This window comes from Ruixingdingia sedimenti (genome assembly GCF_031432425.1).
Taxonomy (GTDB): Bacteria; Pseudomonadota; Alphaproteobacteria; order Rhodobacterales; family Rhodobacteraceae; genus Ruixingdingia; species Ruixingdingia sedimenti.
Window position 1 is genome coordinate 1 of sequence record NZ_JAVKPH010000010.1, and the last position, 54925, is coordinate 54925.

Below are 54925 nucleotides of genomic sequence, written 5' to 3' on the forward strand. Positions count from 1 at the left end.
ACCGCCGAAAGCTTCCTGGGCTTCATCGACATCACGTCGATCCGCCTCTGGCTCCGCCATTTGTCAACATGACCTAGGGGAAACCTATATCTCGCGCCGGCGCCCGGTCGCAATCATCGCCGGACATGGCTCAGCGGTCGTGGAAGAAGTCGTGGATCGTGCGCGCCATCGCCTCCGATATCCCCGGCGCGGCCTTGAGGTCATCGAGCCCGGCGCGGCTGACCGCCTTGGCCGAGCCGAAATGCGCCAGCAGCGCGCGTTTGCGCGCCGCCCCGATGCCGGGGATTTCGTCCAGCGGCGTCGCCCCCACGGCCTTGGCGCGTTTCGCCCGGTGGGCGCCGATGGCGAAGCGGTGGGCCTCGTCGCGCAGGCGCTGGACGAAGTAGAGCACCGGGTGGTTGCGCGGCAGGGCGAAGGGGCGCTGGCCGGGGCGGTGGAATTCCTCCTTGCCGTGGTCGCGGTCCACGCCCTTGGCGACGCCGACGAAGGGCACGTCGTCGACCCCCAATCCCGCCAGCACCTCGGCCACCGCCGACACCTGCCCCGCGCCGCCGTCGATCAACAGAAGATCCGGCCAGGCGGGGCTTTCGCGGTCGGGGTCGTCCTTCAGCAGGCGTTCGAACCGGCGGGTCAGCACCTCTTTCATCATGCCGAAGTCGTCGCCCGGCGCGATTTCCGTCCCCTTGATGTTGAACTTGCGGTATTCGCCCTTCATCAGCCCCTCGGGCCCGGCGACGATCATGCCGCCCACCGCGTTGGTGCCCATGATGTGCGAGTTGTCGTAGACCTCGATCCGCCGGGGCGGGGCGTCGAGGCCGAATGCCTCGGCCAGCCCTTCCAGCAGCTTCGCCTGCGCCGTCGATTCCGCCAGCCGCCGGGCAAGGCTTTCGCGCGCGTTGCGGGCGGCGTTTTCCACCAGTTCGGCCTTTTCGCCCCGCTGCGGCACGGCGAGTTCGACCCTGCGCCCGGCGCGGTCCGACAGCAGTTGCGCCAGCAGGTCGGGGTCTTCCACGGGATGCGACAGCAGGATCAGCCGCGGCGGCGGCTTGTCGTCGTAGAACTGGGCGAGGAAGGCCTGAAGGATCTCGGGTTCTTCCGCCCCCGCGCCGGTGCGGGGATAGAAATCGCGGTTGCCCCAGCTTTGATTGGCGCGGATGAAGAACACCTGCACGCAGGCCTGCCCGCCTTCGGCATGCACCGCGATCACATCGGCCTCGGCCACGCCGCGGGGGTTGATGCCCTGCGTCTGCTGCACCGCGGTCAGCGCCTTGATCCGGTCGCGCAGCGCCGCGGCGCGTTCGAATTCCATCGCGTCGGATGCCGCCTGCATCTGTGCCGCCAGTTCCGCCTGCACATGCGTCGTGCGGCCTTCGAGGAACCGCCGCGCGTCCTCGACCAGCCCGGCATAGTCGGGTTCAGAGATCAGGCCGGTGCAGGGCGCCGAACAGCGTTTGATCTGGTAGAGCAGGCAGGGCCGGGTGCGGCTGGAAAAGGTCGCATCCGAACAGGTCCGCAGCAGGAACACGCGCTGCAACTGGTTCAGCGTCCGGTTCACCGCCCCCGCGCTGGCGAAGGGGCCGTAGTAATGGCCCGGCGCGGACCGCTTGCCGCGATGCTTGCCGATCTGGGGAAAGGGATGGGCGGTGCCGATCAGGATGTTCGGAAACGACTTGTCGTCGCGCAACAGCACGTTGTAGCGCGGCTTCAGCTGCTTGATGAGGTTCTGTTCCAGCAGCAGCGCCTCGGTCTCCGTGCGCGTGGTCAGGAACATCATCGCCGCGGTTTCGCGGATCATCCGGGCGATGCGCCCCGAATGCCCCGTGGGTCGGGCATAGTTCGACACCCGCGCCTTCAGGTTGCGCGCCTTGCCGACATAGAGCACCTCGTTCGCCGCGTTCAGCATGCGGTAGACGCCGGGCGAGCCGTCGAGCCGGCGCACCTCGTCGGCGATCAGCGCATGGCCCGTGAGGGGCTGTGGCAGGGGGGTGTCATCCATCGTCGATTCCCGTGGGGTGGCTGCAATCTTATCGCGGCTGCGGCAAGGGGAAAGCTGTCCACGGAATCTGTGGACAACTCTGGGGGAAAGCGCCGGGCATCGGGGATTTTCCCTTGAATCCGGCAGGTTTCATCGAACTGCCCAAATTTTGGGCACAGCGATAATGCGCTGTTTTTGCTGTGGATTTTTTCCGGGCCCTGCCAAACATCTGATCATCCTGACAGAATCGTAACGCATCCGTGACTGCGAGGGCTCCGGTGGACAAGTCAAGTCCCGCAGACGGAAGGGTGACGCCGTGTCACTCCACCCCCAGCACATCGGGGGTCTGCCAGCCCAGGTGCTGGCCCCCGTCGACGCAGATCAGTTGCCCCGTCACCGCCGGCGCATCCAGCAGATAGCCGAGCGCCGCGGTGATGTCGGCCGGGTTCGCCCCGCGGCCGAGGATGGTGGCCGCGCGCTGGCGGGCGAAATGGCTGGCCGACTGCCGCCCGCCCTGCAAGGTGGGCCCGGGGCCGATGGCGTTGACGCGGATCGCGGGGGCAAGCGCCTGCGCCGCCGTGCGGGTAAAGGCCCAGAGCCCCATCTTGGCGATGGTGTAGGACATGAATTCCGGCGTCGGTTTCAGCACGCGCTGGTCGATCATGTTGACGACAAGGCCGGTCGCCAGCGGCTCGCCCCCCCCGTCCTGCACCGCCGCCAGCCCCTGCGCGGCGAACCGTTCCGTCAGCACCACCGGCGCGCGCAGGTTCGATTCCATGTGCCGGTCCCAGCTTTGGCGGGTCAGGCCCCCCATGCGGTCATGTTCGAAGATCGAGGCGTTGTTGACCAGCACGGTCAGCGGCCCTTCCAGCGCGGCGATGGCGCGGGGAACCAACGCCTGCACCTGCGCCTCGTCCAGCAGGTCGGCGTGGATCGCCACGGCGCGGCGGCCCATGGCGCGGATTTCACCCGCCACGGCCTCTGCCTCGGGCTGCGAGGTGGCGTAATGCACCGCCACGTCATGGCCGCGCCCGGCCAGATACAGCGCCATCGCCCGCCCCAGCCTGCGCCCCGCGCCCGTCACCAGTGCCCGCATGGTCAGCCCCGGCCCACGGTGCAGTCGCAGGGGCCCTTGCCGATCAGATAGCGCCCGCAGCGGGGGCAGCTGGCCGGGCGCTTCTTCTTCGCGCCCTTGCCGCGCCCGGGGATCCGCAACCGGCCGAACATCGCCAGCACCGCCATGCCGATCAGGAACAGGATGATGATCTTGACCAGCATGTCAGAGCCCCAGTCGCGCCCAGGCGGCGCGTTCCTCTGCCGCGTCCAGCGCGGCGGTCACGGCCTCTGCCCCCATCCGGGCGGCGGCCCCCTCGATCCCGAAGCGGCGCCAGAAGGGGCGGCGCTGGCCAAGCGGCAGGAAGCGCGTCTTGTCGCCGTAAAGCGCGCGCAGCTTGGGCGCCAGATGCCCCGGCCCGTCGGCCAGACCCAGATCCACCGCCCGCGCACCGACCCAGACATCGCCCTGGAAATAATCCACATCCGCCTTCAGCCGGTCGCCCCGGCGCGCCCGGACATGGGCGATGAAGGCGTCGTGGATCGGGTCGAGGATCGCACGCAGCCGCGCCACGTCCTCGGGCTTTTCGGGCAGGAACGGGTCGCCCAGGCTTTTCGACCGGCCCGCGGTATGCACCCGCCGCTCCACCCCGTTGCGGGCCAGAAACTCCGGCAGGCCGAAAGACGCCGAGATCACCCCGATGGAGCCGACGAGCGAACAGTCGTCCACCCAGATGTGATCCGCCGCGCAGGCCAGCCAATAGCCGCCCGATGCCGCCGCATCCTCGACAAAGGCATGGACGGGGATCTTCTTTTCGTCGGCCAGCCGCCGGATCCGCGCCGCGATCAGCGAGCTTTGCACCGGCGAGCCGCCGGGCGAATTGACCGCCAGCGCCACCGCCGTCACCCCGCGCAGGGCGAAGGCGCGCTCGATCACCGGGGCGAGCGCGGCGTCGGACATGCCGCCCCCGCCAAGGCGCGCGCCCCCGCCGATGGCGCCGGTCAGGCGGATCACGGGAACGAGCGGAACCCGGGGCAGAAAGGGGATGAAGCGGCGCATGGCCCAGATGTAGGCCGCGCCGCCCCGCGCCGCAAGCGTTACCGCCCCGCAGGCCGGACAAGCTCAACCCCCAAGATGCGGCGACGGCACATGCCTTCGCCCGACAGCGCGGGGGCGATCCGCCTAGCGCCGCGCAAGGCGGCGGCTGCGGAACAGGGTGTAGAGCCCGCTGCCCACGATCAGCGCCGCCCCCGCCAGCATCGGCGCGTCGAGCCGTTCGCCGAACACCGCCACCGCGACCACCAGCGCGAACACCAGCCGGGTATAGCGGAAGGGGGCGACGACCGACATCTCGCCCATCCGCATCGCGGCGGTCAGCATGGCATAGCTGAAGACCCCGGCCAGCGTCATCCCCGCGACCAGCGCCGCACCGCGGGCATCGGGCAGCACCGCCCCGCCGGTCCAGCCCAGGATCAGCGCGCCCGCCACCGTCAGCATGGCAAAGCCCAGAACCCCCAGCTGCATGTTCGACAGCGTGGCGGGCGCGGCCCGCGTCGCCAGATCGCGGCCCGCAAAACCGGCCATGCCCGCAACCGCCAGCAGCGACAGAAGGTCGAACCCCTCCACCCCCGGCCGCAGGATCACCAGCACGCCCGCGAAACCCACCGCGACGGCCAGCCAGCGCCGCCAGCCCACGGTTTCGCCGAAGATCAGCGCCGCCCCCGCCAGCACCACCAGCGGCGTCGCCTGCAATATCGCCGAGGTCAGCGCAAAGGGCACCATCGCGATCGCCAGCGCATGGAACAGCCGCCCGGCGATTTCCAGCGCCGACCGCGCCAGCATCGGCGGGCCGACCATCGCCGGGTGCAGCGGCCCCGCGCCCTGCCGCAGGCACAGCGCCGCGAACAGCACCGCCCCCGCCACCCCCATGATCATCAGGCACTGGCCCGTCGGCACGCCCGCGGCGACCGCGGCCTTGAGGAACATGTCCTCCGCCGTGAATCCCGCCATCGCGGCCGTCATCAGCAGACTGCCGCGCAGGTTGCCCGCGGGGGTCAGTTCAGCAGCCTCGCATGCACCATTGCCGCGCGGATGCGGGCCTTGGTCGCCTCGGTCAGCCCGACCAGCGGCAGGCGCACATCCTCGGTGCAGCGGCCGAGCAGCGACAGGCCGTATTTCGCCCCCGCCAGCCCCGGTTCGAGGAAGATCGCCTCGTGCAGCGGCATCAGCAGGTCCTGGTATTCCAGCGCCTTCGCATAGTCGCCCGCCAGCGTCGCCGCCTGGAATTCGGCGCACAGCCGGGGCGCCACGTTCGCGGTGACGGAAATGCAGCCCACGCCCCCATGCGCGTTGAAGCCGAGCGCGGTCGCATCCTCGCCCGACAGCTGGATGAAATCCTTGCCGCAGGTCTGGCGCTGCTGGCTGACCCGCTCGATCCTGCCGGTGGCGTCCTTGACGCCGATGATGCGCGGCAGCCTGGCCAGTTCGCCCATGGTTTCCGGCGTCATGTCGACGACCGACCGGCCGGGGATGTTGTAGATGACGATCGGCAGGGCGCAGCAGTCGTGCACCGCGGTGAAATGCGCGATCAGCCCGGCCTGGGTGGGTTTGTTGTAATAGGGCGTCACCACCAGCGCGGCGCTGGCCCCCACCCGTTCGGCATGGCGGATCAGGCGGATGCCCTCGGCGGTGTTGTTGGACCCGGCCCCGGCGATCACCGGCACGCGCCCGGCGGCGGCCCTGACCACCACCTCGATGACGGTTTCATGTTCCTCGTGGCTGAGCGTCGGGCTTTCGCCCGTGGTGCCCACCGGGACAAGCCCGGCAGAGCCCTGTTCGATCTGCCATTCGACGAGTTTCTTCAGCGTGTCCAGATCCAGCTCGCCGTTCTTGAACGGCGTCACCAGGGCAGGAATGGACCCTTTGATCATGACACGCTTCTCCTCGGTTTCGGGCTGACTCGCCCGGGTGTGACAGGCCGTTCCTATCCCTTGGCCACGGCCTTGCCAAGCGGGGCCAAGCGGGACGCTGGCGGGTTTGTGTGTTGCCCCCGGGGGGGCCTCTGACGCAGGATCGCGCCATGCGCACCGCCCTTCTGTTCGCCCCGATCCTTGCCGCCGCCCTTGCCCTGTCGTCCGCGCCCGCCGCCCCCGCGCAGGATGCGCCCCTGGCAAGGGCGATGGCGCGCGCGGCGGCGCAGGACTGGGCCGCCGCGGCAGAGGCGGCGCAACCGCTCGGCCCGCTGGCCGCCGATATCGTGGAATGGATGCGCCTGCGCGCGGGCGAGGGGCGGTTGGGGGATTACGAGGCATTCGTGGCCCGGCGCGCGGACTGGCCGGGGCTGGACCTGCTGCGCCGCCGGGGCGAGGCGGCGGTGGCGCGGTCGCAAACACCGGCGCGCGTGATCGCCTGGTTCGCCGATACCGCGCCGCAGACGGCGGAAGGCGCGCTGGCGCTGGTGCGGGCATTGCGCGCGGCGGGGCAGGATACGCGCGCCGATGCCGTGGCCGCCGCCGCCTGGGCCGAGTTGCCCTTCACCGCCGACGAACAGGCCGCCATGCTGCTGCTGGCCGGACCCGCGCTTGCAGCGCATCACACCACGCGGATGGATCACCTGCTCTGGCGCGGCCGCGCGCCGGAGGCCGAACGCCTGATCCCCTTCGTCCCCGAGGGCTGGCAGCATCTGGCCCGCGCTAGGCTGGCGCTGGCCGCCGATGCGGCGGGGGTGGACGGGTTCATAGCACTGGTGCCCCCCGATCTGGCCGGCGATCCGGGGCTGGCCCATGCCCGGTTCGAATGGCGGCTGCGCAAGGGGCGGCAGGCGGATGCGGCGGCGCTGATCGTGGAACGGTCGGACAGCGCCGACCGTCTGGGCCGCCCCGATGCCTGGGCCGCGCGCCGCACCGGGCTTGCCCGTGCGCTGATGCAGGCGGGCGAGGTGGGGACGGCCTATCGAGTCGCCGCGGGCCATCATCTGACCGCCGGGGCGGATTTCGCGGAACTCGAATTCCTCGCCGGATATATCGCGCTGCGCAAGCGGGCCGATCCGGCCACGGCGCTGGCGCATTTCCGGCGGCTGGCGGCGGGCGTCACCAGCCCGATCAGCACCGCCCGCGCCGCCTATTGGGAAGGCCGCGCGCTGGAGGCCCTGGGGCAGGACACCGAGGCGCAGGCGGCCTATGCGCGCGCGGCGGCGGAGATGTCGACCTATTACGGCCTTCTGGCCGCCGAACGGCTGGACCATCCGATGGCCCCCGCGCTGGCCGCCCCGCCGGCGTTGCCCGACTGGCGGCAGGCGGGGTTCCTGTCGTCGTCGGTGTTCGAGGCGGCGCTGCTTTTGTACCGCGCGGGCGAGGTCGGGCAGGCGCGCCGTTTCCTGCTGCATCTGGCCGAGGGGCTGGACGATGCGGGGCTCGCACAGCTCGCGGGTTTCGCGCTGGATCTGGGGGCGCCCAACATCGCCGTTCTGGTCGCCAAACAGGCCGCCGCGCGCGGGGTGACGCTGCCCGCCGCGCTGTTCCCCGAACCCGCGCTGCTGCCCGAGGGGCTGGCCGTGCCGCGCCCCCTTGCCATGGCCATCGCCCGGCGGGAAAGCGAATTCGACCCCGCCGCGCGCAGCCCCGCCGGCGCGCGCGGGCTGATGCAGGTGATGCCGGGCACGGCGGAACTGATGGCGCGCAAACTGGGCATCGCCCATGACGCCGCGCGGCTGGACGATCCGGCCCACAATGCGCGGCTGGGTGCGGCCTATCTGGCGCAACTGACCGACGAATTCGGTTCTGCGCTGGCACTGGTCGCGGCGGGCTACAACGCCGGGCCGGGGCGGCCGCGGGCCTGGATCGCGGATCTGGGCGACCCGCGCCATCCGCAGGCCGATCCGGTGGACTGGGTGGAACATGTCCCCTTCGCGGAAACCCGCACCTATATCATGCGCGTGGCAGAGGCGCTGGCAATCTATCAGGCCCGTGCCGACCGTTCGGCCGCCCCGGTGCGGCTGACCCGCCTGCTGGCGGGGCGGTAGGCTCGCCCCCCCGGCGAAGGCGCGATGACAGAGGCGTTGCCCCGGCGGCACCGCCCGCACGAACCTTCACGGGAATGCCGCACCGGGCTGGACAGGCGGGCGGGGCATGACTATTTCGGGGCGATCATGACCAAGAAATCCGACCCCAATTCCAGACTGATCGCGGAAAACCGCCGCGCGCGGTTCGACTATTTCATCGAGGACGATCTGGAAGCGGGGATCATCCTCACGGGGTCCGAGGTCAAGGCGCTGCGCACCGGGCAGTCGAACATCGCGGAAAGCTATGCCTCGGTGGAAAACGGCGAGTTGTGGCTGATCAACGGCTATATCGCCACGCTGCAACAAGCCGGGGTCTTCGGGCACGAGGAACGGCGCCGGCGCAAGCTGCTGGTCAGCAAGCGCGAGCTTTCGCGGCTCTGGAACGCCACCGCGCGCGAGGGGATGACGCTGGTGCCGCTGTCGATGTATTTCAACGACCGCGGCATCGTGAAGCTGAAGATCGGCATCGCCAAGGGCAAGAAGGTCGCCGACAAGCGCGACACCGAAGCCAAGCGCGACTGGAACCGGCAGAAACAGCGGCTGCTCAAGCAGGGCTGACCCCCGGGGGCGGGGGTTTCCCTTCTGCCGGATGGCCCGGCGGGAAGGACAGCGCCGGGGGCCAGCCCCCGGACCCCCGGGATATTTGTGCCAGCCTGAAGAACAGCGTGCTTTCGGAATGGAGAGCGACCTGCTCTTCAGGCTGGACTTAAATATCCCCGCCGGAGGCCCCCGCACTTTCCGCCGGGCCAAGCGCCGGGTGTGCGTACCCTCGGCGGGGGACGCCCCCCTTCCCTTCGCCGGGCGCCCCCGCTATGGGTGGACCAAAGGAAGGGAGCCGCAGCCATGTCCGCCGACGACCCCAGAACGCTCGTGTCCACCGCCTGGCTGGAGGCGCATCTGAAAGACCCCGACCTGCGGGTGCTGGATGCGTCCTGGTATCTGCCCGCGATGGGGCGCGACGCCCGGGCCGAATACGACGCGGGCCATATCCCCGGCGCGCGGTTCTTCGACATCGACGAGATTTCCGACACGCGGTCCGACCTGCCCCACATGGCCCCGCCGGTGGAAAAGTTCATCAGCCGCATGCGCGCGATGGGCGTGGGCGACGGACATCAGGTGGTGGTCTATGACGGCATGGGCCTCTTTTCCGCCGCCCGCGTCTGGTGGACCTTCCGCCTGATGGGCAAGACCGATGTCGCGGTGCTGGATGGCGGGCTGCCGAAGTGGAAGGCCGAGGGGCGCGAGCTGGAAGACATGCCCCCCATCCTGCGCGACCGCCATATCACCGTGCAGCGGCAGGCCGGGCTGGTGAAGGACGTGACGCAGGTCGCCGCGGCCTCGAAACTGGGCGATCATGCCATCGTCGATGCGCGCCCGGCCGGCCGGTTCCGCGGCGAAGAGCCCGAACCCCGCCCCGGCCTGCGCGCGGGCCATATTCCGGGCGCGAAGAACGTGCCCTGGGACGCCGTGCTGAACCCCGACGGCACGATGAAGGACCCGGCGGCGCTGCGCGCGCTGTTCGAGGGCGCGGGCGCGGATCTGGCGAAGCCCGTGATCACCACCTGCGGATCGGGCGTGACGGCGGCGGTGCTGAACCTCGCGCTGGAACGCATGGGCCACCGGAACCACGCGCTTTACGACGGGTCGTGGGCGGAATGGGGCATGTACAACGACCTGCGGGTCGAAAAGGGGTGACGACACCTATGTTGGAAGCACTGAGGCCGCAGCCGGCGGACAAGATCCTGCAACTGATCCAGATGTTCAAGGACGACCCCCGGGCCGACAAGATCGACCTGGGCGTGGGCGTCTACAAGGATCCGACGGGGCTGACCCCGGTGATGCGCGCGGTCAAGGCCGCGGAAAAGCGCATCTGGGAAACGCAGGACACCAAGACCTATACCGCGCTGACCGGCGATCCGGGCTACAACGGCACCATGCGCCGGCTGATCCTGGGCGATGCGGTGGATGATGCACGGCTGTCGTCGATCGCCACGCCGGGCGGCACCGGGGCGGTGCGGCTGGCCGTCGATCTGGCCAAGATGGCGAACCCCGGCGCGACGGTCTGGGTGTCGCGCCCGACCTGGGGCAACCATATCTCGATCATCAAATTCGTCGGCCTGCCGGTCGCCGAATACCGATACTTCGACGAGGCGGCGGGCGAGGTCGATTTCGCCGGGCTGACCGAGGATCTGGGCCGCGTGAAGGCGGGCGACGTGGTGCTGCTGCATGGCTGCTGCCACAACCCGACCGGGGCGAACCTGACGGCGGATCAGTGGCAAAAGGTGATCGCCATCCTCAAGGCGCAGGGCGCGCTGCCGCTGGTGGATCTGGCCTATCAGGGCTTCGGCGACGGGCTGGAGGATGATGCGGCGGCGACCCGGGCCGTCGCGGCGGCCTTCCCGGAATTGCTGATCGCGGCGTCCTGTTCCAAGAACTTCGGCATCTACCGCGACCGCGCGGGGATCCTGATCGCGGTATCGGCCGATGCCGGCCAGACGCAGGTGGCGCAGGCGAACCTCAACTTCCTCAACCGGCAGACCTATTCCTTCCCGCCCGATCACGGCACGCGGGTGGTGATGACGATCCTTCAGGACGCGGACCTGACCGCCGACTGGAAGGCGGAACTGGAGGAGACGCGGCTGACCATGCTGCGCCTGCGGACCCAGCTGGCGGAGGAGCTGCGCAAGGCCACCAATTCCGACCGCTTCGACTTCGTGGCGCGGCACCGGGGGATGTTTTCCCGCCTCGGGCTGACGGAATCGCAGGTGGACCGGCTGCGCACCGAATTCGGCATCTACATGGTGGGCGACAGCCGCATCAACATCGCGGGGCTGAACAGCGCCACGGTGCCGGTGCTGGCGCGGGCGGTGGCGGCGGTTCTCTGACCCGGCGGCCGCGAGGAAACGGGGCCCGGGGGAAACCCCGGGCCCTTTCACGTCAGTAGTGATAGGCGCGTTCGCCATGCGCCGTCAGGTCCAGCCCCTCGCGTTCCGCCTCGGGGGTGACGCGCAGGCCGCCCATGACCAGCCCCACGATCTTGAACAGGATGAAGGACACGACCGCGCACCAGAGGATGGTGACGCCCACCGCCATGACCTGATAGATGACCTGTTCGGCCATGCCGCGGTCGCCCGCGAAGCCCTGCCCGCCGAGCGACGGCGCGCAGAAGACGCCCGCACCGACCGCGCCGACGATGCCGCCGATACAGTGGATGCCGAACACGTCGAGGCTGTCGTCATAGCCGAGCCTGTTCTTCACCACCGCCACGAACCAGTAGCAGACGGCCGAGGCGATCGCGCCGAGGAAGATCGCGCCCACCGGCCCGACGACGCCCGCCGCCGGGGTGATGGCGACCAGCCCCGCGATCATGCCGGATGCCCCGCCCAGCATCGACGCCTTGCCGCGCGACAGGTATTCCACCAGCACCCAGCCGAGGATCCCGCCCGCGGTGGCGGTGAAGGTGTTGATCATCGCCAGCCCCGCCGTGGCCCCGGCCCCGAGCGCGGACCCCGCATTGAACCCGAACCAGCCCACGAACAGGATCGCGGCCCCCACCAGCGTCAGGGTCAGCGAATGCGGCGCCATGTTTTCCTTGCCATAGCCGATACGGGGCCCAAGGACGACCGCCCCCACCAGCGCCGCGACGCCCGCGTTGATGTGCACCACCGTACCGCCGGCGAAATCGAACACCTCCCACCCGAAGAAAAGGCCGTTCGCATCCCAGGCCATATGCGCCACCGGGAAATAGACGAAGGTCGCCCACAGCGCCACGAACAGCAGCACCGCGCCGAACCTGATGCGTTCGGCAAAGCCCCCGATGATGAGGGCAGAGGTGATGCAGACGAAGGTCATCTGGAAGGACACGAACACATATTCCGGGATCGTGCCCGACAGCGTATCCGGCCCGATCCCCGCCAGGAACAGCTTGCCGAAGCCGCCGAAGAAGGCGCTGTCGGAGCCCCCGAAGGCGAAGGAATAGCCGTAAAGGACATAGATGATCATGCACATCGCGGTGATGGCCGTGGTCTGCATCAGGATCGACAGCATGTTCTTGGTGCGCACCAGCCCGCCATAGAACAGCGCCACCCCGGGCAGGATCATGAACAGCACCAGCGCGGTGGAAATCAGCATCCAGGCGGTATCGCCGGTATCGAGCGCCGGTGCGGCCTCCGCCACCTCCTCGACCGCTTCGGCGGCATCCTGCGCCCAGGCAGGCAGGGCCGCAAGCGCCGCCAGAACGGCGGCCAGGCCCGGATATTTCGTCATGTTCGACATGTTTCTTTCCCCAGAATGACCGCCTAGAGCGCGTCGTCGTCGGTTTCGCCCGTCCGCACGCGGACCGCATGTTCCAGATCCAGCACGAAGATCTTGCCGTCGCCGATCTTGTCGGTGCGCGCGGTCCTGCGGATCGTGCCGACCACCTCGTCGGCGATCGCGTCGGCGACGGCGATTTCCAGCTTGACCTTGGGCACGAAGTTCACGGCGTATTCCGCGCCGCGGTAGATTTCGGTATGGCCCGATTGCGCGCCGAAGCCCTTGATTTCTGTGACCATCATGCCCCTCACCCCGATGGCGGTGAGCGCCTCGCGCACCTCCTCGAGCTTGAACGGCTTGATCGCTGCTATGATGAGTTTCACGTCTCCACCCTTCCCTGGCAGGCGGCCCCGGGCGGGGCCCACACCGTCACGAAAGGGCCTTCGCATCCGCAGCACAACGCAGCGGCGCCCCGCCGAAGGGGCGAAACACGAAACACTGCGCATTTTTTGCACAACAGGGCGCGAATGATGAAATCATGGGCGCATCAAAAAACGGCGCGGTGTCTCCACAATCCGGCCCCGACGCGCTATGGTGCGGCAAAAGCAGCAGGCACAGACCGCATGGGCAGCACTTCAGGCAGAACCCCGCTGGTGGCGGAACGGCGCGGCGCAGGCCGCGCGCCGGCCGGTGGCACGACCAAGGCAAGGACGCGCTCGGCGCCGAAAACGGCCGCGCGCACGGGCGGCGGCAACGGCGGCGGGCGCGGGAATGGCGGCGGCCGGTCGGGCCGCGGGGGCAAGCCGCGGCGGGGGATCGTCTCGCGCTTCTTCCGCTGGATCGGGCGGCTGGTCTGGGGCATCGCCTGGCGCGTCACGGCGGTGGTGGCGTTGGTCCTGGGCACCGTCACCTGGTATTTCTACACGCAACTGCCGCCGCTCAGCGAATTGCTGGATGCGCGCACCCGCGGTTCCGTCACCCTGCTGGACCACGAGGGCGAGGTCTTCGCCTGGCGCGGCGAAACCTTCGGCGGCCAGATCACCGCGACGCAGGTCAGCCCGCATCTGCGCAACGCCGTGGTCGCGACCGAGGACCGCCGCTTCTACCGCCATTTCGGCGTCAGCCCCCGCGGCATCGCCAGCGCGATCCGCATCAACCTGTCCGAGGGCCGCGGCCCGTTCGAGGGCAACGGCGGCTCGACCATCACCCAGCAGGTGGCCAAGCTGCTGTGCCTCGGCGTGGCCTTCGACCCGGCGCAGTGGAAATCCGAGGCCGAATACGAATCCGACTGCCGCCGCGGCAGCATGGTGCGCAAGATCAAGGAAGTGCCCTATGCGCTGGCGATGGAGTGGAAGTATTCCAAGAACGACATCCTGACGATCTACCTCAACCGCGCCTATCTGGGCGCCGGTGCGCGCGGGTTCGAGGCGGCGGCGCAACGGTATTTCGGCACCTCGGCCAACAAGGTCGATCCCGCGCAGGCGGCAATGCTGGCGGGGCTTCTGGTCGCGCCCTCCTATTACGCGCCGACGCGCAGCCTCGAACGCGCGCAGGGCCGGGCCAATGTCATCATCGGCCTGATGCAGCAGCAGGGCTACCTGACCAAGGCAGAGGCGGATCAGGCCCGCGCCAACCCCGCCCGCCTGTCAGAGGCCGCAGAGGCCCGCGCGGGCGGCTATTTCGCCGACTGGGTGGTGGAAACCACGCCCGATTTCCTGGCCCGCGACACGACAGAAGATGTGATCATCCACACCACGCTGGACCAGCACCTGCAACGCGCCGCCGAAACCGCGCTGGCCGATGTGTTCGCCACCAAGGTCAAGGACGGGTCCAAGGCGCAGGCGGCGGTGGTGGTCATGTCCGCCGACGGGGCGGTGCGCGCCATGGTGGGCGGGCGCAAGACGCAGGTCGCGGGCGACTTCAACCGCGCCACCCAGGCGATGCGCCAGACCGGATCGGCCTTCAAACCCTTCGTCTATGCCGTGGCGCTGGACCTGGGCTATTCCCCCGCCGATTTCGTCGAGGACGCGCCGCTGACGATCAACGTGCGCGGGTCGGGGCCGTGGAGCCCGAAGAACTACACCAACACCTATCGCGGCATCGTCCCGCTGACCGAGGCGCTGAAACACTCGCTCAACACCGCCGCGGTGCGGATTTCCGAGGCCGTGGGCCGCGACAACGTGCGCCGCGTGGCCACCGATTTCGGCATCGACAGCGATCTTGCCGCCGGGCCCGCGCTCGCGCTCGGCGTGTCAGAGGCGACGCTGCTGGAAATGACCGGCGCCTATGCCGGCATCCTCAACGGCGGGTCCGCGGTGACGCCCTATGGCGTGATCGAACTGCGGCTCCAGGGGGAAAAGAAGCCGCTCTTCGGCCAGGGCGGCGGGATCGGCGAGCGGGTGATCAGCGAACAGGCGGCGCGGCTGCTGACCTATATGATGTCAGAGGTGATCAATTCCGGCACCGGCACCCGCGCGCGCCTGCCCGGGCGCGAGGCCGCGGGCAAGACCGGCACCACCCAGGCCGCCCGGGACGCGTGGTTCGTGGGCTTCACCGCCGACTACGTGGCCGGCGTCTGGATGGGCTACGACGACAACACGCCCCTTGCCGGCGTCACCGGCGGCGGCCTTCCGGCAGAGATCTGGCGCGAGGTGATGATCCGCGTGCACGACGGCCTGCCCGCCCGGCCCCTGCCGATGATCGTGCCCACCCCGCGCGCGCCGCCGGTGGTCAACCCGCCCCCGGCCGAGGCACCCGCGGCCCCCGCGCGCGAACCCGATCTGGCCGAGCGCATCCTGAACGAGGTGCTGGGAACGATCGGCGGCCAACCCTGAGCGGTTCGCGCGGCGGCAAGGGCGGCGCCGGGGGCCAGCCCCCGGACCCCCGGAGTATTTGGGAAAAGATGAAGCCGCGCCGCTTTTTCCGAAAAGAAGAGCCCCCGCCTTTCACAGTGAGATAAATATCCCGGAGGTTCGGGGGCTGGCCCCCGGCGCCGCCCGCGACACCTGCCCTGCGGCCGTCAGGCGGTCTTCAGATCCTCGATCAGCCCGGCGACGCTGCCGCGGCGGCGGTCGAGCATGGCGCCGATTTCCGTCCGTTCCGAGGCGAGCATGTTCACCCCCTCGATGATGATGTTGAAGAACAGCAGCTTGCCCGAACGGTCCGACACATGCCAGCGCAGGTCGAACGGCGCCTCGCCGCGCAGTTTCGCCACCGAGATCACCTCGAAATAGGATTTCAGCGGCCGCGCATCGGTCACTTCGATCTTGCCGCCGATGAACTCGCGGAAGCGCCGGCCGTATTTGCGCGCGATATAGGACTGGTAAGCCGTGGTGAAGGCGCGCAGGTCGGCGGCCGAGGCGCTGCGCGCCGCCGGGCCGAGCGCCGAACGCGCGATCGTCGGCACATCGGCATAGGTGGCGAAGATGCGTTCGAAATCGCGGTACATCGCCCCCTCGGCCTTGCCGGAGTTGATGACGCCGTTCACCTCGCCGATGGCGCGGTCGATCAGCCCGCGGGCCTCGTTCACGGTCAGCGCCGCGGCCGGACGCGCCGCACCGAAGGCGGCAAGCCCCGCCAGCGCGGCCGCAGCGCCCGTCACCAGCTGGCGGCGGGTCGGTTCAGTCCGCATAGATGTCCTCGTATGGATCAACGAACGCATCGTCGCTCACCTCCTGTCCGAGTTCGTAGCGCCGGTTCTGCAGATACAGGAGCCGCGCCTGCGCATAGCTATCGGCGCTTTCATAAAGGATCGAGTCCACAGTGTCCGCATAACGGCCCCGATCACCGAGTTTTGAGCCGATTTTCGCCGCCTTGGCGTAGTAGCGTTCCGGCTTGGGCAGCATGTGGTCCAGCGGATCGGCCAGCGTGTCGACGACAAGGCCGAGCGCGTCGCGTTCCGTCGAGGGGCCGATGAAGGGCAGTTCCAGATAGGCCCCCTCGCCCATCCCCCAGGCATGCAGCGTGCCGCCGAAATCGGCCTCGCGTTCGGTCAGGCCCATCGCGCCCGCCGGGTCGAACAGTCCCCCGATCCCGATGGTGCTGTTCACCAGAAACCGCGAGGTGTTGTGCGCCGCATCCGCGAACCGCGCCTGCAAAAGCGCATTCGCCACCGTCGAGGGCAGGCCCAGATTGCCCGCGAAATTCGACACCCCCTGCGTCACCGGCGCCGGCAGCACCGTGACATAGGCGGTGGCCGCCGGCCGCACCAGCGCGCGGTCGAGGCTGCGGTTGAATTCGTGGGTGCGGCGATTCGCGGCCTCGTAGGGGTCGTTGACATCCGGCGCGGGCGGCGCGGCGCAGCCCGCAAGCACCGTCATCCCGGCCAGCACAAGGCCCGCCGCCCCCCGGCGGAAACGGGAAGAAAGCGATGGAAAATCCGGCGGCAGGCTTCTATGTTCCACGATAATGACTGGCCCCGTCAGGTCGTTTGGTCAAAGACATAGAAATAGGCAGAGGCGTCGGGAATGGCAACTCGGATAGGGCGATGGATCGGGCGGCAGGTGAAATCCCGCCGCCCGCCGTGCCATGATTGCAGCACTGGGCACCACGGATGAGCGACCAGCAGACAGCGCGCGGCCTGGCCGAACTTCGCGCCGCACGGGGCGAAAACCGGCGGCTTTTCCTGGCCGTGTTCCTGTTCAGCGCATTGGTGAACCTGCTGATGCTGACCGGGCCGCTTTACATGTTGCAGATCTACGACCGGGTTCTGGGCTCGCAGTCCGAAGAGACGCTGGTGGCGATTTCCATCCTCGTCACGGCACTGTTCCTGGCGATGGGGATCCTGGATCACGCGCGCTCGCGCATCACCGCGCGGATCGGCGCGCGGTTCCAGGACCGGCTGGACCGGCGGGTGTTTTCCGCCGCCGTCCGCTATACCGCCGTGATGCCCAACGATCCCGTGGCGCTGGCCGCGCAGCGCGATCTGGAGGCCGTGCACCGCCTGCTGGCCTCGCCGGTGCTGATGGCGCTGTGCGATCTGCCGTGGACGCCGCTGTTCATCGTCGCGATCTTCATCTTCCACCCGATGCTGGGGATTCTCGCGCTGGCGGGCGGGGCGTTGCTGATCGTGGTGACGTTCCTCAACCAGATCACCACCAAGCGCCCGATCGCGGATGCGAACGGCCTGACGCTGGTGGCGGAACGGATGTCCGACCAGATCAAGGGCGAGGCCGAACTGATCCAGAGCCTGGGGATGCGCAACGCCAGCTTCGGCCGCTGGCAGGCGGCGCGGCAGAAGGCGACCGATGCCTCGATGCAGGCCGCCGATGTGGGCGGGGCCTATATGGCGACCTCCAAGGCGCTGCGGCTGTTCCTGCAATCGGCGATGCTGGGCCTGGGCGCCTGGCTGGTGCTGCGGGGCGAGCTGACGGCGGGGGCGATGATCGCGGGGTCGATCCTTCTGGGCCGGGCGCTGGCGCCGATCGAGATGGCGGTGGGCCAGTGGGCGGTGGTGCAGCGCGCGCAGGAAGGCTGGTCGCGGCTGGCGGTGCTGCTGAGCCGCGTGCCCCCCGAACAGCCGCTGACCCCCCTGCCCCGCCCGCGCGCGATCCTCGAGGCGCAGAACCTGTCGGTGGTGCCCCCGGGCGAACAGCTGGCGGTGCTGCGCGGCGTCAGCTTCCGGCTGGAACCGGGGCAGGCGCTTGGCGTGATCGGGCCTTCGGGGGCGGGCAAGTCGACGCTGGCGCGCGCCGTCACCGGCATCTGGCGCCCGGCGGCGGGCAAGGTGCGGCTGGATGGCGCCGCGCTGGAACATTACGAACCCGACGTTCTGGGCAGCTACATGGGCTATCTGCCGCAAAGGGTGACGCTGTTCGACGGCACGATTGCGGAAAACATCGCCCGCCTGTCGTCCGAACCCGACCCCGAGGCGGTGGTGCGCGCCGCCCGCAAGGCCGCGGCGCATGACATGATCCTGCAGTTCCCGCAAGGGTATGACACGCGCGTCGCCGCCATCGGGTCGCGCCTGTCGGGGGGGCAGTTGCAGCGTATCGGGCTGGCGCGGGCGATGTATGGCGATCCGGTCCTTCTGGTGCTGGACGAGCCGAACTCCAACCTCGACAACGAGGGGTCGATGGCGCTCAACATCGCGATCCGCGCGATGAAGGATGCCGGGCAGGCGGTGATGATCATGGCCCACCGCCCCGCCGCGATCCAGGAATGCGACACGCTGCTGGTGCTGGAAAACGGTGTCCGCACCGCCTTTGGCCCGCGCGACGTGGTGCTGCGCGAAATGGTCAAGAACCACACCGAAATCATCAAGAGTGCCGGCCCCGGAGGCGTGACATGAGTACCGGAACCAACCGCTGGTCGGTGCGCAAGCCCCTCGCGCTCGGCCTGCTGACGGCGGCGGCGCTGGTGGGCGGGCTGGTCGGCTGGGGGATGATGACGACGATTTCCGGCGCCATCGTCACCTCGGGCCAGATCGAGGTGGAACTGAACCGCCAGATCGTCCAGCATCCCGACGGCGGCATCGTGGACGAGATCCTCGTCACCGAAGGCACGCCGGTGCAGGCGGGCGAGGTGCTGATGCGGCTCGACGGCACGCTGCTGCAATCCGAACTCGCCATCGTCGAAAGCCAGTTCTACGAGATCCTCGCCCGCCGCGGGCGGCTGGAGGCCGAACGCGACACGCTCGACACCATCATCTTCGCGCCCGAACTGACCGAGGCCGCCGCGGCCCGCCCCGAGGTCGCCGAACTGATGGAGGGTCAGCGCCGCCTGTTCGACGCCCGCGCCGACACCCTGCGCAAGCAGCTGGAACAGCTCGACAAGCGCAAGGCCCAGACGGTCAGCCTGATCGTGGGCATCGACGCGCAAAGCACCGCGCTGACCCGCCAGCGCGAACTGATCGCGCAGGAACTCGACAGCCAGCAGCAGTTGCTGGACAAGGGTCTGGCGCAGGTCGCCCGGGTGCTGGCGCTGGAACGCGAAGAGGCGCGGCTGTCAGGCGTGGTGGGCGAACTTGCCGCCAACCGCGCGCAGGCCGAGGGCCGCATCACCGAAACCGAGATCGAGCAGTTGCGCCTTGCCGCCGCCCGGCGCGAGGAAGCCAGCACCCAGTTGCGCGACATCGGCTATCGCGAACTGGAACTGGTCGAACGCCGCCGCGCGCTGGTCGAACGCATCGCGCGGCTGGACATCCGCGCGCCGGTGTCGGGCGTGGTCCTGGGCCTGCGCGTGACCACGCCGCGGATGGTGATCCGGGCCGCCGACCCGGTGCTCTACCTCATCCCGCAGGATCGACCGCTGGTGATTGCGGCGCGGGTGCCCACCGTGCATATCGACCAGGTGCATGTGGGGCAGGATGCGAAACTGCTGTTCCCCGCCCTGTCCACCCGCACCACGCCCGACCTGTTCGGGCATGTGACCAAGGTGTCGGCGGATGTGTTCACCGACGAGGTGACGCATATCCCCTATTACCGGGCCGAGATCGAACTGAAACCGGGCGAGGCGCAAAAGCTCCACGGGATCGCGCTGGTCCCCGGCATGCCGGTAGAGGCGTTCATCCGCACCGACGACCGCACGCCGCTGAGCTATCTGGTGAAACCCTTCACCGACTACTTCAACCGCGCCTTCCGCGAAACCTGACCGGTCTTGCCCCCGCGCCGCAGCGCGCTTAGCCTGCGGCGCGACAGCAACCGACCGAGGATCACGGCCATGAGCGGAACCATCGCGGCGCGCCTGAAGGCGCTTGGCATCACCCTGCCCGAAGCCCCGGCACCGGCGGCGAACTATGTGCCATGGGTGCGCAGCGGCGATATGGTCTATATCTCGGGCCAGATCAGCCAGGGGGCCGAGGGGCTGATCAAGGGCAAGCTCGGCGCCGACATGGATGTGGCGGCGGGGGCGGCGGCGGCGCGGGCCTGCGCGCTGTCGATCCTCGCGCAGGCGCAGGCGGCCTGCGGGGGCGATCTGGACCGGCTGGTGCGGCTGGTCAAGATCACCGGCTTCGTCAATTCCACCCCCGATTTCACCGACCAGCCCAAGGTGGTGAACGGCGCCTCGGACCTGCTGGTCGAGGTTCTGGGCGATGCCGGGCGGCATGCGCGCTCGGCCGTGTCGGCGGCCTCGCTGCCGCTCGGCGTGGCGGTGGAAATCGAGGCCATCGTCGAGATCCGCTGATGCCCCTGCCCCCGCGCGTGCCCCTGCCCGCGGCCTTCCTGCGCGCACCGCTGGCCCATCGCGCGCTGCACGACCGCACCGCCCGCCGCCCCGAAAACAGCCGGGCCGCGGTGCGGGCGGCGGTGGCGGCGGGATACGGGATCGAAATCGACGTGCAGCTTTCGGCCGATGGCCGGGCGATGGTGTTCCACGACTATGCGCTCGACCGGCTGACCGACCGTTTCGGGCCGGTGCGCCAGCGGCGGGCGGCGGAACTGGGGGCGATTGCGCTGCGCGATGGCGACGAAGGCATCCCCACCTTCCGCGAGGTGCTGGAAACCGTCGCGGGCCGCGTGGCGCTGCTGGTCGAGGTCAAGGATCAGGACGGGATGCTGGGTCCCGATGTGGGCCCCTTGGAACAGGCGGTGGCCGACGACCTGCGCGGCTACGCCGGGCTCGTCGCGGTGATGTCGTTCAACCCCCATTCGGTCGCCGCACTGGCGCGGCTCGCCCCCGCCATCCCGCGCGGCATCACCACCTGGGGCTATCCGCCCGACCATGCCGAGGGCCTGCCCCGCGCCACCTGCGACCGGCTGCGCGCGATCCCCGATTACGACCGCTGCGGCGCCAGCTTCATCTCGCACCACTGGCAGGATCTGGGCCGCCCGCGCGTGGCCGAACTGCGCGCGCAGGGCGCGGCGGTGCTGTGCTGGACGATCCGCGCGCCCGCCGAGGAAGCCGCCGCCCGCCGGGTGGCCGCCAACATCACCTTCGAAGGCTACGCCCCGCCCATCCCGCCCCCCATCCCGTCGCTGTGATCACCCCGGGGCTTGACCCGCGCGCGGGCCGGGGCTTTGCTGGCAGCAACGGGAACAGGGACAGCATGGACGGCGGCGCGACCATCACGATCGAGGTGCTATCGGCGGTCTCCGACCTGGCGGAGGCCGAATGGGATGCCTGCGCCTGCCCCGAGGCCGCGGACGGCGGCCCGCCCGCGGACCCCTTCACCACCCACCGCTTCCTGACGGCGCTGGAAAACTCCGGCTCCGTCGGCGGGCGGTCGGGGTGGCAGCCGATGCCGCTGGTGGCGCGGGCGGACGGGCAGGTGATCGCCGTCGCGCCGATGTATGCCAAGACCCACAGCCAGGGCGAATACATCTTCGACCACGCCTGGGCCGATGCCTGGACGCGGGCGGGCGGGCGCTACTATCCGAAACTCCAGATCGCCGTGCCCTTCACCCCCGTCACCGGCCGCCGCCTGCTGACCCGCCCGGGGTGGGAGGCGGAGGGCCGCAACGCCCTGATCGCCGGCGCCGCGCGGATGGCGGCGGCAAAACGGCTGTCGTCGATCCACATCACCTTCTGCACCGGGGCAGAGGCAGAGGCGGGCGCGGACATCGGCCTGCTGCCCCGCCTGACCCAGCAATACCACTGGGAAAACCGCGGCTACGGCAGCTTCGACGATTTCCTCGCCGCGCTGTCGTCGCGCAAGCGCAAGACGATCCGGCGCGAACGCGCGCAGGCGCAGGGCTTCGGCGGCACGATCCGCACGCTGACCGGCGACGAGATCCGCCCCGAACACTGGGATGCGTTCTGGACCTTCTACCAGGACACCGGCGCGCGCAAATGGGGCCGGCCCTACCTGACGCGCGGGTTCTTCGAGGAACTGCACGACCGGCTGCGGCGCGACGTGGTGCTGGTGCTGGCCGAACGCGACGGGCGGCCCGTCGCCGGGGCGCTGAACCTGATCGGACGGGATGCGCTTTATGGCCGCTACTGGGGCTGCATCGAGGAACATCCCTGCCTGCATTTCGAACTGTGCTATTATCAGGCCATCGACTGGGCCATCGCCCATGGCCTCGGCCGGGTCGAGGCCGGGGCGCAGGGCGAACACAAGCTCGCCCGCGGCTACCTGCCCGCCCCCACCCATTCGTTGCACTGGATCGCCGACCCCGGTTTCCGCGACGCGGTGCAACGCTATCTTCAGACGGAACGCGCGGCGGTGGGCGAGGATATCGAGGTCCTGACCGCATGGGGCCCGTTCCGCCGCGGCCCGCCAAACCACGAGGGAGACGAGCAATGAAGCTGACCTTCTACACCAATCCCCGCTCGCGCGGCGCCATCGTGCGCTGGATGCTGGAAGAGGTGGGCGCGCCCTATGACACCGTGGTGCTCGACTACGGCCCGCCGATGAAGACGCCCGAACACCGCGCGCTGAACCCGATGGGCAAGGTGCCGGTGCTGGTGGCGGGCGATCAGGTGGTGACAGAGGCGGCGGCGATCTGCGCCTTTCTCGCCGATGCATTCCCGGCCGCGGGCCTCGCACCCCCGCCGGCGCGGCGGGGGGCCTATTACCGCTGGCTGTTCTTCGGCGCGGGGCCGGTGGAGGCCGCGGTGACGAACCAGTCGCTCGGCGTCGAGGTGCCCGAGGACCGGCGCGGCATGGTCGGCTATGGCAGCTTCGACACGATGCTGGCGACGCTGGAAAAGGCGGTGTCGGTGGCGCCCTATCTGGCGGGCGATGCGTTCAGCGCGGCGGATGTCTATACCGGCTCGCAGATCGGTTGGGGGTTGCAGTTCGGTACCCTGCCCCCGACCCCGGCGCTGACCGCCTATTGGGACCGGGTGAAGGACCGCCCCGCCCGGCGGCGGGCAGCGGAAATCGACGGCATCCTGACGGAGGGCTGAGCCATGCCGACCCTTCTGACAGAGGCCGAACGCGCCGCCGCCCTGCCCGCCCTGGGCGATACGGGATGGGAGGCCGTGCCGGGCCGCGACGCGATCCGCAAGATGTGGCGCTTCGAGGATTTCTCGCAGGCCTGGGGCTTCATGTCCCGCGCCGCGCTGGCCGCCGAGGCGCTGAACCACCACCCGGAATGGCGCAATGTCTACAGCCTCGTGGATGTGGTGCTGAGCACGCATGACTGCGGCGGGCTGTCGATGCGCGACATCCGGCTGGCGCGGCGGATGGATGCGATGGCCGGCGGGGCCGAGGTCGAACGCGGCCACGGCGCGCCGATCCCGACCCTGACGGCGACGCGGACGGCGTGACCTTTGGCGGCAATACCGATGGATAAGACAGCGCCGGGGGCCAGCCCCCGGACCCCCGGGATATTTATGGACAGAAAGTGAACAGGGGGACGGATCATCCCCGCCCGTTTACTTTCTGTCCCCAAATATCCCCGCGCGGCGCGCGCATCCCTCCGCCGGGCCAACCGCCGGGTCGGGGCGCTGCGCCCGCAGGCCGGGGTTCACCCCGGCCCCGGGATACGGCAACGGTCAGGCCGCCGAGCCGGACGCCACCCGGGTGATCGCGGCCTCGATGGAAGCTTCGATGATGTCCATCGCCTCGTCCACCTGTTCCATCGGCGTGGTCAGCGGCGGCAGCAGGCGCACGACGTTGGCATGCATGCCGCAGGTGATCATGATCAGGCCGCGGGCCTCTGCCTCGGCCACGATGGCGTTGGTCAGGGCGGCGTCGGGGGTCTTGGTGCCGCGGTCCTTGACCAGTTCGAACGCCACCATCGCGCCCATGCCGCGGACGTTGCCGATCGCCTCCATCCCCTGGCGGGCGGCCAGCGCGTTCAGCCGGGCGGTGATCGCATCGCCGATTTCCACCGCGCGGGCGCAGAGGTTTTCCTCTTCGATCACGTCCAGCACCGCATGCGCCGCGGCCACCGCCAGCGGGTTGCCGGCATAGGTGCCGCCCAGACCGCCCGCGGCGGCGGCGTCGATCACCTCTGCCCGGCCCGTGACCGCCGACAGCGGAAAGCCCCCCGCCAGCCCCTTGGCCATGGTGATCAGGTCGGGTGCCACGCCCGAATGTTCGAAGCAGAAGATCTTGCCCGTCCGCGCCATGCCGGCCTGGATTTCATCCGCGATCAGCAGGATGCCGTGTTCGTCCGCGATCCGCCGCAGCGCCTGGAGGAAGCTGGCCGGCGCGGGGTTGAAGCCGCCCTCGCCCTGCACGGGTTCGATGATGAAGGCCGCGACGCGCTTGGGGTCGATCGAGGACTGGAACAGCCGTTCCAGCATCGCCAGCGACTCGGCCTCGGTGACGCCGTGGTAGTCCGAGGGGAAGGGCGCGTGATAGACCTCTGCCGGGAAGGGGCCGAAGCCCGCCTTGTAGGGTTTCACCTTGCCGGTCAGCGCCATGCCCATCATCGTGCGGCCGTGGAAGGCGCCGGTGAAGGCCACGATGCCCGACCGCCCGGTATAGGCGCGGGCGACCTTGACGGCGTTTTCCACCGCCTCGACCCCGGTGGTGATCAGCAGGGTCTTCTTCTCGAAATCGCCGGGGGCGAGGCGGTTCAGCCGTTCGGCAAGGCTGATGTAGCCTTCGTAGGGCGCGACGTTGAACGAGGTATGGGTGAAGGCCTGCGCCTGTTCTGCCACGGCCGCCATCACCTTGGGATGGCGGTGGCCGGTGTTGTTCACCGCGATGCCGGCGGCGAAATCGAGGTAGCGCTTGCCCTCGACATCCCAGAGTTCGGCGTTTTCGGCACGGGCGGCAAAGATCGCGCGCGTGGACACGCCGTTGGCGACGGCGGCGGTCTGGCGGGCGCGCAGGTCGGAATTGGTGGTCATCAGACATCTCCCGGAAGGTTGACACGATCCTAGCGCACGTTCAGGATATTGAGCAACCGGATTCTTGCCCCCGCCCCGCGGCACAGCGGGGGCCCGGGCGAAAAGCGAAAGGAGCCCGGATGGAGGATTTCGACGTCGGCACCCGCCTGCGCGGATTGCGCCTGCACCGGGGGCTGTCGCAGCGGCAACTGGCCGAGGCGGCGGGCGTGCCGCATGGGCAGATCTCGATGATCGAGACCAACCGGTGCAGCCCCTCGGTCGCCTCGATGCGCAAGATATTGAGCGGTTTGAGCATGTCGATGGCCGAGTTCTTCGAACCCGACCAGGCCGACAGCGCGCAGGTGTTCTTCACCGCCGCCGAGCGGCGCGACCTGACCTCGCGCCTGCCGGGCGCGGCGCGGGTACGGATCGCGCAGGTGGGCGACGCGCGGGCGCACAACCTGCAAGTGCTGCACGAAACCTACGAACCCGGCGCCGACACCGGGCGGGCGATGCTGGCCCATGCCTCGACCGAGGGCGGCATCGTCGTGGCGGGCGAGATCGAGGTGACAGTGGGCGATCAGGTCCGCCTGCTGCGCGAGGGCGACGGCTATCTGTTCGACAGCATCATCCCCCACCGTTTCCGCAACCTGTCGGACCGGCCGGCGGTCATCATTTCCGCCTGCACGCCGCCCTATCTGTGACGCGGCGGCACGAGAATCATCGCCCGCCGCCGGCGCGGTCTGCCGCGCCAGATGGCCGCGCGGGGGATTCTTCCGGCGCCGAAAGGTGTTGCCGCGGCCACGCAGGCGCCTGTGCGCGACCTTCTGTAGCCGATTGGGCGCTGGACGTGCCGCGCGGGCCGGTCTAAAACCCGCGCACGAGGCTGCGGGCGACCGCAGCCCTGTTCATGCATGGGTCGCGTCCAGCGGCCTTGGAAGGGAGAAGTTCCGTGTCCCACGCTGAAGACAACGCAGGCACCCGCAGGGATTTCCTGTATTATGCCACGGCCGGGGCGGGCGCGGTTGCCACCGGCGCCGCCGTCTGGCCGCTGATCAACCAGATGAATCCCTCTGCCGACGTGCAGGCGCTGGCCTCCATCTTCGTCGATGTCAGCTCGGTCGAGCCTGGCACCCAGCTGACGGTGAAATACCTCGGCAAGCCGGTGTTCATCCGCCGCCGCACGACCGAAGAGATCGAGGCCGCCCGCGCCGTGCCGCTGGACCAGCTGGTGGACAAGGACGCCCGCAACCCCAACCTGGGCGCCGGCACCCCCGCGACCGACCCCAACCGCGCCCTGCCGCCCCCGGGCGCCGAAGGCGACGCGGCCGAGGAATGGCTGGTAATGGTCGGCGTCTGCACGCATCTGGGCTGCGTGCCGATCGGCGATGGCGCGGGCGATTTCGGCGGCTGGTTCTGCCCCTGCCACGGGTCGCACTATGACAGCGCCGGGCGCATCCGCCGCGGCCCCGCGCCCGAGAACCTGCACATCCCGGTGGCGTCGTTCACCGACGAGACCACGATCAAGCTGGGCTGAGGAGCGACCCCATGTCTGGAATTCCGCACGACCATTACGAGCCCAAGTCCGGCTTCGAGAAGTGGCTGCACGCGCGCCTGCCGATCGCCTCGCTGGCCTATGACACGCTGATGATCCCCACCCCCAAGAACCTCAACTGGATGTGGATCTGGGGCATCATCCTCGCCTTCTGCCTTGCGTTGCAGATCGTCACCGGCATCGTGCTGGTGATGCACTACACGCCGCATGTCGATCTGGCCTTCGCCAGCGTCGAACATATCATGCGCGACGTGAACGGCGGGCACATGCTGCGCTATCTGCACGCCAACGGCGCCTCGCTGTTCTTCGTCGCCGTCTACATGCACATCTTCCGCGGGCTCTACTACGGGTCGTACAAGACCCCGCGCGAGGTGGTGTGGATCATCGGCATGCTGATCTACCTCGCCATGATGGCGACCGCGTTCATGGGCTATGTGCTGCCCTGGGGGCAGATGTCGTTCTGGGGCGCCACCGTGATCACCGGCCTTTTCGGCGCGATCCCGGGCGTGGGTCCGACGATCCAGGAATGGCTTCTGGGCGGGCCGGCGGTCGACAACGCGACGCTCAACCGCTTCTTCTCGCTGCACTATCTGCTGCCCTTCGTGATCGCCGCGCTGGTGGCGCTGCACATCTGGGCCTTCCACAATGTCGGCAACGGCAACCCCACCGGGGTCGAGGTGCGCCGCACCTCCAAGGAAGTGGCGGAAAAGGACACCGTGCCGTTCTGGCCCTTCTACGTGGTCAAGGACCTGTTCGCGCTCGGCGTCGTGCTGATCGTGTTCTTCGCCATCGTCGGCTTCATGCCGAACTACCTGGGCCACCCCGACAACTATCTGGAGGCGAACCCGCTGGTGACGCCGGCCCATATCGTGCCGGAATGGTACTTCCTGCCCTTCTATGCGATCCTGCGCGCCTTCACCGGCGATGTCTGGGTGGTGCAGCTGGTGCAGTTCGTCACCTTCGGCATCGTGGACGCCAAGTTCTTCGGCGTGCTGGCGATGTTCGGCGCGATCGCGGTGCTGGCGCTGGCGCCGTGGCTCGACACCTCTTCGGTGCGTTCGGGCCGGTTCCGGCCGATGTTCAAGTGGTGGTTCTGGCTGCTGGCCATCGACTTCATGGTGCTGATGTGGGTGGGCGCGATGCCGGCCGAAGGGATCTACACCTGGATCAGCCTGATCGCCGCGACCTACTGGTTCGCCTATTTCCTGATCGTCCTGCCGCTTCTGGGGGTGATCGAGAAGCCGCTGCCGGCGCCCGCGACGATCGAAGAGGACTTCAACGCCCACTACGGTCCGGCCGCCAAGGCCACCGCGGCCGAGTGACGGAAAGGATGCCACCGATGATCCGCAAGCTTTCCCTTTCGGCGCTGACGGCGCTGGCCCTTTCCACCGGCGGCGCGCTTGCCGCCGGGGGCGAGTCGCATATCGAGGACTTCGCCTTCTCGTTCGAGGGCCCCTTCGGCAAGTTCGACCAGATGCAGCTGCAACGCGGCCTTCAGGTCTATACCGAGGTCTGTTCGGCCTGCCACGGGCTGCGCTATGTGCCGCTGCGCACCCTGGCCGACGAGGGCGGCCCGCAGCTGCCCGAGGATCAGGTCCGCGCCTATGCCGCGAACCTGTCGATCTACGACCCCGAACTGGACGAGGACCGCCCGCGCAAGGCGACCGACCATTTCCCCGAATCCGGGCTGGACAACGCGCCCGACCTCAGCCTGATGGCCAAGTCGCGCGCCGGGTTCCACGGGCCGCAGGGCCTGGGGATCAACCAGTTCCTCAACGGTATCGGCGGGCCGGAATACATCGCCTCGATCCTCAACGGCTATACCGGCGAGGAAAAGGAAGAGGCCGGGACCACCTATTACGAAAACACCGCCTTCCCCGGCGGCTGGATCGCGATGGCCCCGCCGCTGTCGGACGGGCATGTCGAATATGCCGACGGCCATGACAACACCGTCCAGGCCATGTCGCAGGATGTCGCCGCCTTCCTGATGTGGACGGCGGAACCCAAGATGATGGCGCGCAAGCAGGCGGGCCTGACGGCGGTGATCTTCCTCACCGTGCTGACCGTCCTGCTGTACCTGACCAACAAGCGGTTGTGGGCGGGCCTCAAGGGCAAGAAGAAACACGCCTGACCCCACCTGGCAGGCCGACGGAACCCCGCCCCTTAGGGCGGGGTTTTTCTTTGGTCAAAGTCCCAGATAGTCGCGCAGCGCCGGGGGCGGGTCGGCGAACAGGGCCGCCGTTTCGACGGGCGGATGCGCCACCCCGCGCTCGACCAGCACCGTCAGGGGGGCGAAGCGGCGCGCATCCGCGGGGTCGTGCGTGACCATCAGCACCAGCGCGCCGGTCTCGTCGGCGATCTCCTCGACCAGCGCCAGCATTTCCGCCTTGAGCCCGGGGCCGAGCGCGGCGAAGGGTTCGTCCAGCAGCAGCGTAGGCCGCGCGCGCAGCAGCACCCGCGCCAGCGCCGCCCGGCCCTGTTCGCCCCCCGACAGCTGCCCCGGCCGCGCATCCTCGCGCCCGGCCAGCCCGACCCGGGCCAGCACCTGCGCCACACGGGCATGGTCGCCGGCCGTCAGCCGCAGGGCGGGCGACAGGCCCAGACCCACGTTCTGCGCCAGCGTCAGGTGGGGAAACAGGTTCTGGTCCTGAAACAGGATCGACAGCGGCCTGTCGCCCGGCGCCAGCGGCCCGAGGTCGCGCCCCTGCCACGTCACCCGGCCCGCCGCGGCCGGCAGGAACCCCGCGATCGCCAGCAGCAGCGTGGATTTCCCCGCCCCCGAAGGCCCGATCACCGCCACCCGCGCGCCCGCGGGCACCGGCCAGTCCGCGGTCAGGGCGAAATCGCCCGCGCCGACCCGCAACCCTTCAAGCCCCAGCATCGTCCCGCCCCCCGCCGCGATCCATGACCCAGAACAGCCCGAACGACGCCGCCAGCAGCAGCACCGCCGCGGCCTCTGCCGCCTCTGTCCTGAAGGCGCCCATCAGCCGCCAGACCTGCATCGGCAGCGTCGCGTTGCCTTCGCCCGCGAACAGCGCGATCACGCCCAGATCCCCCATCGCCAGCGCCGCCGCCACCCCGCCGGCAAAGCCCAGGGGGCGGCGCAGCCGGGGCAGCGTCACCAGCCGCAGCCGCGCCCATCCCCCGATCCCGAGCGATTCCGCCAGCCGCATCTGCGTCGCCTCGACCTCGCGCAGGGCGGGCAGGATCAGGCGCAGGGCAAAGGGCAGCGCCATGGCGGCATTGACCAGCACGGTGACGGGCAGCGCCACCGTTTCCGGCGCGGCAAAGGGCAGGACGGCGATGAACAGCCCCGCCCCCAGCACCAGCGACGACGCGGCAAGCGGCAGCATCCCCGCCAGTTCCGCCAGCCGCCCGGCCACGCCGCCCCGCACCGCCAGCTGGCCGAGCGCCAGCGCCCCCGCCAGCACCAGCGCAGCAGACACCAGCGCCATGACGACCGACCGCCCCGCCGCGGCCCAGACCGGCGCGGGTAGGGCCGCCAGACCGGGCAGGCCGCGCAGGATCACCGCCAAGAGCGGCGCGAACAGAAAGGCCGCGGCCAGCGCGATCACCGCCCCGTCCAGCAGCCGCAGCCCCCACCGGCCCGCATCCCACCGCTGCACCGCCCGGTCCAGCCCGCCGCCGAAACCCGCAGGCACCGCCACCCGCGCCGCCAGCAGCACCGCGCCTGCGCACAGCGCGAACTGCACCGCCGCCAGCGCGGCGGCGCGGGACAGATCGAACTCGAACCGCACGGCCTGATAGATCGCGACCTCGACCGTGGTGGCCCGGGGCCCCCCGCCCAGGATCAGCGCGGCGGCAAAGCTCGCCAGACAGATCAGGAACACCGCCAGCGCCGCGCCCGGCAGCACCTCGCGCAGCATCGGCCGTTCCAGATGCCGCGCGACCTCTGCCGGGCCGAATCCCAATGCGGCGGCGGTGCGGAACCGTTCGGCCGGGATCGCCTGCCAGCCCTGCAACACCATGCGGACCGCCAGCGGCAGGTTCAGGAACACATGCGCCAGCACCACGCCATGCAGGCCATAGACCTGCACCGGCGGCAGGCCCACCGCGGCCAGCCCCGCGTTCAGCACGCCCCCCCGGCCGAAAATCGCCAGCAGGCCCAGCACCGCCACGATCACCGGCATCAGGAAGGGCGCGCCGAGCGCCGCGATCAGCAGCCGCCGCCCGGCGAACCGCCGCCGCGCCAGCGCCCGGGCCACCGGCACCGCCAGCACGACGGAAATCGCCGCCGACAACGCCGCCTGCACCAGCGTGAACCGCACCGCCGCCCAATCCGGCCCCGTCAGCCGCATGCCCCCCGCATGCGCCAGCACCACCCCGAGCGTGCCGAGCATCAGCGCCGCCAGCACCAGCCCCGCAACGGCGCCGGGCAGGCCCCTCACCGCGACAGCGCCGCGCGCCATTCCTCCAGCGCCGGGGCGCGAAGCGCCTCGGCCTCTGCCGGGGGCAGGAACAGGGTGGCTTCGGGGCGCGGCAGGGTGTCGAACCCTGCGGGCAGGCCCCCGGCGGGGGTACGGGCGGGATACATCCAGTTGGTTTCCGGGATCGCGGCCTGGAAGGCGTCGGACAGCACGAATTGCATGAACCGCCGCGCCAGTTCGGGCTGCGGCGCATTCGCCAGCAGGCCCGCGACCTCGACCTGCACATAATGGCCCTCGGCAAAGGGCGCGGCGGCCTTGCTGTCGTCGCCCTCGGCGATCAGATGATAGGCGGGCGAGGTGGTGTAGGACAGCACCATATCGGCCTCGCCCTTCAGGAACAGGTCGTAGGATTCCGACCAGCCGGGGGTGACGGTCAGGATGTTGTCCGACAGCCCGCGCCAGATCTCGGCCGCCCGGTCGCCATAGGCCGCCCGGACCCACATCAGCAGGCCCAGCCCGGGGGTGGACGACCGCGGATCCTGGATCACCACCTTGAGGCCGGACGCCGCCAGCGCCTCGAAACTTTCCGGCGGGTCGGGCAGGCGGGTGCGGTCGTGGACGAAACCGAACCAGCCCCAGTCGAAGGGCAGAAACAGCGGGTCGGCCCAGCCCACCGGCAGGTCGGTCGGCGCATCGACGCCATGGGGCGCGAACAGCCCCGTCGCCCCCGCCGCCGCGACCAGATTCGTATCCAGCCCCAGCACCACATCCGCCGTGCTGCGCGCGCCTTCCAGCCGCAGCCGCGCCAGCAGCGCCGCCCCGTCGCCCGCACCGATCAGCCGCAGGTCGCAGCCGCATTCGGCCTCGAACGCGGCCTCGATCGCCGGGCCGGGGCCCCAGTCGGACACGAAGCTGTCATAGGTCAGCACGGTCAGCACCGGGGTCTGCGCGGCGGCCACCGCCGCCATCAGCGAAACCCCCGCGGCAAGGCCGGTAGAAAGAATAGGGCGGTACATCGGCATCCTCCACAAGCGACGGCGGGCCGGGGTGAGGATCAACCTGCGCCTTCCCTCCGCCGGTTCTAACCGGATCAGGTTCAACGGGTTCGCCTGCGCGTCTCAGCCCCCAAGGGCACCCCGAGCCGCCCCAGCATAGCGCGCCCCGCAGCCACCGCAAGCACCCGCCCGCAGCAGGGAGACTTTCGCGCCGATGGCCCGCCCTTCGCCTGTTCCGCCGGAATCCGGTTTATTCCGCCCGCCCACTGGCCTAAAGCTGCATCCGCAACCGGGAGGTCAACATGAGCTTCAACACCTTCGGCCATCTCTTCCGCGTCACCACCTGGGGCGAAAGCCATGGGCCCGCGCTCGGCGCCACGGTGGACGGCTGCCCCCCCGGCATCGCGCTGACGGAAGCCGACATCCAGCCCTGGCTCGACCGGCGCAAACCGGGGCAGAACCGCTACACCACCCAGCGGCGCGAGGAGGACGCGGTGCGCATCCTGTCGGGCACGTTCGAGGGGCGGACGACCGGCACCCCGATCCAGCTGATGATCGAGAACACCGACCAGCGGTCCAAGGATTATGGCGAGATCGCGCAGGCGTTCCGCCCCGGCCATGCCGACATCGCCTATCACCAGAAATACGGGCTGCGCGACCATCGCGGCGGCGGGCGGTCCAGCGCGCGGGAAACCGCGGCGCGGGTGGCGGCGGGGGGTGTCGCGCGGACGGCGCTGGCGGCGCTGGCGCCGGGTCTGGCGATCACCGGCTATATGGTGCAGATGGGTGCGCGCGCCATCGACCGCGCGCGGTTCGATCCGGCAGAGGTGGGGCGCAACCCCTTCTGGTGCCCCGATCCCGGCACGGCAGCGGCTTGGGCCGAGGACCTCGACGCGCTGCGCAAATCCGGCAATTCGGTCGGCGCGGTGGTCGAGGTGGTGGCGACGGGCGTGCCCCCGGGGTTGGGGGCGCCGATCTACGGCAAGCTCGATGCCGATCTGGCGGCGGCGATGATGTCGATCAACGCGGTCAAGGGGGTCGAGATCGGCGAGGGCATGGCCGCCGCCGCCCTGACCGGCGTGGACAACGCCGACGAGATCCGTTTGGGCCCGGACGGGCCGGAATATGCGACGAACCACGCGGGCGGCATTCTGGGCGGGATCTCGACCGGCCAGCCGGTGGTGGTGCGTTTCGCGGTCAAGCCCACGTCCTCGATCCTCACCCCCCGGCGGACGATCAACGTGAAGGGCGAGGCGGTGGATCTGGTGACGAAGGGCCGCCACGACCCCTGCGTCGGCATCCGCGCCGTGCCGGTGGCCGAGGCGATGATGGCCTGCGTGCTGCTGGACCACCTGCTGCGCGACCGCGGGCAGACGGGGGGCGTGCGGGGGCGGATCGGCTAAGCGGCACCCGGTAAGGCCGGGCGGGAGAAGGAAACGCACTGCGTTTCCCCGCCCGTCGCGCGACGGCGCCACTGGAAACGGAGATGCCGGGAACAATCGATAGGCCAGCGCCTGCCCCGGCGGGCGAGTAGCGCCCGCCATGGGCGGGGCGGGCGCTGGCCGGGGGCTTGGGGCCCCCGGCCGGGGCAACTCTGACCACATCGCGGTGGCGAAGGCACGCGCCTTCGCCAGCCAGAGCGGGAGGGGAGAAGAGGCCCCTACCCCCGCACCCGCGACAACTGCACCATCAGGATCCCCGCCGCCGCGATCGCCACCCCGGCCAGATCGGCCGGGCCGAGCGGTTCGGCCAGCACCGCGGCGGCGATCAGCACCCCGAACACCGGGTTGAGGAAGTGGAACGCCGCCGCCCGCACCGCGCCGATGCGGCCCACCAGCACGAACCAGACCCAGGTCGCCGCCAGCCCCGGCACAAGCGTGGTATAGGCGAAGGCCAGCACCAGTTGCAGGCTCCAGTCCACCACGAAGGGCTCCGCCGCCACGGCGATGCCCCCCAGGACCGCCGCCCCGACCAGCATCTGCAACCCCACGACCATCAGCAGACCCCCGCCGCCGCCCGAGGCCCCGCGCAGCGCCAGCGTCGCCACCGTCAGCGCCAGCGCCCCCAGAACGCAAAGCGCGATCCCCAAAGGATCGGCCCCGCCGCCAAGCCGCGTCGCCATCACCACCGCCACCCCGGCGAACCCGGCCAACAGGCCCGCGATGCCCATGGGCGGCAGGCGTTCGCGCCAGACCAGCCAGCCCGCCAGCGCGACCATCAGCGGCATGGTCGAGGCGACGATGGCGGCGACCGAGGCCGACACCCACTGCATGGCGACGAAGTTCAGCCCCAGATAGACGGCGTTCTGCATCACCCCGAACAGCGCCACCGCCCGCCACTGCGCCCGCCCCCGCGGCAACCGCTGGCCAAGCGCCAGCGCCAGACCCACCCCGATCAGGCCCGACACCAGAAACCGCAGCGCCAGCGCCGTCAGCGGCGGCGCATCGACCACGATCATCCGCGCCGAGGTGAAGGCCGACGACCACATGACCGCGAAGGCCAGCCCGATCAGCACCGCGCCGATGTCGAAACCCCGCCCGCGCATCCCCGCCCCCGTCAAAGCAAAAGGCCGCCCGAGGGCGGCCCGGACCGGGGAATACCCCCGGCACCCGCGCGTGGCGCGCTCAGGCGTTCACGCTGTCCTTCAGCGCCTTGGCGGCGGTGATGCGCACCTGGCGGTCGGCCGGCTTGCTGATCGTCTCGCCGGTGGCGGGGTTGCGTACCTGACGTTCGGGGCGGGCGCGGCAGGCGATCTTGCCCAGGCCCGGCAGGGTCACGGCGCCGCCGGCGGCGACTTCCTTGGTCACGACAGCGGCCAGCGCATCCAGCGCCGCCGAAGCGGTCTTGCGGTCGCCCCCCATCGCCTCGGCCAGCGCGGCCACCAGCTGGGTCTTGGTCATCGGTTTGGACATGATCCGTCTCCTCGTGCCTGCCCGTTTTTCCGGGCCCGTATGCGCGCCCTTCAAGGGCCGTCGCGCCGCTACACAAGTTTTCGGCCAACAAATCAAGCCCCATTCCGCAGCATCGGCAGCTTTTCCCCGCGTCACGGGCCCCTCACACCGGCCCTGTCAGAGGAAGGCGGTTTCCTCGAAACTGCGCAACTTGCGGCTGTGGATGCGTTCGAGCGGCATCTCGCGCAAAAGCTCCATCGCGCGGATCCCGATCAGCAGATGCCGCGCCACCTGCGTGCGGTAGAAATCCGACGCCATCCCGGGCAGCTTCAACTCTCCATGCAGGGGCTTGTCGGAAACGCACAGAAGCGTGCCATAGGGCACCCGGAAACGGAAACCGTTGGCGGCGATGGTGGCGCTTTCCATGTCCAGCGCGATGGCCCGGCTTTGCGACAGCCGCGCCACGGGACCCGACTGGTCGCGCAGTTCCCAGTTGCGGTTGTCGATGGTGGCCACCGTGCCGGTGCGCATGATGCGCTTCAACTCGTACCCCTCCAGCCGCGTGACCTCTGCCACCGCCTGCTGCAAGGCGATCTGGATTTCCGCCAGTGCCGGGATCGGCACCCAGACCGGCAGGTCGGCGTCCAGTACGTGATCCTCGCGCAGATAGGCATGGGCCAGCACGAAATCGCCGAGCGACTGCGACCCGCGCAGCCCCGCGCAATGGCCGACCATCAGCCAGGCATGCGGGCGCAGCACGGCGATATGGTCGGTCGCGGTCTTGGCGTTGGAGGGGCCGATCCCGATGTTGACCAGCGTGACCCCCTGCCCGTCGGGGCGGACGAGGTGATAGGCCGGCATCTGCGGCATCCGCGGCAGCACCCCCAGCGGCGCGGCCGGATCGGTGATCACCTGATGCCCCGGCGCGACGAAGGCGGTGTAACCCGAGGCGGGATCGGCCAGCGCCCGGCGCGCCACGGCCTCGAATTCATCGACGTAGAACTGGTAGTTGGTGAAAAGGACGTGGTTCTGGAAATGCTCGGGCGCGGTGGCGGTGTAATGCGTCAGCCGCGCCAGCGAATAATCCACCCTTTGCGCCGTGAACGGGGCCAGCGGGCGGGACCCGTCGGGATATGCCAGCAGCGTGCCGTTCACGATGCCGTCGTCGGTGGTGGCAAGGTCGGGCACGTCGAACAGATCGCGCAGGGTGAAATCGAGCACCCCGTCATGCGGCACGGTCACGTCGTCCGCCGCGGCCAGCGCGAAATGCACCGGGATGGGGGTGGCCGACCAGCCCACCTGCACCGGCACGCCGTGGTTGCGCAGGACAAGCTCGATCTGCTGGGTCAGATAGGCGCGGAACAGGTCGGGCCGGGTGACGGTGGTGGCATAGGTGCCGGGCTCGGTGACATAGCCGAAGCTCAGCCGGCTGTCGATCCGGGGATAGCTGGTGACGGCCAGCCGCACCTCGGGGTAATAGGCGCGCACCCGGGCGGGGGGCCGCCCCTCTGCCAGCGCACGGCGGAAGGCCGTGGCCAGAAACCCCACCGCCCCGGCATAAAGCGCCTCCAGCGCCGCCACCGCCGCCCCGGCATCGGTGAAAAGCTGCGGGGCGCAGGGGTCGGGGGTCAGAAGGCGGGGATCGGCGGTCATGGTCTGTCCTTGCGGTTGTCGGCCCAAGGCTGGCACCGCGGGCGGGGGCTGGCAAGGGGCCATGGTTGCGGCTGTGGCGAGGTCGGTGCCGGGGGCCAGCCCCCGGACCCCCGGGATATTTGGGGACAGAAAGTGAAGAGGCGGGCCACTTATCCGCACCCTTCTTCACTTTCTGTCCATAAATATCCCACGGGGGTGCGGGGGTGTGAAACCCCCGCCGCTACGCCCTTCACCCGCACTGCCACCGGGGGCGGGCCCGATTGCCGCCTGCCCCACGCCGGTGCTAGGTTGCCGCCGGCAGCAAGAGGGGGGCATGGCCATGGTCACGGCGGTGTTTTCACATGGCGACTGCGCCCGCCACCTGACCCCCCCGGGCCATCCCGAGCGGGCGGAGCGGCTGGCGGCGGTCGAGCGCGGGCTGGCGGGGCTGGCGGTGGCGCGGCACGAGGCGCCGCTCGGCGTGCGGGCGGATGTGCTACGCTGTCATCCGGCGGACCATTGGGAAAGGGTGGCGGGCGCGGTGCCGCGGGCGGGGTTCGCGGCGCTGGATGGCGATACGCATCTGTCGCCGGGTTCGCTCGATGCCGCCTTGCGCGCCGTTGGGGGTGCGGTCGCGGCGGTGGACATGGTGATGGCGGGCCGCGCGGCCAATGCCTTCGTCGCCTGCCGCCCGCCGGGGCACCATGCCGAACGGGAACGGGCGATGGGGTTCTGCCTGTTCGGCACCCTCGCCATCGCCGCGAGACATGCGCTCGACCATCACGGGCTGTCGCGGGTCGCCATCGTGGATTTCGACGTGCACCACGGCAACGGCACGCAGGACCTGCTGTGGAACGAGGACCGGGTGCTGTTCGTTTCCTCCCACCAGATGCCGCTTTATCCCGGTACCGGATCGGCGCGGGAACGCGGCGCGCATGGGCAGATCCTGAACCTGCCTTTGCCGCCGGGGTCGGGCGGGGCGGCGATGCGGGCGGCCTACGAGGGCGCGGCGTTCCCCGCGCTCGACGCCTTCGCGCCGGAACTGGTGCTGGTTTCCGCCGGGTTCGACGCGCATGCCGACGATCCGCTGGCCGAACTGGACTGGCAGGCGGAGGATTTCCGCTGGCTCACCGCGCGGCTTTGTGATCTTGCCCACCGGCATGCGGGCGGGCGGGTGGTCTCGACACTCGAGGGCGGGTATGATCTGGACGCGCTGGCGGCATGCACCGCCGCGCATGTGGGTGTTCTGGCGGAGAGGGGCGCATGACCGACGGTATCGGCGCGATGAGTTTCGAAGAGGCGATGGCGGAACTGGAAGCCGTCGTGCGCCGGCTGGAATCCGGCAATGTGGCGCTGGAGGAATCCATCACGCTCTACGAACGCGGGGCGGCGCTGAAGAAGCACTGCGACGACAAGCTGCGCGCCGCCGAACAGCGGGTGGAACTGATCCGCGCCCGCGACGGCGAGGCGCAGGGCACCGCCCCGGCCGAGGGGTTCTGATGTTCGACCACGCGCTGGCGGGGGCGGCGGACCGGATCGGGGCGCATCTGGCCGCCGTGCTGGCGGGGCGGGGCGACCAGCCGGTGGTGCAGGCGATGCGCTATGCCGTGGCGGGGGGCAAGCGGCTGCGCGGTTTTCTGGTGCTGGAATCGGCGGCGCTGCACGGGGTCGGGCCGGCGGGTGCCATCGACGCGGCGGCGGCGGTGGAATGCCTGCATGCCTACAGCCTCGTCCACGACGACCTGCCGGCGATGGACGACGACGACCTGCGCCGCGGCCAGCCCACCGTGCATGTGAAATGGGACGAGCCGACCGCGATCCTTGCGGGCGACGCGCTGCAATCGCTGGCGTTCGAACTGCTGGCCGCCCCCGCGCTCGGCCCCGCCGAGCGGCGCATCGCGCTGGTGGCGGGGCTGGCGCGGGCGGCGGGGGCCGAGGGGATGGTTCTGGGTCAGGCGCTGGACATCGCGGCGGAAACCGCGCCCGCGCCGCTGACGCTGGCGGAGATCACCGCGTTGCAGGCGGGCAAGACCGGCGCGCTGATCCGCTGGTCGGCGGAATCGGGGGCGGTGCTGGCGGGGGCGGACCCTGCGCCCTTGGGGCGTTATGCCGCGGCGCTCGGCCTTGCGTTCCAGATCGCCGACGACCTGCTGGATGTCGAGGGCGACGCCGCCCGCGCCGGCAAGCGGCTGCGCAAGGATGTGGCGGCGGGCAAGGCCACCTTCGTGTCGCTTCTGGGGGTCGCGGGGGCGCGGGCGCGGGCGGGCGATCTGGCCGATGCCGCCTGCGCGGCCCTTGACGCCTATGGCCCCGCCGCGGATACCCTTCGTCAGGCGGCCCGCTTTGCCGTCGCCCGCGACAGCTGAGGAGCCGCGATGACCGATCGCCCGCCAACACCGATGCTCGACCGCGTGGCGGTGCCGGCCGACCTCAAGCAGCTGACCGACCGGCAGTTGCGCCAGCTGGCAGACGAATTGCGCGCGGAAACGATTTCGGCGGTGTCGGTCACGGGCGGGCATCTGGGCGCGGGGCTCGGCGTGGTGGAACTGACGGTGGCGCTGCATGCCGTCTGGGATGCGCCGCGCGACAAGATCATCTGGGACGTGGGCCACCAGTGCTATCCCCACAAGATCCTGACCGGGCGGCGCGACCGCATCCGCACCCTGCGGCAGGAAGGCGGGCTGTCGGGCTTCACCAAGCGGTCGGAAAGCCCCTACGACCCGTTCGGGGCGGCGCATAGTTCCACCTCGATCTCTGCCGCGCTCGGCTTTGCCGCGGCGCGCGATCTGGGAGGCGACCCCGGGGATGCCATCGCGGTGATCGGCGACGGGTCGATGAGCGCGGGGATGGCGTTCGAGGCGATGAACAACGCGGGCCATCTGAAAAAACGGCTCTTCATCATCCTGAACGACAACGAGATGTCCATCGCGCCCCCGGTCGGCGCGCTGTCGGCGCATCTGAGCCGCCTTTACGCCGGCGCGCCCTTCCAAGACCTCAAGCAGGTCGCCAAGGGCGCGGTCAGTTTCCTGCCCGAACCGTTGCAGGAAGGGGCCAAGCGCGCCAAGGACATGCTCAAGGGCCTCGCCGTGGGGGGGACTTTGTTCGAATCGCTCGGCATCTCCTACGTCGGGCCGATCGACGGGCATGATCTCGACCAGCTTCTGCCGGTGCTGCGCACGGTCAAGGCGCGGGCGCGCGGGCCTATGCTGGTGCATGTGCTGACGAAAAAGGGCAAGGGCTATGCCCCCGCCGAACGCGCGCGCGACAAGGGGCATGCGACGGCGAAGTTCGACGTGCTGACCGGCAAGCAGGTCAAGGCGCCGTCAAACGCGCCGAGCTATACCCGCGTCTTCGCGCAATCGCTGATCCGCGAGGCCGAGGGCGACGGCAAGATCGTCGCCATCACCGCCGCGATGCCCGACGGCACGGGGCTGGATCTGTTCGCCGAACGGTTCCCGGCGCGCTGTTTCGACGTGGGGATCGCCGAACAGCATGCCGTGACCTTTGCCGCCGGGCTGGCCGCGGGGGGGATGAAGCCCTTCTGCGCGCTTTATTCCACCTTCCTGCAGCGGGGCTACGATCAGGTCGTGCACGATGTGGCGATCCAGCGGCTGCCGGTGCGGTTCGCCATCGACCGCGCGGGGCTGGTGGGGGCCGATGGTGCGACCCATGCCGGGGCCTTCGACGTGGCCTTTCTGGCGAACCTGCCGGGCATGGTGGTGATGGCCGCGGCGGACGAGGCCGAACTGGTGCACATGGTCGCCACCGCCGCCGCGCATGACGATGGCCCCATCGCCTTCCGCTTTCCGCGCGGCAACGGCACGGGGGTGGACATGCCCGCGCGCGGCGTGCCGCTGGAACTGGGCCGCGGGCGGGTATTGCGCGAGGGCGGGCGCGTGGCGCTTTTGTCCTTCGGCACGCGGCTGGCAGAGGTGCTGAAGGCCGCCGAAAGCCTTGCCGCGCGCGGCATCGCCCCGACGGTGGCGGATGCGCGGTTCGCCAAGCCGCTCGACCGCGACCTGATCCTGCGGCTGGCACGCGAACACGAGGCGCTGATCACCATCGAGGAAGGCGCGGTGGGCGGTTTCGGCAGCCATGTGGCGCAACTGCTGGCCGACGAGGGCGTGTTCGACCGGGGGCTGAAGTTCCGCAGCATGGTCCTGCCCGACATCTTCATCGACCAGGCGAGCCCCGAGGCGATGTACCGCATCGCCGGCATGGACGCCCCGCAGATCGAAGCGAAGGTGCTGCGCCTGCTGGACGTGGCGGTGGTGGGGCGGCGGGCCTGAGGGCTCAGCCCCCGGCGGCCAGCAGCGCCGCCAGACCCGCGCGGTAATCGGGGTAGATCAGCCGCACGCCGAGGTCGTCCTTGATCCGGTCGTTCCTGACGCGTTTCGACTCGGCATAGAAGCTGCGCGCCATCGGGGTCATCTCTGCCTCTTCCCAGCGTTCCTCGGGCGGGGGGGGCAGGCCCAGAAGGGCGGCGGCATGGGCGATGACGTCCTCGGGCGGGGCGGGGTCGTCGTCGCAGACGTTGTAGATGGCGCGGGGGGCGGGGCGGTGGATGGAGGCGTCGAGCACCTGCGCGATGTCATCCACATGGATGCGGGAAAACACCTGCCCCGGCTTGACGATCCGCCGCGCGCTGCCCTGCCGTACCTTTTCGAACGGCCCCCGCCCCGGCCCGTAGATACCCGCAAGGCGGAAGATGTGCAGCGGCAGGCCGAGCGTCTGCCATTGCCGTTCCGCCGCCACCCGCGCCCGGCCCCGCGCGGTGGTGGGGGTCAGGGCTGTGCCCTCATCCACCCAGCCGCCGGCATGGTCGCCATAAACCCCGGTGGTGGACAGATAGCCCACCCATTCCAGATGCCGCGCCGCCGCCAGTTCCGCCCCATGCGCCGCGATCACCGGATCGCCCGCCGCGTCGGGCGCGACGGAACAAAGCACATGCGTCGCCCGCGCCAGCGCCGGGGCCAGCGCCGCGCCGGGCCAGATCAGCGGTTCCACCCCCGCCGTGCGGAAGGCCGCGGCCTTGGCGGGATCGCGGGTGGTGCCGATCACATGCCAGCCCTGCGGCAAAAGCCGCCGCGCCAGCGCCTGCGCCGAATAGCCGTGGCCGATGGACAGAAGGGTATTCATGGCGCGACTATCGGCGCAGGCGGGGGCGGGCGCAAGGCCCGGACACTACAGCCCGTCGCGGATGCGGACGATCACCTTGCCCACCGACCGCCGCGCGGCAAGCGCGCCGATCGCCTCTGCCCCCCGGTCCAGCGGATAGCGCGCCGATATGTGCGGGCGCAGAAGGCCGTCGCGGTAAAGGGCAAGCAGGTGATCCGTGATCCCCTCGATCCCCCCGGGGTCGCGGTGCCGCGCCTCGCCCAGGAACACGCCCGCGACCTGACAGCCCTTGAGCAACACCAGATTGAGCGGCAGGTGCGGGATGCCCGCGGCGAAGCCGATAACCAGATACCAGCCCTTCCAGGCGATCGCCCGCAGCGCCGGTTCGGCGTAATCGCCGCCCACCACATCGAACACCACATCCGCGCCGCCGGGACCGCACAGCCGCTTGAGGTCTTGCGCCAGTGCGCGCTGCGCGGATTTGTCGAGCGGCGCGCGGGCATAGACGATCCCGTCATCCGCGCCGTTTTCGCGCGCGCGATCCAGCTTTTCCGGGCTCGACACCGCGGCGATGACCCGCGCGCCCATCGCCCTGGCGATCTGCACCGCCGCCAGCCCGACACCGCCCGCAGCACCCAGGACCAGAACCACCTGCCCCGCGCGCAGCTGGCCGCGTTCCACAAGCGCATGCCATGCGGTCGTGTAGTTGCCGAAAAAGGCGGCGGCGTCATCGTCGGGCATGCCGTCGGGGATGGGGATGCAGGCGCCGGCCAGGACGGCCGCATATTCCGCCATGCCGCCGCCCTCGTTGCTGGAGGCGACGACCCGCTGCCCCACCGCCAGCCCGCGCACATCCGCGCCGGTTTCCACCACCTCGCCCGCGAATTCGCAGCCGGGGGAAAACGGGCGCGCGGGCCGGTACTGGTAGCGGTCCTGGATCAGCAGGAAGTCGGGATAGGTGACGCCGCAGGCGGATACGCGCAAAAGCACCTGATCCGGCCCGCAGGGGGGCCGGGGCACATCCGCCAGGACAAGCGTTTCCGGCGGGCCGGGATCCCTGCTGATCAGTGCTTTCATCCGCATCCCCTTGCGATGGGCCTGCCTCAGGCCGTTTCCAGCGCCACCGAGATCGGCTTGTCCCCCTCGACCAGCAGGTCGAGGAATTCCGACATGCCCCAGACGGCGCGGCCGTTGCAGGTATAGCGCACCATGCCTTCCGTGATCCGCGCGGTACTGGTGCTGCCGTCGCGCAGCGTGCGGCGATGGCGCAGCGGGATCAGGGAAAAGGTCTCTGCCGTCACGTCATAGACCTCTTCATCGGTCGTCAGGCGCAGGCGGATGGCCTTCTGGAAATACCGCGCGTCATAGTCGACAGAGACCGTGGCATCGGTGATCGGGATCAGCCTTCCATCGCGGAGGGCATGGCCGACGACGATGGGCGCCCCGGCCGGATTGCCCATGAGGCTGAGCAGCAGGCCGAAATCCTTGCCGAAGGTGATCGGCGCCCATTTGTAGTGATAGAAGCTCTGCCAGTGGCGCGGCCCCCAGGATTTGTCGCGATAGCCGGTGCCGTCGATCCGCCAGCTTTCATCCCCCACCGTCAGTTCGCCCGAAACTGCGGTGTGCTGTTCGGTATGGCCGCGGAACACCTCTTTGTCGGGGTCCAGATCCCATCTGGACCCATCCGCCTCGACGATCTCGCCGCCGTGCATGGGGGAAACACCGTGGACGTCCAGCCGGATGCGGCAGGCGCGTTTGGGGTTTTCCTTGAACGCACGGGCCGGGTCCATCATCGCGGCGGGGTCTTTCAGCCACAGGACCTCGCCCTCGTAGGCGATGGTGAGGTGCTCGAACGGTTCCACCACCTCGAAGGTCAGGCCGCCCGCGTTCATCCGGTCGTTGTTGGTGATCGGCACGCGGCGGAACATGAAGCCCACGCTGCCGTCGGGCAGATAGACGCAGACCGTCATTTCGGCATGGCCCTCGTTCGGGCGGTTGCCGAGGCGCACCCACAGGCCCACGGGGTTTTCCGCATCGAAGCCGTTGAAATACATGCTTTCGTTGTAGTTGGAAAACGGCTCCGGCGGGTGGGTGTATTCGTCGCGCGGATCGAGGATCAGGCGCTTGCCTTCGGGGACGATCATCGGGCTCTCCTTTGACGGGGTGGATCAGTCGAACATGCCCTTGCGCGGCCCCATGTAGCCGAACAGGAAGCCCGCCACCTTGCGCATCTGGATTTCCTCAGCGCCTTCGGTGATGCGGTAGCGGCGGTGGTGGCGGTAGATATGTTCGAACGGCGTGTGGCGCGAATAGCCAAGGCCGCCATGCACCTGCATCGCGCGGTCCGCGACCTCGCACACCAGCCGGTTGGCCCAGTAGTTGCACATCGACACCTTGTCGCCCAGTTGGAAGGCGATCTCGGTCTGCGGGATCCGGTCCATTTCCCATGCGGTCTTGTAGATCAGCAGCCGCAGCATCTCTATCTGCGTCGCCTGTTCGACCAGCGGCCACTGGATCGCCTGGTTGTCCGACAGGGGCTTGCCAAAGGGCTTGCGCGCGCGGGCGTATTTCACCGCCTCTTCCAGACAGAAGGCGGCAGCGCCAAGCGATGCGGCGGCCTGCCGGATGCGGTTTTCATGCACGAACGCCTGCGCCAGCGCGAGGCCGCCATCCAGCGGGCCGAACTGCGCCGCGTCGGGCACCCAGACATCGGTGATGCTGATGCGTGGGTGGTCGGTCGGCATATTGAAGGTCCACATCCATTCCTCGATGCGGATGCCGGGGTCCTTGGCGTCGGCGATGAAGGCGGTGATGCCGCGCGCGTCGCCGTCCTTGCCAGAGGTGCGGGCGAAGATGCAGCAATGCGTCGCCACATGCATGCCGGTCGTCCACATCTTGGCGCCGTCGATGCGCCAGCCGGGCCGGCCGCCCCGGGTTTCGCGCACGGCGCGGGTTTCCATATGGGTCGCGTCGGACCCGTGGTTGGGTTCCGTCAGGCCGAAGGCCATCCATTTGGTGCCCTCGATGGTGCCCTGGATGAATTCGTCCTTCTGCGCCTGGGTGCCGTAGTCGCGCAGCATCACCACCTGGGGAAAGTTCGCGACGATGGAATGTTCGTTCTGCAAATCGTTGTGCAGCCCGAGGCCCCTTTTCGCCAGATGTTCGCGGATCACCGCCATGTGCAGGTTGGATCCATCGCGGCCGCCGAATTCCTTGGGCAGGCCATAGCGCAGGTGGCCGGCCCTGTCGGCGACACGCTTGACGCGGGCCAGCAACGCCTCCCATTCCGGGCGGGGCAGGCCGTCGTTGTCGAAATCGGTCCGCGCCCATTCGCGGCGGTGGTCGAAGAAGCGGATGTTGTCGTCGGCGTTCTCGATCGGCGCGATCTCGGTTTCGATGAAACGGTCCAGTTCGCCCAGATAGGCGACAAGATCCTGCGGCAGATCGAAATTCATGCTGATCCCTCCTGCGGGTTGATGGTTCGGGCGGCTTCCAGCCGGTAGGCGGCATAGCCCGGCTGATCGACGGCAAGGGTGTCGAGGGTGGTCGCCCACAGATGATCCCAGAGCCCCGGCGTATCCGGGCCGATCCTGCCTTCGCGGATCGCAAGGCAGAGCGCGTCGTTGAGCGTTTCCAGCGGGCCGGTCGTATCCAGCAGGCGTTCCAGCCGCTGGCGTTCGGCCGCTTCGGCATCCGGCGTCAGGGCCAGTTCGCGGCGCACGATGTCTAGCACATTCGCCGCGACCAGCGTGTGAAAGGCCGTGGCGCCTTCAAGCTTGGGCAGCAGATCCTTGCGCAGGAATTCGGCCACGATTTCCAGCAGTTCCAGCCGCGAGGGGGGCGGGTGCATCAGCGGGGCTCCCTGGGGTTGAGAAGGCGCAAGAGGTCGATCTCGTTTTCGGATGCGCGGCGGCCGATGGCGGCGCGTTCTACCGTGCGGTCGCCGCGCTGGAACTCGCGCGCGAATTCCACGCAGTCGAGGCCCCAGGTCAGGCTGCCCATCACCTGCCAGAACCGCACGGCCTGCGCGTCCACGCGGCCGCCGGCGGATTCGTAGCCGGCGAACAGCGCCTCACGCGACCCCACGCCGCCTGCGGGCAGATCCACCTGCCCGAACCGCCACGACCCGATGCAGAACCAGCCCAGATCCTCCATCGGGTGGCCGATATGGGCGATTTCCCAGTCGAGCACGCCGCGCAGGCCGTCTTGGCCAAGGATGTAGTTGCCGGTGCGGAAGTCGCCATGGACAAGGCACAGCGCGGGGTCCAGCCGGCCGATATGCTGGCGCAGCCACTGGAAGGCCATTTCGAACACCGGGCGGCGGTGGCCCTGCCGTTCGTATTCGCGGAAGGTGCCGTCGAGATATTCCTGCGGATGCGTTTCGCGCAGCGCGGGCAGTTCGTCGCGCGGGGTCAGGTGGATGCGGGCCAGCGCCGCGCCGCAGTCGAAGGCAAGGTTTTCGCGGGCACGGGCATAGGCGGCGTCGCGCACGATCTTGCGCCCGATGGTTTCGCCATCCATCCAGTCCATGACGAAGCCCTCGCCAAGGCCGTCCTGCGCATCCAGAATCCAGCGCACCGTGGGCACCGGCACGCCGCGCGGCTTCATGATCTGCATCAGCCGCGCCTCATTGGCCGAACCTGCGGGGCGCTTGACCTCGCGCCGCCGTTCCACCACCGCGGGCACCCGCCGCAGGACGAGCTTTTCCACCACCCCCGGGCCGCGCACCTCTATCGCCCAGCTTTCCTGACTGGCCCCGCCCGAAAGGCGCGTCTGGCGCGTGACCGCGCATTGCGCGCCCAGATGACGGCGCACCATCCGCGCGACAAGGGCCGCGAAGTCGGTCGTGCTCGGGCAAGGTTCGGCTGGCATCTGTCCATCGCATCCGGTCTGTCCGGGCGGCAGTTTCCGCGGCGGACGGGGGCGAAGTCCAATGAGATTGCGGCCGGCATTCATTGGCAAACGCAATCAATGCGGGCGCGGCGGTTGACCGCCGCCCCGCCCCGTCGCAAGCTGCCGCCGGGTTGCAGGACAGGAGGGGCGGGTGAGCCGGGTCGATCCGAAGCTGCTGAAAAGCTTTGTCGTGCTGGCCCGCCACATGTCGTTCACGCTGGCGGCCCATGACCTGGGGATGAGCCAGCCCACGCTGTCGCTCCAGATCCGCAAGCTGGAGACCGCGCTCGGCTTTGCGCTGTTCCTGCGCACCACCCGGCATATCGCGCTGACGCCGCAGGGGGCCGAACTGCTGCCCCACGCCCGCCGCCTGACCGACGAATCCGAACGGCTGGACCGCAGGATCCGGGCCATCGCGCAGGGCGAACGGCCGCGGATCCGCCTTGGCATTCCGGCCTATATGCTGGACGTGCCGGTCAGGAACCGCCTGATCGAACGCTTCGCGCAGGCGCATCCCAAGACCGCGATCATCCTTGTGAACGACTGGCAGCCGCGACTGTTGCGGGCGCTGGCCAGCGGCAAGATCGACGCCGCGCTGGTGGCCGGGGCGGCGGTGGACGAAACCCCGCCCGGCCAGCGCAGCTATGAGGGCCTGTTTCCCTCCAGCCTGCGGACGGTCCTGCTGGACCGGCAACGGATCGGCCTTCTGGTGCCGCGCGAGCTGCCGCTTTGCCGCACCGAGGAAATCGCCCCGCGCGATCTGGCGGGTCAGGCTGTGGTCGCCCTGCCCAACACCTGCCCGCCGGTTTTCGATCCGCTCTATGCGCTGTTCGATGCCTGCGGCGTTCGGCAGATCCACCATGCCGAGGTGAATTCCTTCGCCATCCAGCGTTACGCCCGCCGCAGCCGGCTGCCCGTGGTCAGCATCAGCCCGTTCGACGACCATGCGGGGCCCGACGACGATCTGGTCAGATGCTTCATCCGGGGCATCGAGCAGACGCTCGACCTCTGCCTTGCCGCGCCGCCCGACAGCACAAGGCCAGAGGTCGCGGCGCTGTTCGAGGTGGCGCTGGCCGCCGCTGCCGTGCCTCAGTCGGGGGCGAGCATGTAGCCCGCGCCGCGCACGGTTTGCAGATAGCGGGGTTGGGCCGGGTCCTGTTCGATCTTGCGGCGCAGGCGGGCGATCTGCACGTCGATGGCGCGCGCGGTCGCCTGCCCCTCGCTGCGGCCCAGTTCCGTCACCAGCCGTTCGCGCGTCACCACCTCGCCGGGGCGGGCGGCGAAGATGCGCATCAGCGCGGTTTCCGTCGCGGTCAGGCGCACCGGATCGTCGCCCTGCCACAACTCGCCCCGTTCGGTGTCATAGCGGATCGGGCCGAGGTGGATCGGGCGGGCCACGGGCGGGGGCGGGCGGCCGGCGGGCAGGCGGCGCAGGATCGCGTTGATGCGCAACAGCAGTTCCTTGGGCTCGAACGGTTTGACCAGATAGTCGTCGGCTCCGGCCTCCAGCCCCTCGATGCGGCTGTCGGTTTCGCCCCGCGCCGTCAACAGCAGGATCGGCACGTCGAGCCGCGCGCGCAGGTCGCGGGTGAGGGTCATCCCGTCCTCGCCCGGCATCATCACGTCGAGCACCAGCAGATCGAATTCCAGCCCCGCCAGCAACCGCCGCGCCTGCGCCGCATCGCGCGCGGTGGTGACGAGAAAACCGTTGCGGATCAGGAATTTCTGCAACAGCAACCGGATCCGGTCGTCATCGTCCACGATCAGCAGATGGGCCTGGGGTTCCGTCGTCACGCGCCGCCCTCCCGGATACCGTGGTAGAGCGCGCGGCGTTCGGGGTCCATCATCGCCTCCAGCACCTGACGAAAGCCTGCCACCGCCGCCGGCCCCGCGGCGCGATAGGCCGCCCGCATCCGCGCGCGCTGTACATCGGCCAGCATCCGTTCCAGCGCCGCGCCCTTTTCGGTCAGGTGCAGATGCCGTTCCCGCTTGTCGCGCCGGCCCACGCGGCTTTCGACCATGCCGTCCTCGATCAGCCCGCGCAGTACGCGGTTGAGCGACTGTTTCGTCACCCCCAGGATCGCCAGCAGGTTGTTCACCGTGGTGCCCGGGCTGCGCTGGATGAAATGCAGCGCGCGGTGATGGGCGCGGCCATAGGCGTGGTTTTCAAGGATCCGGTCGGGGTCGGCGGTGAAATCGCGATAGGCGAAGAACATCGCCTCGATCCCCTTGCGCAACTGGTCGTCGGTCAGGAACAGCAGGTTTTCGCCGCCGCCGCCCGGCAATAGGCCCTTGGCTTGTCCGGTGTTCATGCCTGCTCCTTCCGTTCCACGCTTTGATTTTAAGTCAGCCTTGTTGACTTTCCAAGGCCGAATCGTTAGCAAGGTGACGCTTTGGCGCAACAATGTGTCCACACCGGACCCAACGGGCGCAACTTTCTACAAAGCGCCTGATGGCGAAAGAGGGAGACGACGATGGCCGGAAGCTATGACGATCGCGACGGCAAGATCTGGATGGACGGCAAGCTGGTGGAATGGCGCGACGCCAAGGTCCACGTCCTGACCCATGCGCTGCATTACGCCTCGTCGGTGTTCGAGGGCGAACGCTGCTACAACGGCAAGATCTTCAAGGGCGTGGAACATTCGCAGCGCCTGCGCAAATCGGCCGAGCTGCTGGATATGGAAGTCCCCTATACCGTCGAGCAGATCGAAGAGGCGAAATACGCCATGCTGCGCGCCAACGGCTGGACCGACGCCTATGTGCGCGCGGTCGCCTGGCGTGCCTCGGGCGAGGACATGGGCGTTTCGGCCAAGCGCAACCCGGTGCGGATGGCCATCGCGGGATGGGAATGGGGCGCCTATTACGGCGACGCCAAGACCAAGGGCGCCAAGATCGACATCGCCAAGTGGAAACGCCCCTCGCCCGAAACGATCCCCGTCGCGGCCAAGGCGGCCGGGCTCTACATGATCTGCACCATGTCGAAACATGCGGCAGAGGCGAAGGGCTGTTCGGACGCGCTGTTCATGGACTGGCGCGGCTATGTCGCCGAATGCACCGGGGCCAACATCTTCTTCGCCAAGGACGGCGAGGTGCACACGCCGCTGGCGGACTGTTTCCTCGACGGGATCACCCGGCGCACGGTCATCGCGATGCTGCGTGAAAAGGGCGTCACGGTGCATGAACGCCGCATCCTGCCCGAGGAACTGGAAGGCTTTCAGCAATGCTGGCTGACCGGCACGGCGGCAGAGGTGACGCCGGTGGGCCAGATCGCCGATTATAATTTCGAGGTCGGCGCGCTGGCGCTGGATACCGCGGCATCCTACGAAAAGCTCGTCCGCGCCTGAACGTCACGGCCGGACAGGGTTCAAGGGGGCGCCGCCTGCGCCCCCTTTTGCATTCAGGTCTCGCGCCCGCGGGCAATGCGCAGGAATTCCTGCATCCGCCGGCCACTGCGGGCATCGCGGCTGCGCTGGATGGTCAGACGCGCGGCCGGGTGGCTGCCGTCCTCGCCCTGCATCCGTTCGATCTGCGCATAGCGGCGGGTGCGGATGTTATCGGGTTCGGCCGTCCGTTCGGCGGGATGATGGGTCCGCATCGTTTCGTCCTCCTCCTTCGGGTGGGGGCAATATAGGGGCAACCGGCGCAGATCCAAAGCGCGCCGGCAGGGCGGTGGCAGACTCTAGCCGCTGCCGGGGCCAAAGCGGCGGGGCTGGCCTTCGGCGGCGGGCGGGCGGTTGGTCAGCGGCGCGCCATGGGTGACGATGCGGCGGGGCGCGGCCTCTGCCTGTTCCCCGGGGGCGGCGGCGGGGATCCAGCGGGCGGTCAGCGCCTGCGCCTCTGCCCCGATCCGCGGCCCCACCGGGGTCAGCAGGGCCACCAGCACCGCGCCCTGCACCAGCCCGATCACCGTCAGCTTCCGGCGGAAGGACCGTTTCACCGTCTTGTGCCGGAACAGCACCTGCCCCAGCTTGGCCCCCGGCCAGCCGCCGACGAAGGCCAGCCGCAGCAGGAACCCCTCTGACAGCCGCCATTCCCCGGCGACGGAACGGCGCTTGTCGACGCCGAACGCGGCAAGGCTCAGCCCGTTGACCAGCAGCAGCCAGCCGGCAAGGCAGAGGGCGAGGAACTCGGGTGTTCCGGGGATCAGATACATGTCCATGCGCCCCCGGATGGCAGGCGATTCGGGCGGATTTCAGGCAAGCCGCGCGACGGCCCACCGCGCCGCATCGGAAACCGCCGGGTCGGGGTCGTCCACCAGCGCCGCCGCCACCGCGCGCAACCCGGGCAGGCCGGAATTGCCGATGGCGTAAAGCACGTTGCGCACGAACCGGTCGCGTCCGATGCGCTTGACCGGGCTGCCGGCGAATCGGGCGCGGAAGGCCGCATCGTCCAGCCCCGCCAGTTCCGCCAGCAGGGGCGCGCCCACCCGGGGCTGATAGCCGATCTCGCCCGCCGCCTGCGCGAACTTGTTCCACGGACAGACCGCCAGACAATCGTCGCAGCCATAGATGCGGTTGCCCAGAAGGGGGCGCAACTCTGCATCCACCGGGCCCTTGTGTTCGATCGTCAGGTAGGAAATGCAGCGCCGCGCATCCAGTTGATAGGGCGCCGGAAAGGCCCCGGTGGGGCAGGCGTCCAGACAGGCGGTGCAACTGCCGCAAGTGCCGTGCGCGGGGGGATCCCTGGGCAGGTCCAGCGTGGTGAAGATCGCGCCCAGAAAGAACCAGCTGCCCATATCGCGCGACAGAAGGTTGGTGTGCTTGCCCTGCCAGCCAAGCCCCGCCGCCGCCGCCAGCGGCTTTTCCATCACCGGGGCGGTATCGACGAAGACCTTGATCCCGGTCCCCTGCCCTGCGGCGTCGATCAGCCAGCGTCCCAGACGCTTCAGCCGCCGCTTCACGATGTCATGATAATCCTTGCCCTGCGCATAGACGCTGACCGCCGCCCTGTCGCGCTGTTCCAGCACCGCCAGCGGGTCGGTTTCGGGGGTATAGACCTCTGCCAGCATGATCACCGACCGCGCCTCGGGCCAGAGCGCCGCCGGATCGCCGCGCCAGTGCATGCGTTCGGCCATCCAGCCCATCTGCCCATGCCGGCCCTTGGCGACATATTCCGCCAGCCGCCCCGCCGCCTGCGGGATCGCGTCGGGCGCGCAGATGCCCATTGCGGCGAAGCCCTCTGCCCGCGCCTGCGCCTCCAGCCGCGCGCGCAGGTCGGCGCTCATGGCCTAGAAATCCAGATCGGCATAGTGCAGCGGCGGCGGAAAGCCCGGCACCTGATCGGCAAGGATCGACCGGAAAGAGGGCCGCGACTTGATCTTGGCATACCAGTCCTTCACCGTGGCCGACCGGTTCCAGTCCACGTCCGAGATATAGTCGAGGCAGCTCAGATGCGCGGCCGCCGTGATGTCGGCCAGCGTCATCACATCGCCCGCCAGCCACCGGCGCTGATCCAGCAGCCAGCCCATGTAGTCGAGGTGGTACTTGATCCGGGTCGCACCCGATTTCACGTTGCGCGAATCCGGGTAGCCGTGGCCCATGACCTTCTTGTTGATGCGTTCGTACAGCAGTTTCGAGGTCACTTCGCCATGGAACTTGTCGTCGAACCAGGCGCAAAGCCGGCGCACCTCGTACCGGCCATCGGGATTGCGCGGCATAAGGGGGGGTTCGGGGTTGGTTTCCTCCAGATATTCGCAGATCGCCTGGCTTTCCGACAGCGTGCGCGTATCCAGCCGCAGCACCGGCACCTTGCCCGCCGGGTTGCGGCGCAGAAAATCGGCGCCCTGTTCCCAGTACCGCTCCTCGACTAGTTCCACCTCGATACGCTTTTCCCCGAGCGTGAGCCGGACCTTGCGGCAGAAGGGCGAGAGGGCGAAGTGGAAGAGGCGGTTCATGGCGGGCCTTTGTGCTTTTCCCCTTCCTAGCCGCGACCGGGCGGCAAGTTCAATCCCGCGGCGCGGGGGCCGGCCCGAAACAGCCCGCGCGGCCATCGGCGCGGATGGTTTCCGCCCCGTCGAGAATGGCGGCGGCGCGGCGGCGCAGGAAATCGGTGGGTTTGGCCGGGTTGCGGTCCTTGGGCGCGGGCAGGGCGGCGGCAAGGCGGGCGGCCTGCGTGGGGGTCAGTTTCGCGGCGTCGGTGTTGAAATAGTGTTCCGCCGCCGCCTGCACCCCGAACACGCCCGCGTCGAATTCGGCGACGTTCAGGTAGACCTCCAGGATCCGCCGCTTGGACCAGAAGGTTTCCACCACCGGGGTGATCACCGCCTCCAGCGCCTTGCGGCCCCAGTTGCGCCCGTGCCAGAGGAACACGTTCTTCACCACCTGCTGCGTGATGGTGGAGGCCCCGCGCCCCGTGCCCTCGTCCAGCGCGCGGCGGATCGCCACCATGTCGAAGCCCCAGTGCAGGCAGAAATTCGCATCCTCTGCCGCCACCACGGCGCGGGCCATCACCGGGGCGATTTCGTCCATGTCGGTCCAGTCGTAGCGGATACCGTCGAGGCGCGCGGATTCCTGCAACATGTAGGGCGTGCGCGGCGGGGGCAGCATGGCAAAGACCAGCACCGCCAGCAGGATCAGCACCCAGACCCCGGCCACCACCCGCAGCATCCAGCGCAACACGAACCGCAGCGCCCGGCGGCGGGGCCGGGCGGTGGAAGGCGCGGCCGCCTTCTTGCGCGTCTCTGCCTTGCGCGTCTGTGCCATCGCCGCAGCATAGAGACAAAGCCCCCCGCCGGGTCAAGCGATGCGGCGGGGCGGGCGCCGTCAGGCGCGCAGCAACGCGGCCTCGTGCCGGCGCAGGACGGGGCGGGCCACGGGGCTGTTCGCGGCGCCTGCAAGGCCGGGGAACAGCGCCAGCACCTCTGCCCGCAATGCGGCGTCACCCCCCAGCATCCGCCCGCCGGGGTGGAAACTTTCGCTCAGCGCGCCTTCGGACCAGACCAGTTCGTGCCGGTCGAACAGCAGATGGACATAGCGCACCCGCGCCCGGGGCGCGCGCGTGATGCTGCGGCCGTTGACCAGATGGACCGCCGCCACCAGCACCTCGGGCGCGCCGAACAGCAGGTCGGCCCGCCAGCCCGTCACCAGCATCCGGTGCCGGGGCGACACCAGCAGTTCGCGCGCATTGCCCAAGGCCCCCGGCGCAAAGCGGATCGGGGCGAAACTTCCCTGCCCCGGCACATCGCGCGCACCCGCCCAACGGATCGCCTGCGGCCCGTGGTCGAGCGTCAGCACCATGTCGCCGGGGCGCAGATCCTCTGCCCGCCGGGCGCCGTCGGGGGTGGCGATCAGGGTGCCCGCGACGAAACAGGGCACCGTCCCGCCCCCGCCCGCGGGGATCGCATAATCCGGTACGCTGACCGTGACCCAGGTGGACCCGGTGAAGGTGGCGGTGGTCAGGGGCTGGCCATCGGTGGGAATGAACACCGCGCCGGGCGCGCCGCTCAGATAGAAGGTCGTCCCGGTGATCGTGACCGGGCCCTGCGGCGTGGCCACGGTGACGGTATCGCCGGGCCAGATCGCGGTGATGGTCCGGCCCGCGACCAGATCGCCCGACTGCCAGCGCAGCACCCCGTCGTCATTCGCATCGGTGACGGTGATCGTTTCGAGCACGAGCATCTGGCCCGCGGGGGGCGGCGCCGCGGGGTCCATCCGCCAGAACAGAAGTTGATAGGTCTGCGCCATTGCCTGTCTCCGCTACCGGGGGCTGACATTGCCGGAACGGGGCGGGAACGGAACGGGAATATCCTGTCAATTCGATGAAAACAAAGAAAAACCCCGCAGCTTTCGCCGCGGGGTTCCAGTGTTTTCCGTGCCTTGGCCTATTCGGCGGGCATCGCCTGCGGTTCGTCCGACAGCGGATGCGGCAGGTGGCGCAGCATCTCTTTCGGGCAGACCTGAAGGAAATTGGCGCGCTCTGCCGCCCAGTCCTGAAGGATCGATTCGGCCCGGCGGCTGCCGGTCTCGGCGTGGTGGCGCTCGATCAGTTCGCGCAGTTGCGCCTCCCAGTGCGGGTGGCTGACGGCGCAGGTGAGAAGGGTTTCGAGGTTCATGTAATCCTCTGCCACGCCGTCCGGGTCATAGACATAGGCCATGCCCCCGGTCATCCCCGCGCCGAAGTTCGCCCCGATGGACCCGAGGATCACCGCCACCCCGCCGGTCATGTATTCGCAACCGTTGGACCCGCAGCCCTCGATCACCACCTTCGCGCCGGAATTGCGCACCGCGAACCGTTCGCCCGCGCGGCCGGCGGCGAACAGATGGCCGTCCGTCGCGCCATACAGCACCGTGTTGCCGATGATCGTGTTCGCCGCGGCCTCCAGCGGCGAGTTCATCGGCGGGCGCACCACGATCATGCCGCCCGACAGGCCCTTGCCGACATAATCGTTGGCATCGCCCGCGACCTCGATCTTGAGCCCCGGCGCCGCGAAGGCGCCGAGCGACT

At 69.5% G+C, this 54925-nt stretch carries 55 protein-coding genes and 1 riboswitch (1 of these 56 cut by a window edge); of the genes, 23 read left to right on the forward strand and 32 right to left on the reverse strand.

Going from position 1 to position 54925, the window contains the following annotated elements; all coding sequences use genetic code 11:
- Nucleotides 1-130: 130 nt before the first annotated feature.
- The 6 genes from uvrC to dapA all read right to left on the reverse strand — a co-directional run bounded on the left by uvrC (nucleotide 131) and on the right by dapA (nucleotide 5959).
- Nucleotides 131-1996 carry an excinuclease ABC subunit UvrC gene (gene uvrC, locus RGD00_RS10430; RefSeq protein WP_310457264.1) on the reverse strand — a complete coding sequence of 622 codons (1866 nt, stop codon included), beginning with the start codon at nucleotides 1994-1996 and terminating at the stop codon, nucleotides 131-133.
- 298 nt (nucleotides 1997-2294) lie between these two features.
- Nucleotides 2295-3071 (reverse strand): SDR family oxidoreductase, encoded by a 777-nt coding sequence (locus RGD00_RS10435; RefSeq protein WP_310457265.1) that lies wholly within the window; start codon nucleotides 3069-3071, stop codon nucleotides 2295-2297.
- Between the two features lie 2 nt (nucleotides 3072-3073).
- Nucleotides 3074-3253 (reverse strand): hypothetical protein, encoded by a 180-nt coding sequence (locus RGD00_RS10440; protein WP_310457266.1) that lies wholly within the window; start codon nucleotides 3251-3253, stop codon nucleotides 3074-3076.
- 1 nt (nucleotide 3254) lies between these two features.
- Nucleotides 3255-4088, reverse strand: coding sequence for a S49 family peptidase (locus RGD00_RS10445; protein WP_310457267.1), 834 nt, complete (start codon nucleotides 4086-4088; stop codon nucleotides 3255-3257).
- 123 nt (nucleotides 4089-4211) lie between these two features.
- A complete protein-coding gene (locus RGD00_RS10450) occupies nucleotides 4212-5087 on the reverse strand; it encodes a DMT family transporter (RefSeq protein WP_486662749.1) in 876 nt (291 codons plus the stop codon).
- A complete protein-coding gene (gene dapA, locus RGD00_RS10455) occupies nucleotides 5084-5959 on the reverse strand; it encodes a 4-hydroxy-tetrahydrodipicolinate synthase (RefSeq protein ID WP_310457269.1) in 876 nt (291 codons plus the stop codon). Before dapA ends, RGD00_RS10450 begins: the two co-directional genes overlap by 4 nt.
- Before the next feature lie 149 nt (nucleotides 5960-6108).
- Here dapA and RGD00_RS10460 point away from each other — a divergent pair, with 149 nt between their 5' ends.
- The 4 genes from RGD00_RS10460 to RGD00_RS10475 all read left to right on the forward strand — a co-directional run bounded on the left by RGD00_RS10460 (nucleotide 6109) and on the right by RGD00_RS10475 (nucleotide 10973).
- A complete protein-coding gene (locus tag RGD00_RS10460) occupies nucleotides 6109-8049 on the forward strand; it encodes a lytic transglycosylase domain-containing protein (RefSeq protein ID WP_310457270.1) in 1941 nt (646 codons plus the stop codon).
- 126 nt (nucleotides 8050-8175) lie between these two features.
- Complete coding sequence (gene smpB, locus RGD00_RS10465; protein ID WP_310457375.1) at nucleotides 8176-8646, forward strand: SsrA-binding protein SmpB; 471 nt, start codon at nucleotides 8176-8178, stop codon at nucleotides 8644-8646.
- A 285-nt stretch (nucleotides 8647-8931) separates the two neighbouring features.
- Nucleotides 8932-9783, forward strand: a complete 852-nt coding sequence (gene sseA / locus RGD00_RS10470) for a 3-mercaptopyruvate sulfurtransferase (RefSeq protein WP_310457271.1) — start codon at nucleotides 8932-8934, stop codon at nucleotides 9781-9783.
- Between the two features lie 8 nt (nucleotides 9784-9791).
- Nucleotides 9792-10973 (forward strand): amino acid aminotransferase, encoded by a 1182-nt coding sequence (locus RGD00_RS10475; RefSeq protein ID WP_310457272.1) that lies wholly within the window; start codon nucleotides 9792-9794, stop codon nucleotides 10971-10973.
- Nucleotides 10974-11025: 52 nt separating this feature from the next.
- Here the strand turns inward: RGD00_RS10475 and RGD00_RS10480 are convergent, their stop codons facing one another.
- Entirely contained in the window at nucleotides 11026-12363 is a 1338-nt protein-coding gene (locus tag RGD00_RS10480; protein WP_310457273.1) for an ammonium transporter, read from the reverse strand.
- Between the two features lie 23 nt (nucleotides 12364-12386).
- Nucleotides 12387-12725, reverse strand: a complete 339-nt coding sequence (locus RGD00_RS10485; RefSeq protein ID WP_310457274.1) for a P-II family nitrogen regulator — start codon at nucleotides 12723-12725, stop codon at nucleotides 12387-12389.
- Nucleotides 12726-12965: 240 nt separating this feature from the next.
- On the opposite strand from RGD00_RS10485, the gene RGD00_RS10490 reads away from it, so the two are divergent.
- Nucleotides 12966-15176 carry a transglycosylase domain-containing protein gene (locus tag RGD00_RS10490; protein ID WP_310457275.1) on the forward strand — a complete coding sequence of 737 codons (2211 nt, stop codon included), beginning with the start codon at nucleotides 12966-12968 and terminating at the stop codon, nucleotides 15174-15176.
- A gap of 185 nt (nucleotides 15177-15361) precedes the next feature.
- On the opposite strand, the gene RGD00_RS10495 is transcribed toward RGD00_RS10490, so the two are convergent.
- Nucleotides 15362-15973, reverse strand: coding sequence for an MlaC/ttg2D family ABC transporter substrate-binding protein (locus RGD00_RS10495; protein ID WP_310457276.1), 612 nt, complete (start codon nucleotides 15971-15973; stop codon nucleotides 15362-15364).
- Nucleotides 15963-16745, reverse strand: coding sequence for an MlaA family lipoprotein (locus RGD00_RS10500; RefSeq protein WP_310457277.1), 783 nt, complete (start codon nucleotides 16743-16745; stop codon nucleotides 15963-15965). The genes RGD00_RS10495 and RGD00_RS10500 overlap by 11 nt, the downstream gene beginning before the upstream one ends.
- 149 nt (nucleotides 16746-16894) lie before the next feature.
- Between RGD00_RS10500 and RGD00_RS10505 the strand changes: the two genes are divergently transcribed.
- The 7 genes from RGD00_RS10505 to RGD00_RS10535 all read left to right on the forward strand — a co-directional run bounded on the left by RGD00_RS10505 (nucleotide 16895) and on the right by RGD00_RS10535 (nucleotide 23496).
- Nucleotides 16895-18631, forward strand: coding sequence for a type I secretion system permease/ATPase (locus RGD00_RS10505; protein ID WP_310457278.1), 1737 nt, complete (start codon nucleotides 16895-16897; stop codon nucleotides 18629-18631).
- Nucleotides 18628-19932 carry an HlyD family type I secretion periplasmic adaptor subunit gene (locus RGD00_RS10510; protein ID WP_310457279.1) on the forward strand — a complete coding sequence of 435 codons (1305 nt, stop codon included), beginning with the start codon at nucleotides 18628-18630 and terminating at the stop codon, nucleotides 19930-19932. Before RGD00_RS10505 ends, RGD00_RS10510 begins: the two co-directional genes overlap by 4 nt.
- A gap of 69 nt (nucleotides 19933-20001) precedes the next feature.
- Complete coding sequence (locus tag RGD00_RS10515) at nucleotides 20002-20466, forward strand: RidA family protein (RefSeq protein WP_310457280.1); 465 nt, start codon at nucleotides 20002-20004, stop codon at nucleotides 20464-20466.
- Complete coding sequence (locus tag RGD00_RS10520; RefSeq protein WP_310457281.1) at nucleotides 20466-21263, forward strand: glycerophosphodiester phosphodiesterase family protein; 798 nt, start codon at nucleotides 20466-20468, stop codon at nucleotides 21261-21263. The genes RGD00_RS10515 and RGD00_RS10520 overlap by 1 nt, the downstream gene beginning before the upstream one ends.
- Nucleotides 21264-21328: 65 nt before the next feature.
- On the forward strand, nucleotides 21329-22528 hold the full coding sequence (locus RGD00_RS10525; RefSeq protein ID WP_310457282.1) for a GNAT family N-acetyltransferase: 1200 nt from the start codon (nucleotides 21329-21331) through the stop codon (nucleotides 22526-22528).
- Entirely contained in the window at nucleotides 22525-23133 is a 609-nt protein-coding gene (locus RGD00_RS10530; RefSeq protein WP_310457283.1) for a glutathione S-transferase family protein, read from the forward strand. Before RGD00_RS10525 ends, RGD00_RS10530 begins: the two co-directional genes overlap by 4 nt.
- 3 nt (nucleotides 23134-23136) lie before the next feature.
- Nucleotides 23137-23496, forward strand: coding sequence for a 4a-hydroxytetrahydrobiopterin dehydratase (locus RGD00_RS10535; RefSeq protein ID WP_310457284.1), 360 nt, complete (start codon nucleotides 23137-23139; stop codon nucleotides 23494-23496).
- Between the two features lie 228 nt (nucleotides 23497-23724).
- On the opposite strand, the gene gabT is transcribed toward RGD00_RS10535, so the two are convergent.
- Nucleotides 23725-25032 (reverse strand): 4-aminobutyrate--2-oxoglutarate transaminase, encoded by a 1308-nt coding sequence (gabT, locus tag RGD00_RS10540; protein ID WP_310457285.1) that lies wholly within the window; start codon nucleotides 25030-25032, stop codon nucleotides 23725-23727.
- A gap of 119 nt (nucleotides 25033-25151) precedes the next feature.
- Between gabT and RGD00_RS10545 the strand changes: the two genes are divergently transcribed.
- The 4 genes from RGD00_RS10545 to RGD00_RS10560 all read left to right on the forward strand — a co-directional run bounded on the left by RGD00_RS10545 (nucleotide 25152) and on the right by RGD00_RS10560 (nucleotide 28697).
- On the forward strand, nucleotides 25152-25715 hold the full coding sequence (locus RGD00_RS10545; protein WP_310457286.1) for a cupin domain-containing protein: 564 nt from the start codon (nucleotides 25152-25154) through the stop codon (nucleotides 25713-25715).
- 248 nt (nucleotides 25716-25963) lie between these two features.
- Nucleotides 25964-26548, forward strand: a complete 585-nt coding sequence (petA, locus tag RGD00_RS10550) for a ubiquinol-cytochrome c reductase iron-sulfur subunit (protein WP_310457287.1) — start codon at nucleotides 25964-25966, stop codon at nucleotides 26546-26548.
- 11 nt (nucleotides 26549-26559) lie between these two features.
- The gene (gene petB, locus RGD00_RS10555; RefSeq protein WP_310457288.1) at nucleotides 26560-27888 is read left to right on the forward strand and encodes a cytochrome b; all 1329 of its coding nucleotides are present in this window, start codon (nucleotides 26560-26562) and stop codon (nucleotides 27886-27888) included.
- Nucleotides 27889-27905: 17 nt separating this feature from the next.
- A complete protein-coding gene (locus RGD00_RS10560) occupies nucleotides 27906-28697 on the forward strand; it encodes a cytochrome c1 (protein WP_310457289.1) in 792 nt (263 codons plus the stop codon).
- 54 nt (nucleotides 28698-28751) lie between these two features.
- Here the strand turns inward: RGD00_RS10560 and RGD00_RS10565 are convergent, their stop codons facing one another.
- The 3 genes from RGD00_RS10565 to thiB are packed head-to-tail and all read right to left on the reverse strand — an operon-like array spanning nucleotide 28752 to nucleotide 31970.
- Complete coding sequence (locus RGD00_RS10565) at nucleotides 28752-29447, reverse strand: thiamine ABC transporter ATP-binding protein (protein ID WP_310457290.1); 696 nt, start codon at nucleotides 29445-29447, stop codon at nucleotides 28752-28754.
- On the reverse strand, nucleotides 29434-30996 hold the full coding sequence (locus RGD00_RS10570) for an ABC transporter permease family protein (RefSeq protein ID WP_310457291.1): 1563 nt from the start codon (nucleotides 30994-30996) through the stop codon (nucleotides 29434-29436). Before RGD00_RS10570 ends, RGD00_RS10565 begins: the two co-directional genes overlap by 14 nt.
- On the reverse strand, nucleotides 30972-31970 hold the full coding sequence (thiB, locus tag RGD00_RS10575) for a thiamine ABC transporter substrate binding subunit (RefSeq protein ID WP_310457292.1): 999 nt from the start codon (nucleotides 31968-31970) through the stop codon (nucleotides 30972-30974). Before thiB ends, RGD00_RS10570 begins: the two co-directional genes overlap by 25 nt.
- A gap of 34 nt (nucleotides 31971-32004) precedes the next feature.
- Nucleotides 32005-32103, reverse strand: a riboswitch (TPP riboswitch).
- 148 nt (nucleotides 32104-32251) lie between these two features.
- Here thiB and aroC point away from each other — a divergent pair.
- Nucleotides 32252-33352: a chorismate synthase gene (gene aroC, locus RGD00_RS10580; protein ID WP_310457293.1), complete on the forward strand. Its 1101-nt coding sequence runs from the start codon at nucleotides 32252-32254 to the stop codon at nucleotides 33350-33352.
- 257 nt (nucleotides 33353-33609) lie between these two features.
- Here aroC and RGD00_RS10585 read toward each other — a convergent pair whose 3' ends face one another.
- From RGD00_RS10585 to RGD00_RS10595, 3 genes are all read right to left on the reverse strand, one after another.
- Entirely contained in the window at nucleotides 33610-34494 is an 885-nt protein-coding gene (locus RGD00_RS10585) for a DMT family transporter (protein WP_310457294.1), read from the reverse strand.
- Nucleotides 34495-34573: 79 nt separating this feature from the next.
- Complete coding sequence (locus RGD00_RS10590; protein WP_310457295.1) at nucleotides 34574-34861, reverse strand: HU family DNA-binding protein; 288 nt, start codon at nucleotides 34859-34861, stop codon at nucleotides 34574-34576.
- 156 nt (nucleotides 34862-35017) lie between these two features.
- Nucleotides 35018-36493 (reverse strand): AMP nucleosidase, encoded by a 1476-nt coding sequence (locus RGD00_RS10595; protein ID WP_310457296.1) that lies wholly within the window; start codon nucleotides 36491-36493, stop codon nucleotides 35018-35020.
- 319 nt (nucleotides 36494-36812) lie between these two features.
- Between RGD00_RS10595 and RGD00_RS10600 the strand changes: the two genes are divergently transcribed.
- From RGD00_RS10600 to dxs, 4 genes are read left to right on the forward strand one after another with little or no spacing between them, the layout of a single operon-like run.
- Nucleotides 36813-37739: a histone deacetylase family protein gene (locus RGD00_RS10600; RefSeq protein WP_310457376.1), complete on the forward strand. Its 927-nt coding sequence runs from the start codon at nucleotides 36813-36815 to the stop codon at nucleotides 37737-37739.
- Complete coding sequence (locus RGD00_RS10605; protein ID WP_310457377.1) at nucleotides 37736-37972, forward strand: exodeoxyribonuclease VII small subunit; 237 nt, start codon at nucleotides 37736-37738, stop codon at nucleotides 37970-37972. The genes RGD00_RS10600 and RGD00_RS10605 overlap by 4 nt, the downstream gene beginning before the upstream one ends.
- Nucleotides 37972-38838: a polyprenyl synthetase family protein gene (locus RGD00_RS10610; protein ID WP_425603406.1), complete on the forward strand. Its 867-nt coding sequence runs from the start codon at nucleotides 37972-37974 to the stop codon at nucleotides 38836-38838. The genes RGD00_RS10605 and RGD00_RS10610 overlap by 1 nt, the downstream gene beginning before the upstream one ends.
- Nucleotides 38839-38847: 9 nt before the next feature.
- Complete coding sequence (gene dxs, locus RGD00_RS10615) at nucleotides 38848-40761, forward strand: 1-deoxy-D-xylulose-5-phosphate synthase (protein ID WP_310457297.1); 1914 nt, start codon at nucleotides 38848-38850, stop codon at nucleotides 40759-40761.
- Between the two features lie 4 nt (nucleotides 40762-40765).
- On the opposite strand, the gene RGD00_RS10620 is transcribed toward dxs, so the two are convergent.
- From RGD00_RS10620 to RGD00_RS10645, 6 genes are read right to left on the reverse strand one after another with little or no spacing between them, the layout of a single operon-like run.
- Complete coding sequence (locus RGD00_RS10620) at nucleotides 40766-41611, reverse strand: SDR family oxidoreductase (RefSeq protein WP_310457298.1); 846 nt, start codon at nucleotides 41609-41611, stop codon at nucleotides 40766-40768.
- A 45-nt stretch (nucleotides 41612-41656) separates the two neighbouring features.
- On the reverse strand, nucleotides 41657-42667 hold the full coding sequence (locus RGD00_RS10625; protein ID WP_310457299.1) for an NADPH:quinone oxidoreductase family protein: 1011 nt from the start codon (nucleotides 42665-42667) through the stop codon (nucleotides 41657-41659).
- A gap of 26 nt (nucleotides 42668-42693) precedes the next feature.
- A complete protein-coding gene (locus RGD00_RS10630; protein ID WP_310457300.1) occupies nucleotides 42694-43734 on the reverse strand; it encodes a DUF7064 domain-containing protein in 1041 nt (346 codons plus the stop codon).
- A gap of 24 nt (nucleotides 43735-43758) precedes the next feature.
- Nucleotides 43759-45045: an acyl-CoA dehydrogenase family protein gene (locus RGD00_RS10635; protein ID WP_310457301.1), complete on the reverse strand. Its 1287-nt coding sequence runs from the start codon at nucleotides 45043-45045 to the stop codon at nucleotides 43759-43761.
- Nucleotides 45042-45440 carry a DUF6285 domain-containing protein gene (locus RGD00_RS10640; RefSeq protein ID WP_310457302.1) on the reverse strand — a complete coding sequence of 133 codons (399 nt, stop codon included), beginning with the start codon at nucleotides 45438-45440 and terminating at the stop codon, nucleotides 45042-45044. Before RGD00_RS10640 ends, RGD00_RS10635 begins: the two co-directional genes overlap by 4 nt.
- The gene (locus RGD00_RS10645; protein WP_310457303.1) at nucleotides 45440-46462 is read right to left on the reverse strand and encodes a phosphotransferase family protein; all 1023 of its coding nucleotides are present in this window, start codon (nucleotides 46460-46462) and stop codon (nucleotides 45440-45442) included. The genes RGD00_RS10640 and RGD00_RS10645 overlap by 1 nt, the downstream gene beginning before the upstream one ends.
- Nucleotides 46463-46634: 172 nt before the next feature.
- Here RGD00_RS10645 and RGD00_RS10650 point away from each other — a divergent pair, with 172 nt between their 5' ends.
- Complete coding sequence (locus RGD00_RS10650) at nucleotides 46635-47594, forward strand: LysR family transcriptional regulator (protein WP_310457304.1); 960 nt, start codon at nucleotides 46635-46637, stop codon at nucleotides 47592-47594.
- On the opposite strand, the gene RGD00_RS10655 is transcribed toward RGD00_RS10650, so the two are convergent.
- Nucleotides 47573-48277: a response regulator gene (locus RGD00_RS10655; protein WP_310457305.1), complete on the reverse strand. Its 705-nt coding sequence runs from the start codon at nucleotides 48275-48277 to the stop codon at nucleotides 47573-47575. The genes RGD00_RS10650 and RGD00_RS10655 overlap by 22 nt on opposite strands.
- Nucleotides 48274-48795, reverse strand: coding sequence for a MarR family winged helix-turn-helix transcriptional regulator (locus tag RGD00_RS10660; RefSeq protein WP_310457306.1), 522 nt, complete (start codon nucleotides 48793-48795; stop codon nucleotides 48274-48276). Before RGD00_RS10660 ends, RGD00_RS10655 begins: the two co-directional genes overlap by 4 nt.
- A 162-nt stretch (nucleotides 48796-48957) precedes the next feature.
- On the opposite strand from RGD00_RS10660, the gene RGD00_RS10665 reads away from it, so the two are divergent.
- Nucleotides 48958-49827, forward strand: coding sequence for a branched-chain amino acid aminotransferase (locus RGD00_RS10665; RefSeq protein ID WP_310457307.1), 870 nt, complete (start codon nucleotides 48958-48960; stop codon nucleotides 49825-49827).
- A 53-nt stretch (nucleotides 49828-49880) separates the two neighbouring features.
- On the opposite strand, the gene RGD00_RS10670 is transcribed toward RGD00_RS10665, so the two are convergent.
- The 7 genes from RGD00_RS10670 to gltB all read right to left on the reverse strand — a co-directional run.
- Nucleotides 49881-50078 (reverse strand): hypothetical protein, encoded by a 198-nt coding sequence (locus tag RGD00_RS10670; protein WP_310457308.1) that lies wholly within the window; start codon nucleotides 50076-50078, stop codon nucleotides 49881-49883.
- 84 nt (nucleotides 50079-50162) lie between these two features.
- On the reverse strand, nucleotides 50163-50642 hold the full coding sequence (locus RGD00_RS10675; RefSeq protein WP_310457309.1) for a DUF1294 domain-containing protein: 480 nt from the start codon (nucleotides 50640-50642) through the stop codon (nucleotides 50163-50165).
- A gap of 33 nt (nucleotides 50643-50675) precedes the next feature.
- The gene (gene queG, locus RGD00_RS10680; protein WP_310457310.1) at nucleotides 50676-51707 is read right to left on the reverse strand and encodes a tRNA epoxyqueuosine(34) reductase QueG; all 1032 of its coding nucleotides are present in this window, start codon (nucleotides 51705-51707) and stop codon (nucleotides 50676-50678) included.
- 3 nt (nucleotides 51708-51710) lie between these two features.
- On the reverse strand, nucleotides 51711-52376 hold the full coding sequence (gene fzlA / locus RGD00_RS10685) for an FtsZ-binding protein FzlA (protein ID WP_310457311.1): 666 nt from the start codon (nucleotides 52374-52376) through the stop codon (nucleotides 51711-51713).
- A 49-nt stretch (nucleotides 52377-52425) separates the two neighbouring features.
- Nucleotides 52426-53184, reverse strand: a complete 759-nt coding sequence (gene mtgA / locus RGD00_RS10690; RefSeq protein ID WP_425603407.1) for a monofunctional biosynthetic peptidoglycan transglycosylase — start codon at nucleotides 53182-53184, stop codon at nucleotides 52426-52428.
- 60 nt (nucleotides 53185-53244) lie between these two features.
- The gene (locus RGD00_RS10695; RefSeq protein ID WP_310457312.1) at nucleotides 53245-54165 is read right to left on the reverse strand and encodes a Hint domain-containing protein; all 921 of its coding nucleotides are present in this window, start codon (nucleotides 54163-54165) and stop codon (nucleotides 53245-53247) included.
- A 137-nt stretch (nucleotides 54166-54302) separates the two neighbouring features.
- Nucleotides 54303-54925: the end of a glutamate synthase large subunit gene (gene gltB / locus RGD00_RS10700; protein WP_310457313.1), read on the reverse strand. 3916 nt of this gene lie beyond the right edge of the window; only the last 623 of its 4539 coding nucleotides appear in the window; its start codon lies beyond the right edge, outside the window — the gene reads right to left on this strand; the stop codon is at nucleotides 54303-54305.

What these genes read in the sequence shown, in the direction of transcription:
- RGD00_RS10630 (WP_310457300.1), bottom strand. Translation starts at nt 43,734, where the DNA reads ATGATCGTCCCCGAAGGCAAGCGCCTGATCCTCGATCCGCGCGACGAA.
- RGD00_RS10640 (WP_310457302.1), bottom strand. Translation starts at nt 45,440, where the DNA reads ATGCACCCGCCCCCCTCGCGGCTGGAACTGCTGGAAATCGTGGCCGAA.
- RGD00_RS10535 (WP_310457284.1), top strand. Translation starts at nt 23,137, where the DNA reads ATGCCGACCCTTCTGACAGAGGCCGAACGCGCCGCCGCCCTGCCCGCC.
- RGD00_RS10495 (WP_310457276.1), bottom strand. Translation starts at nt 15,973, where the DNA reads ATGCGGACTGAACCGACCCGCCGCCAGCTGGTGACGGGCGCTGCGGCC.
- RGD00_RS10475 (WP_310457272.1), top strand. Translation starts at nt 9,792, where the DNA reads ATGTTGGAAGCACTGAGGCCGCAGCCGGCGGACAAGATCCTGCAACTG.
- sseA (WP_310457271.1), top strand. Translation starts at nt 8,932, where the DNA reads ATGTCCGCCGACGACCCCAGAACGCTCGTGTCCACCGCCTGGCTGGAG.
- RGD00_RS10660 (WP_310457306.1), bottom strand. Translation starts at nt 48,795, where the DNA reads ATGAACACCGGACAAGCCAAGGGCCTATTGCCGGGCGGCGGCGGCGAA.
- RGD00_RS10675 (WP_310457309.1), bottom strand. Translation starts at nt 50,642, where the DNA reads ATGGACATGTATCTGATCCCCGGAACACCCGAGTTCCTCGCCCTCTGC.
- RGD00_RS10480 (WP_310457273.1), bottom strand. Translation starts at nt 12,363, where the DNA reads ATGTCGAACATGACGAAATATCCGGGCCTGGCCGCCGTTCTGGCGGCG.
- RGD00_RS10695 (WP_310457312.1), bottom strand. Translation starts at nt 54,165, where the DNA reads ATGGCGCAGACCTATCAACTTCTGTTCTGGCGGATGGACCCCGCGGCG.
- RGD00_RS10605 (WP_310457377.1), top strand. Translation starts at nt 37,736, where the DNA reads ATGACCGACGGTATCGGCGCGATGAGTTTCGAAGAGGCGATGGCGGAA.
- dxs (WP_310457297.1), top strand. Translation starts at nt 38,848, where the DNA reads ATGACCGATCGCCCGCCAACACCGATGCTCGACCGCGTGGCGGTGCCG.
- RGD00_RS10445 (WP_310457267.1), bottom strand. Translation starts at nt 4,088, where the DNA reads ATGCGCCGCTTCATCCCCTTTCTGCCCCGGGTTCCGCTCGTTCCCGTG.
- RGD00_RS10595 (WP_310457296.1), bottom strand. Translation starts at nt 36,493, where the DNA reads ATGACCGCCGATCCCCGCCTTCTGACCCCCGACCCCTGCGCCCCGCAG.
- smpB (WP_310457375.1), top strand. Translation starts at nt 8,176, where the DNA reads ATGACCAAGAAATCCGACCCCAATTCCAGACTGATCGCGGAAAACCGC.
- RGD00_RS10565 (WP_310457290.1), bottom strand. Translation starts at nt 29,447, where the DNA reads ATGCTGGGGCTTGAAGGGTTGCGGGTCGGCGCGGGCGATTTCGCCCTG.
- RGD00_RS10490 (WP_310457275.1), top strand. Translation starts at nt 12,966, where the DNA reads ATGGGCAGCACTTCAGGCAGAACCCCGCTGGTGGCGGAACGGCGCGGC.
- RGD00_RS10520 (WP_310457281.1), top strand. Translation starts at nt 20,466, where the DNA reads ATGCCCCTGCCCCCGCGCGTGCCCCTGCCCGCGGCCTTCCTGCGCGCA.
- gabT (WP_310457285.1), bottom strand. Translation starts at nt 25,032, where the DNA reads ATGACCACCAATTCCGACCTGCGCGCCCGCCAGACCGCCGCCGTCGCC.
- petB (WP_310457288.1), top strand. Translation starts at nt 26,560, where the DNA reads ATGTCTGGAATTCCGCACGACCATTACGAGCCCAAGTCCGGCTTCGAG.
- uvrC (WP_310457264.1), bottom strand. Translation starts at nt 1,996, where the DNA reads ATGGATGACACCCCCCTGCCACAGCCCCTCACGGGCCATGCGCTGATC.
- mtgA (WP_425603407.1), bottom strand. Translation starts at nt 53,184, where the DNA reads ATGGCACAGACGCGCAAGGCAGAGACGCGCAAGAAGGCGGCCGCGCCT.
- RGD00_RS10645 (WP_310457303.1), bottom strand. Translation starts at nt 46,462, where the DNA reads ATGCCAGCCGAACCTTGCCCGAGCACGACCGACTTCGCGGCCCTTGTC.
- RGD00_RS10665 (WP_310457307.1), top strand. Translation starts at nt 48,958, where the DNA reads ATGGCCGGAAGCTATGACGATCGCGACGGCAAGATCTGGATGGACGGC.
- RGD00_RS10570 (WP_310457291.1), bottom strand. Translation starts at nt 30,996, where the DNA reads ATGGCGCGCGGCGCTGTCGCGGTGAGGGGCCTGCCCGGCGCCGTTGCG.
- RGD00_RS10505 (WP_310457278.1), top strand. Translation starts at nt 16,895, where the DNA reads ATGAGCGACCAGCAGACAGCGCGCGGCCTGGCCGAACTTCGCGCCGCA.
- dapA (WP_310457269.1), bottom strand. Translation starts at nt 5,959, where the DNA reads ATGATCAAAGGGTCCATTCCTGCCCTGGTGACGCCGTTCAAGAACGGC.
- RGD00_RS10670 (WP_310457308.1), bottom strand. Translation starts at nt 50,078, where the DNA reads ATGCGGACCCATCATCCCGCCGAACGGACGGCCGAACCCGATAACATC.
- RGD00_RS10510 (WP_310457279.1), top strand. Translation starts at nt 18,628, where the DNA reads ATGAGTACCGGAACCAACCGCTGGTCGGTGCGCAAGCCCCTCGCGCTC.
- RGD00_RS10620 (WP_310457298.1), bottom strand. Translation starts at nt 41,611, where the DNA reads ATGAATACCCTTCTGTCCATCGGCCACGGCTATTCGGCGCAGGCGCTG.
- RGD00_RS10460 (WP_310457270.1), top strand. Translation starts at nt 6,109, where the DNA reads ATGCGCACCGCCCTTCTGTTCGCCCCGATCCTTGCCGCCGCCCTTGCC.
- RGD00_RS10435 (WP_310457265.1), bottom strand. Translation starts at nt 3,071, where the DNA reads ATGCGGGCACTGGTGACGGGCGCGGGGCGCAGGCTGGGGCGGGCGATG.
- queG (WP_310457310.1), bottom strand. Translation starts at nt 51,707, where the DNA reads ATGAGCGCCGACCTGCGCGCGCGGCTGGAGGCGCAGGCGCGGGCAGAG.
- RGD00_RS10590 (WP_310457295.1), bottom strand. Translation starts at nt 34,861, where the DNA reads ATGTCCAAACCGATGACCAAGACCCAGCTGGTGGCCGCGCTGGCCGAG.
- fzlA (WP_310457311.1), bottom strand. Translation starts at nt 52,376, where the DNA reads ATGAACCGCCTCTTCCACTTCGCCCTCTCGCCCTTCTGCCGCAAGGTC.
- RGD00_RS10610 (WP_425603406.1), top strand. Translation starts at nt 37,972, where the DNA reads ATGTTCGACCACGCGCTGGCGGGGGCGGCGGACCGGATCGGGGCGCAT.
- RGD00_RS10525 (WP_310457282.1), top strand. Translation starts at nt 21,329, where the DNA reads ATGGACGGCGGCGCGACCATCACGATCGAGGTGCTATCGGCGGTCTCC.
- RGD00_RS10530 (WP_310457283.1), top strand. Translation starts at nt 22,525, where the DNA reads ATGAAGCTGACCTTCTACACCAATCCCCGCTCGCGCGGCGCCATCGTG.
- RGD00_RS10515 (WP_310457280.1), top strand. Translation starts at nt 20,002, where the DNA reads ATGAGCGGAACCATCGCGGCGCGCCTGAAGGCGCTTGGCATCACCCTG.
- RGD00_RS10600 (WP_310457376.1), top strand. Translation starts at nt 36,813, where the DNA reads ATGGTCACGGCGGTGTTTTCACATGGCGACTGCGCCCGCCACCTGACC.
- RGD00_RS10625 (WP_310457299.1), bottom strand. Translation starts at nt 42,667, where the DNA reads ATGAAAGCACTGATCAGCAGGGATCCCGGCCCGCCGGAAACGCTTGTC.
- aroC (WP_310457293.1), top strand. Translation starts at nt 32,252, where the DNA reads ATGAGCTTCAACACCTTCGGCCATCTCTTCCGCGTCACCACCTGGGGC.
- RGD00_RS10545 (WP_310457286.1), top strand. Translation starts at nt 25,152, where the DNA reads ATGGAGGATTTCGACGTCGGCACCCGCCTGCGCGGATTGCGCCTGCAC.
- RGD00_RS10585 (WP_310457294.1), bottom strand. Translation starts at nt 34,494, where the DNA reads ATGCGCGGGCGGGGTTTCGACATCGGCGCGGTGCTGATCGGGCTGGCC.
- RGD00_RS10560 (WP_310457289.1), top strand. Translation starts at nt 27,906, where the DNA reads ATGATCCGCAAGCTTTCCCTTTCGGCGCTGACGGCGCTGGCCCTTTCC.
- RGD00_RS10635 (WP_310457301.1), bottom strand. Translation starts at nt 45,045, where the DNA reads ATGAATTTCGATCTGCCGCAGGATCTTGTCGCCTATCTGGGCGAACTG.
- thiB (WP_310457292.1), bottom strand. Translation starts at nt 31,970, where the DNA reads ATGTACCGCCCTATTCTTTCTACCGGCCTTGCCGCGGGGGTTTCGCTG.
- RGD00_RS10440 (WP_310457266.1), bottom strand. Translation starts at nt 3,253, where the DNA reads ATGCTGGTCAAGATCATCATCCTGTTCCTGATCGGCATGGCGGTGCTG.